Source organism: Massilia endophytica (genome assembly GCF_021165955.1).
In the GTDB taxonomy this organism is placed as follows: Bacteria; Pseudomonadota; Gammaproteobacteria; order Burkholderiales; family Burkholderiaceae_D; genus Rugamonas; species Rugamonas endophytica.
In genome coordinates, this window is record NZ_CP088952.1 from 336,822 (window position 1) to 393,477 (window position 56,656).

General features: G+C 63.5%; 54 protein-coding genes (2 of these 54 only partly in view). 30 read left to right on the forward strand and 24 right to left on the reverse strand.

Going from position 1 to position 56,656, the window contains the following annotated elements:
* Both LSQ66_RS01640 and LSQ66_RS01645 read left to right on the forward strand, forming a co-directional pair.
* Positions 1-118, forward strand: the end of a protein-coding gene (locus tag LSQ66_RS01640; RefSeq protein ID WP_231768082.1) for a penicillin-insensitive murein endopeptidase. 371 nt of this gene lie to the left of the window's left edge; the window shows 118 of its 489 coding nt (coding positions 372-489); its start codon lies beyond the left edge, outside the window; it ends in the stop codon at positions 116-118.
* Positions 119-546: 428 nt separating this feature from the next.
* On the forward strand, positions 547-957 hold the full coding sequence (locus LSQ66_RS01645) for an STY0301 family protein (protein ID WP_231768083.1): 411 nt from the start codon (positions 547-549) through the stop codon (positions 955-957).
* Positions 958-974: 17 nt separating this feature from the next.
* On the opposite strand, the gene LSQ66_RS01650 is transcribed toward LSQ66_RS01645, so the two are convergent.
* From LSQ66_RS01650 to LSQ66_RS01665, 4 genes are all read right to left on the reverse strand, one after another.
* Positions 975-1,331, reverse strand: a complete 357-nt coding sequence (locus LSQ66_RS01650; protein ID WP_231768084.1) for a DUF3088 domain-containing protein — start codon at positions 1,329-1,331, stop codon at positions 975-977.
* A gap of 15 nt (positions 1,332-1,346) precedes the next feature.
* Positions 1,347-3,041, reverse strand: coding sequence for a tannase/feruloyl esterase family alpha/beta hydrolase (locus LSQ66_RS01655; RefSeq protein ID WP_231768085.1), 1,695 nt, complete (start codon positions 3,039-3,041; stop codon positions 1,347-1,349).
* Positions 3,042-3,173: 132 nt separating this feature from the next.
* Complete coding sequence (locus LSQ66_RS01660; protein ID WP_231768086.1) at positions 3,174-3,659, reverse strand: SET domain-containing protein; 486 nt, start codon at positions 3,657-3,659, stop codon at positions 3,174-3,176.
* A gap of 38 nt (positions 3,660-3,697) precedes the next feature.
* Positions 3,698-4,096 carry a hypothetical protein gene (locus tag LSQ66_RS01665; protein ID WP_231768087.1) on the reverse strand — a complete coding sequence of 133 codons (399 nt, stop codon included), beginning with the start codon at positions 4,094-4,096 and terminating at the stop codon, positions 3,698-3,700.
* A gap of 141 nt (positions 4,097-4,237) precedes the next feature.
* Here LSQ66_RS01665 and LSQ66_RS01670 point away from each other — a divergent pair, with 141 nt between their 5' ends.
* Positions 4,238-5,080 carry a DMT family transporter gene (locus LSQ66_RS01670; RefSeq protein ID WP_231770025.1) on the forward strand — a complete coding sequence of 281 codons (843 nt, stop codon included), beginning with the start codon at positions 4,238-4,240 and terminating at the stop codon, positions 5,078-5,080.
* 42 nt (positions 5,081-5,122) lie between these two features.
* Positions 5,123-6,058, forward strand: coding sequence for a UDP-3-O-acyl-N-acetylglucosamine deacetylase (gene lpxC / locus LSQ66_RS01675; RefSeq protein WP_231768088.1), 936 nt, complete (start codon positions 5,123-5,125; stop codon positions 6,056-6,058).
* Positions 6,059-6,061: 3 nt separating this feature from the next.
* On the opposite strand, the gene LSQ66_RS01680 is transcribed toward lpxC, so the two are convergent.
* Complete coding sequence (locus LSQ66_RS01680) at positions 6,062-6,529, reverse strand: DciA family protein (protein WP_231768089.1); 468 nt, start codon at positions 6,527-6,529, stop codon at positions 6,062-6,064.
* Positions 6,530-6,756: 227 nt separating this feature from the next.
* Here LSQ66_RS01680 and secA point away from each other — a divergent pair, with 227 nt between their 5' ends.
* Positions 6,757-9,519, forward strand: a complete 2,763-nt coding sequence (gene secA / locus LSQ66_RS01685) for a preprotein translocase subunit SecA (protein ID WP_231768090.1) — start codon at positions 6,757-6,759, stop codon at positions 9,517-9,519.
* 135 nt (positions 9,520-9,654) lie between these two features.
* Here secA and LSQ66_RS01690 read toward each other — a convergent pair whose 3' ends face one another.
* Entirely contained in the window at positions 9,655-9,954 is a 300-nt protein-coding gene (locus LSQ66_RS01690) for a helix-turn-helix domain containing protein (protein ID WP_231768091.1), read from the reverse strand.
* Between the two features lie 182 nt (positions 9,955-10,136).
* On the opposite strand from LSQ66_RS01690, the gene LSQ66_RS01695 reads away from it, so the two are divergent.
* From LSQ66_RS01695 to LSQ66_RS01720, 6 genes are all read left to right on the forward strand, one after another.
* Positions 10,137-10,742 (forward strand): response regulator, encoded by a 606-nt coding sequence (locus LSQ66_RS01695; RefSeq protein WP_231768092.1) that lies wholly within the window; start codon positions 10,137-10,139, stop codon positions 10,740-10,742.
* A 57-nt stretch (positions 10,743-10,799) separates the two neighbouring features.
* Positions 10,800-11,165 (forward strand): Hpt domain-containing protein, encoded by a 366-nt coding sequence (locus tag LSQ66_RS01700; protein ID WP_231768093.1) that lies wholly within the window; start codon positions 10,800-10,802, stop codon positions 11,163-11,165.
* Positions 11,166-11,183: 18 nt separating this feature from the next.
* Positions 11,184-11,585: a response regulator gene (locus tag LSQ66_RS01705; protein WP_231768094.1), complete on the forward strand. Its 402-nt coding sequence runs from the start codon at positions 11,184-11,186 to the stop codon at positions 11,583-11,585.
* A gap of 78 nt (positions 11,586-11,663) precedes the next feature.
* Positions 11,664-12,902: a bifunctional glutamate N-acetyltransferase/amino-acid acetyltransferase ArgJ gene (gene argJ, locus LSQ66_RS01710; RefSeq protein ID WP_231768095.1), complete on the forward strand. Its 1,239-nt coding sequence runs from the start codon at positions 11,664-11,666 to the stop codon at positions 12,900-12,902.
* Positions 12,902-13,765, forward strand: coding sequence for an ATP-binding protein (locus LSQ66_RS01715; RefSeq protein WP_231768096.1), 864 nt, complete (start codon positions 12,902-12,904; stop codon positions 13,763-13,765). The genes argJ and LSQ66_RS01715 overlap by 1 nt, the downstream gene beginning before the upstream one ends.
* Positions 13,762-14,151 (forward strand): NUDIX domain-containing protein, encoded by a 390-nt coding sequence (locus tag LSQ66_RS01720; protein ID WP_269449128.1) that lies wholly within the window; start codon positions 13,762-13,764, stop codon positions 14,149-14,151. Before LSQ66_RS01715 ends, LSQ66_RS01720 begins: the two co-directional genes overlap by 4 nt.
* Before the next feature lie 64 nt (positions 14,152-14,215).
* Here the strand turns inward: LSQ66_RS01720 and LSQ66_RS01725 are convergent, their stop codons facing one another.
* The 8 genes from LSQ66_RS01725 to LSQ66_RS01760 form a co-directional block, all read right to left on the reverse strand.
* Positions 14,216-14,632: a nuclear transport factor 2 family protein gene (locus tag LSQ66_RS01725; protein WP_231768097.1), complete on the reverse strand. Its 417-nt coding sequence runs from the start codon at positions 14,630-14,632 to the stop codon at positions 14,216-14,218.
* The gene (yacG, locus tag LSQ66_RS01730) at positions 14,632-14,817 is read right to left on the reverse strand and encodes a DNA gyrase inhibitor YacG (RefSeq protein WP_231768098.1); all 186 of its coding nucleotides are present in this window, start codon (positions 14,815-14,817) and stop codon (positions 14,632-14,634) included. The genes LSQ66_RS01725 and yacG overlap by 1 nt, the downstream gene beginning before the upstream one ends.
* A gap of 2 nt (positions 14,818-14,819) precedes the next feature.
* Positions 14,820-15,575, reverse strand: a complete 756-nt coding sequence (gene zapD, locus LSQ66_RS01735; RefSeq protein ID WP_231768099.1) for a cell division protein ZapD — start codon at positions 15,573-15,575, stop codon at positions 14,820-14,822.
* Between the two features lie 64 nt (positions 15,576-15,639).
* Positions 15,640-16,272 (reverse strand): dephospho-CoA kinase, encoded by a 633-nt coding sequence (gene coaE / locus LSQ66_RS01740; RefSeq protein WP_231768100.1) that lies wholly within the window; start codon positions 16,270-16,272, stop codon positions 15,640-15,642.
* Between the two features lie 2 nt (positions 16,273-16,274).
* Positions 16,275-17,144, reverse strand: coding sequence for a prepilin peptidase (locus LSQ66_RS01745; RefSeq protein ID WP_269449129.1), 870 nt, complete (start codon positions 17,142-17,144; stop codon positions 16,275-16,277).
* 15 nt (positions 17,145-17,159) lie between these two features.
* Positions 17,160-18,374: a type II secretion system F family protein gene (locus LSQ66_RS01750; RefSeq protein ID WP_231768101.1), complete on the reverse strand. Its 1,215-nt coding sequence runs from the start codon at positions 18,372-18,374 to the stop codon at positions 17,160-17,162.
* Between the two features lie 10 nt (positions 18,375-18,384).
* Entirely contained in the window at positions 18,385-20,109 is a 1,725-nt protein-coding gene (pilB, locus tag LSQ66_RS01755; protein ID WP_231768102.1) for a type IV-A pilus assembly ATPase PilB, read from the reverse strand.
* 59 nt (positions 20,110-20,168) lie between these two features.
* Entirely contained in the window at positions 20,169-21,461 is a 1,293-nt protein-coding gene (locus LSQ66_RS01760; protein ID WP_231768103.1) for an HlyC/CorC family transporter, read from the reverse strand.
* Positions 21,462-21,786: 325 nt separating this feature from the next.
* Here LSQ66_RS01760 and LSQ66_RS01765 point away from each other — a divergent pair, with 325 nt between their 5' ends.
* From LSQ66_RS01765 to LSQ66_RS01780, 4 genes are all read left to right on the forward strand, one after another.
* A complete protein-coding gene (locus LSQ66_RS01765) occupies positions 21,787-22,734 on the forward strand; it encodes an IS110 family RNA-guided transposase (RefSeq protein WP_231768104.1) in 948 nt (315 codons plus the stop codon).
* A 45-nt stretch (positions 22,735-22,779) separates the two neighbouring features.
* Positions 22,780-23,628: a helix-turn-helix domain-containing protein gene (locus LSQ66_RS01770; protein ID WP_231768105.1), complete on the forward strand. Its 849-nt coding sequence runs from the start codon at positions 22,780-22,782 to the stop codon at positions 23,626-23,628.
* A 74-nt stretch (positions 23,629-23,702) separates the two neighbouring features.
* On the forward strand, positions 23,703-24,194 hold the full coding sequence (locus tag LSQ66_RS01775; RefSeq protein ID WP_269449130.1) for a NuoB/complex I 20 kDa subunit family protein: 492 nt from the start codon (positions 23,703-23,705) through the stop codon (positions 24,192-24,194).
* A gap of 39 nt (positions 24,195-24,233) precedes the next feature.
* Positions 24,234-25,466 carry a glutamate carboxypeptidase gene (locus LSQ66_RS01780; protein ID WP_231768106.1) on the forward strand — a complete coding sequence of 411 codons (1,233 nt, stop codon included), beginning with the start codon at positions 24,234-24,236 and terminating at the stop codon, positions 25,464-25,466.
* Here LSQ66_RS01780 and uraH read toward each other — a convergent pair.
* Positions 25,451-25,804, reverse strand: coding sequence for a hydroxyisourate hydrolase (gene uraH / locus LSQ66_RS01785; protein WP_231768107.1), 354 nt, complete (start codon positions 25,802-25,804; stop codon positions 25,451-25,453). The two genes, LSQ66_RS01780 and uraH, sit on opposite strands and share 16 nt — an antisense overlap.
* A 94-nt stretch (positions 25,805-25,898) precedes the next feature.
* On the opposite strand from uraH, the gene puuE reads away from it, so the two are divergent.
* From puuE to LSQ66_RS01835, 10 genes are all read left to right on the forward strand, one after another.
* Positions 25,899-26,858 carry an allantoinase PuuE gene (gene puuE, locus LSQ66_RS01790; RefSeq protein WP_231770029.1) on the forward strand — a complete coding sequence of 320 codons (960 nt, stop codon included), beginning with the start codon at positions 25,899-25,901 and terminating at the stop codon, positions 26,856-26,858.
* Positions 26,859-26,937: 79 nt separating this feature from the next.
* Positions 26,938-28,407, forward strand: coding sequence for a xanthine dehydrogenase small subunit (gene xdhA, locus LSQ66_RS01795; protein ID WP_231768108.1), 1,470 nt, complete (start codon positions 26,938-26,940; stop codon positions 28,405-28,407).
* 11 nt (positions 28,408-28,418) lie between these two features.
* The gene (gene xdhB, locus LSQ66_RS01800) at positions 28,419-30,746 is read left to right on the forward strand and encodes a xanthine dehydrogenase molybdopterin binding subunit (protein ID WP_231768109.1); all 2,328 of its coding nucleotides are present in this window, start codon (positions 28,419-28,421) and stop codon (positions 30,744-30,746) included.
* Between the two features lie 9 nt (positions 30,747-30,755).
* The gene (gene xdhC, locus LSQ66_RS01805; RefSeq protein WP_231768110.1) at positions 30,756-31,775 is read left to right on the forward strand and encodes a xanthine dehydrogenase accessory protein XdhC; all 1,020 of its coding nucleotides are present in this window, start codon (positions 30,756-30,758) and stop codon (positions 31,773-31,775) included.
* 19 nt (positions 31,776-31,794) lie between these two features.
* The gene (guaD, locus tag LSQ66_RS01810) at positions 31,795-33,111 is read left to right on the forward strand and encodes a guanine deaminase (RefSeq protein ID WP_231768111.1); all 1,317 of its coding nucleotides are present in this window, start codon (positions 31,795-31,797) and stop codon (positions 33,109-33,111) included.
* Between the two features lie 30 nt (positions 33,112-33,141).
* On the forward strand, positions 33,142-34,590 hold the full coding sequence (locus tag LSQ66_RS01815; RefSeq protein WP_231768112.1) for an adenosine deaminase family protein: 1,449 nt from the start codon (positions 33,142-33,144) through the stop codon (positions 34,588-34,590).
* Between the two features lie 442 nt (positions 34,591-35,032).
* Complete coding sequence (locus LSQ66_RS01820) at positions 35,033-37,423, forward strand: TonB-dependent receptor (RefSeq protein WP_231768113.1); 2,391 nt, start codon at positions 35,033-35,035, stop codon at positions 37,421-37,423.
* A 134-nt stretch (positions 37,424-37,557) separates the two neighbouring features.
* Positions 37,558-39,252: a bifunctional metallophosphatase/5'-nucleotidase gene (locus tag LSQ66_RS01825; RefSeq protein WP_231768114.1), complete on the forward strand. Its 1,695-nt coding sequence runs from the start codon at positions 37,558-37,560 to the stop codon at positions 39,250-39,252.
* A gap of 3 nt (positions 39,253-39,255) precedes the next feature.
* Positions 39,256-40,470 (forward strand): phospholipase D-like domain-containing protein, encoded by a 1,215-nt coding sequence (locus tag LSQ66_RS01830; protein WP_231768115.1) that lies wholly within the window; start codon positions 39,256-39,258, stop codon positions 40,468-40,470.
* Positions 40,471-41,529: a S1/P1 nuclease gene (locus LSQ66_RS01835; protein WP_231768116.1), complete on the forward strand. Its 1,059-nt coding sequence runs from the start codon at positions 40,471-40,473 to the stop codon at positions 41,527-41,529.
* Positions 41,530-41,547: 18 nt separating this feature from the next.
* Here LSQ66_RS01835 and LSQ66_RS01840 read toward each other — a convergent pair whose 3' ends face one another.
* Positions 41,548-42,303 carry a DeoR/GlpR family DNA-binding transcription regulator gene (locus LSQ66_RS01840; protein WP_231768117.1) on the reverse strand — a complete coding sequence of 252 codons (756 nt, stop codon included), beginning with the start codon at positions 42,301-42,303 and terminating at the stop codon, positions 41,548-41,550.
* 74 nt (positions 42,304-42,377) lie between these two features.
* On the opposite strand from LSQ66_RS01840, the gene LSQ66_RS01845 reads away from it, so the two are divergent.
* The 3 genes from LSQ66_RS01845 to LSQ66_RS01855 all read left to right on the forward strand — a co-directional run bounded on the left by LSQ66_RS01845 (position 42,378) and on the right by LSQ66_RS01855 (position 44,479).
* Positions 42,378-42,959, forward strand: a complete 582-nt coding sequence (locus tag LSQ66_RS01845) for an NUDIX domain-containing protein (protein WP_231768118.1) — start codon at positions 42,378-42,380, stop codon at positions 42,957-42,959.
* Positions 42,960-43,049: 90 nt separating this feature from the next.
* Positions 43,050-43,310, forward strand: a complete 261-nt coding sequence (locus LSQ66_RS01850; RefSeq protein ID WP_231770030.1) for a c-type cytochrome — start codon at positions 43,050-43,052, stop codon at positions 43,308-43,310.
* Positions 43,311-43,531: 221 nt separating this feature from the next.
* On the forward strand, positions 43,532-44,479 hold the full coding sequence (locus LSQ66_RS01855) for an IS110 family RNA-guided transposase (protein WP_231765801.1): 948 nt from the start codon (positions 43,532-43,534) through the stop codon (positions 44,477-44,479).
* A gap of 31 nt (positions 44,480-44,510) precedes the next feature.
* Here LSQ66_RS01855 and LSQ66_RS01860 read toward each other — a convergent pair whose 3' ends face one another.
* The 4 genes from LSQ66_RS01860 to LSQ66_RS01875 form a co-directional block, all read right to left on the reverse strand.
* Positions 44,511-45,479: an ABC transporter permease gene (locus tag LSQ66_RS01860; protein ID WP_231768119.1), complete on the reverse strand. Its 969-nt coding sequence runs from the start codon at positions 45,477-45,479 to the stop codon at positions 44,511-44,513.
* Positions 45,480-45,483: 4 nt separating this feature from the next.
* Positions 45,484-46,566, reverse strand: coding sequence for an ABC transporter permease (locus LSQ66_RS01865; protein WP_231768120.1), 1,083 nt, complete (start codon positions 46,564-46,566; stop codon positions 45,484-45,486).
* Entirely contained in the window at positions 46,563-48,092 is a 1,530-nt protein-coding gene (locus LSQ66_RS01870; protein ID WP_231768121.1) for an ABC transporter ATP-binding protein, read from the reverse strand. Before LSQ66_RS01870 ends, LSQ66_RS01865 begins: the two co-directional genes overlap by 4 nt.
* An 80-nt stretch (positions 48,093-48,172) precedes the next feature.
* Positions 48,173-49,168, reverse strand: coding sequence for a BMP family lipoprotein (locus tag LSQ66_RS01875; protein ID WP_231768122.1), 996 nt, complete (start codon positions 49,166-49,168; stop codon positions 48,173-48,175).
* A gap of 496 nt (positions 49,169-49,664) precedes the next feature.
* Here LSQ66_RS01875 and LSQ66_RS01880 point away from each other — a divergent pair, with 496 nt between their 5' ends.
* Complete coding sequence (locus LSQ66_RS01880) at positions 49,665-51,917, forward strand: TonB-dependent receptor (protein WP_231768123.1); 2,253 nt, start codon at positions 49,665-49,667, stop codon at positions 51,915-51,917.
* A 65-nt stretch (positions 51,918-51,982) separates the two neighbouring features.
* On the opposite strand, the gene LSQ66_RS01885 is transcribed toward LSQ66_RS01880, so the two are convergent.
* The 4 genes from LSQ66_RS01885 to LSQ66_RS01900 form a co-directional block, all read right to left on the reverse strand.
* Positions 51,983-53,140, reverse strand: a complete 1,158-nt coding sequence (locus LSQ66_RS01885; RefSeq protein ID WP_231768124.1) for a sensor histidine kinase — start codon at positions 53,138-53,140, stop codon at positions 51,983-51,985.
* An 83-nt stretch (positions 53,141-53,223) separates the two neighbouring features.
* Positions 53,224-54,129, reverse strand: a complete 906-nt coding sequence (locus LSQ66_RS01890) for a LysR family transcriptional regulator (RefSeq protein ID WP_231768125.1) — start codon at positions 54,127-54,129, stop codon at positions 53,224-53,226.
* 9 nt (positions 54,130-54,138) lie between these two features.
* Entirely contained in the window at positions 54,139-55,059 is a 921-nt protein-coding gene (locus LSQ66_RS01895) for a pseudouridine-5'-phosphate glycosidase (RefSeq protein WP_231768126.1), read from the reverse strand.
* A 3-nt stretch (positions 55,060-55,062) separates the two neighbouring features.
* Positions 55,063-56,160, reverse strand: coding sequence for a carbohydrate kinase family protein (locus tag LSQ66_RS01900; RefSeq protein WP_231768127.1), 1,098 nt, complete (start codon positions 56,158-56,160; stop codon positions 55,063-55,065).
* A 181-nt stretch (positions 56,161-56,341) separates the two neighbouring features.
* On the opposite strand from LSQ66_RS01900, the gene xapA reads away from it, so the two are divergent.
* Positions 56,342-56,656: the beginning of a xanthosine phosphorylase gene (xapA, locus tag LSQ66_RS01905; protein ID WP_231768128.1), read on the forward strand. 525 nt of this gene lie beyond the right edge of the window; only the first 315 of its 840 coding nucleotides appear in the window; its start codon is at positions 56,342-56,344; the stop codon falls past the right edge of the window.

The following is a 56,656-nucleotide window of genomic DNA, read 5'->3' on the forward strand; positions in this document are numbered from 1 at the left end:
CGAGCTGTTTCGGACTTTTGCCCCAGTCGTCAAAGTCCTGTTCAACGGACCAGACATCCCGTTTGTTTTGAGATATCCGGATCATGACGACCATTTCCACGTCAAGTTGAGAGGCTGACTATGAGGCTTCGTACGTTCGCTTGGCTCCTGCTCGCGGGAGCGCTCGCACTTTCATTGGTTCACGCCGCCATCCCAATGGGAGGTTGGAAGCCACTCCCCGGAGCGATTTACCTCATACACGGTGGCTCGCTTGCAGATCGGCAGGCTCCGACAGTAGACGACCGCAAACTCTCCGTTCTCATCGATGGTCAAGCCGCCAAGGACGTCTTCAATGCGATTGGACCGGATTTGCCAGCCACATGTTCGGATGAGCAGGGCGACAGAGCACGCAACAAGAAGGGAGTTACATGTTCCTATACAGCGAAGGACAAAGGAACCAGAGAAGGTCCGTACAGGTGCTGGATAGGGATTGATCTCAAGACCGGTGACAGCGTAGGCACTGTAAGTTGTTAGATTCGGGTGACACTCTGCCGTAATGATGGCGCCATGAAATCAACCTTCCTTATTTGGCTTATGGCCGTTAGTGGGGTTTGTGCACAGGTAATCGAATGCCCGAAATCCTATCCCCCACTGGATACTGAGCTAACCATGATTCCTTCAACTCATAAAGGCAAGGGGCTGGTGAGCGCGCGCTATCTAAGCGGCGCCAGTATGTTCATCGGTGAGTTCAATGACGGGGGAGAGCTGCAAGGACTCCGCAAGGATGTCAAAGGCGGTTATGACATAGAAGTACCGGCGGATACCAGGTGGTTGGTATGTTTTTACGGCGATAGCCAAGCCATAAGCTGGTGGGAGGAATTGAAGCTGGAACCCAAGAGCACCAGCTGCACGGTACAGGTGCGGAGCGCTCAGCCTCAACGCCCCGGCGCGGTCGAGGCAAAGCTGATCTGCAAATAGGCCGAAACGCAGTTTCGTCAGGGATGGCAGCGGCTGATGCCGTACTGCGCCGCGAGGTAAGCGGCAATGTCGGCCTCTTCGGAGAGGAAACGTCGGCCCGTGGCGGTGCTGGTGAGGATGCCGGGGTGTTCGCTGCGGTTGTCCTCGGCCAGCACCAGCACCGGGCAGCCTTGGTGACCTTCGCCCAGCAGCGCGACGATGGCGGCGCGTGGGCGGGGGAAGGCGATGTAGTGGACGTCCAGCTCCGTGCGCAGGTAAGGGAAGAAGCTGAGCAGCCCTTCGATCTGCGCGCAGGCGCCACAGTGGAACAGGTCCGCGCTGACCTTCGGGTCGGGGAAGAGCGGGCGAAGAAGGAAGAGGGTGTCTTTGTTCATTCGCCCGAGTCTACCTCAAGAGTTGACGCAGTTGTAGCTAGCGGCTGCGTTCACGTCGCCCGTGCCCTTGTATTGCGGGTAGGCGGGGTAGCGGCACAGCGGGCGTTCGCGTCCGAGCGTGGCGGCGTTCACGTCCACGCCTTTCAGCGTGCCGGGATCCTTGCCCTTGCTGACCCAGTCGTCGAGGATGCCGACCGCGTCCCACGAGGGAACGAAGGCGCCCACCGAGTGGCCCAGGCCGGGCACGGTATAGAAGCGCATGAAGGCGTCCGCATTGGCCTGTCCCATCTTCGCCACCTGCGCCTCGTAGTAGGCGATGGTGGCGTTCGGGCTGATGACTTCATCGGCCAGGCCATGCAGCACAATCAGTTTGCCGCCATGCGCGCGGAAAGCTTCGATATCCGGATTCGTGGCGCCCACCGCATCCGACATGTCCACCAGCCGTTGCAGATAGGCGCCGGGACTGGCGATGTCGAAGCCGATGGAGCTGAAGGCCGGGTTCTTCGTGATGAAGTACTTGATGTAGCCGTCGCCCTGCGCAAACAGATAGCCGTTCTCCAGCGCGTTCGGCGGGGTGCGCAGGTCGGGCGAGGAGCCCAGTCCCGGCGCGGGCCGGAAGTTCGCGCCCTGCAGGATGTTGTAGCCATGGTGGCGGTTCACGCCATGGGCCAGCTGGTAAGGCAGCACGAGATCGTCCGCAATGGAGTGCACGGTGTTCAGCTGCGCGTCCGACAGGCAGCTGTCGCCGGTATCGGCGCCGCTCGGGCAGCGCAGGGCCGCCTGGATGATCGCAGACTTCGTGCGGCACATCGCCACGTTTGCGACGATGGAATCCTGCACGCCGTCGTCCGCGTCGCAATGGGCCAGCACGGTGCTGTGGACCAGGGCCTGCTTGGCCTGGTTCAGGTAGCCGCCCGGCGTGCCGTAGGCTGCCTGCCCCACCTTCACCCCATGCAGGCGCACGCCCGCGAAGTTGATGGCGGGCGCGCTCACCACCACGCCGTCATAGTCGTCCGGGTAGCGCTGGATGGCGGTCATGCCTTCGCGGCCGCCCGTGGAGCCCCCTGCGAAGTAGGAGCGGGATACCGAATCGGCGTAGTGCAGCTGGATCAGCGCCATGGCGGCATCGTGGGTCTTCTTCAGGTGCTCGAAGCCGAAGTTGGCGATGGCCGCTTCGTTCAGCGCGAATTCGGCGCCGCCCAGGCCTCCCACGTGGCCGGAGTCCGAGCCGTAGGTGGCGAAGCCCTGCCTGAGCGGTACAAAGCCGGGTGCGAAAGGTACGGCGATCGTGGCGTTGACCACCACCCCGTTATAGCCAGCGCCGCCCATCTGCACGGCCTTGCCGTTCCAGTTGACCGGCATGTTGAGCTGGAAGCGGATGTCCGGCGTGCCCGCGGGGGCCGTGTCCGCCGGGGTAATCTTGCCGAGCACCTGGCAGTACGGTGCGCCCTCATCCGGCGTTATCAGGCTTGCCGTCGTCACGCTCGCGCCGCCCGTGGGCAGCCCGATGGACGCGGCCGGGACGCTTTGATCGAGCATGCCGGCGCAGCTGACGGGTTTGGGGTGTGCCTTGAGCGCGGAGCCCTGCTGGGCGAGGCGCTGTCCGGATGCTGCTTCTTGCTGGTTGTCGCCGCCGGAGCAGGCCGCGAGGAGGACGGCCGTCAGGGCCGCGAGGGGAAGATGCAAGGTCGCACGATACGAAGTACTCATAGGCAGTCTCCTGGTCACGTTGTCGTGAGGGCGGCGGAGCGGCCATGCTGCCCGGGGGCCGCAATCGTTTCACCCTCCGGGGCCATCTTATCTCAGCGTTGCGGAATAGGAAACGTTTTTTGCACAGGAGTACTATTTTCGGCGGGAGCGTTTCTTCGGCGCGAGCATCACGCCGCTGCACGAGGGGGCGCCGCAGTAGCAGGCGAAGGCCTTCTTCACGGCGGGGGTGTGGCGCTCTTCGTAGATGAGGCCGTAGTTGTAGTTCAGCTCTTCGCCTTTTTCGATGGGGCGCAGGGCGTGGATGTAGACGCGGTCGTCCTCTTCCACGGCCTCGCAGTTCGGTTCGCAGGAATGGTTGATGAAGCGGGCCTCGTTGCCGTTCGCGCCGCCGTCGATCAGCATGCCGTTGCTGAGGGTGAAGAAGAAGGTATGGTTGATGGGGCCGCCCTTTTCTTCGGCGCGGCGGCAGGTCTCGTCCCAGTCGATGCGTTCGCCGGTGTATTCGATGATGCGCTTGCCGGCCGCGATTTTGCGGCGGGCGAACACGCCCCGGCCGTGCACGGGAGAGATGCGGACTTCGTAAAGTGGGGAAGGGGTTTTATCGTTATGCGTCGTCATCCCGCTATCATACCGTGACGATAGCGGTGCACGATTCATCATTTATCGCTTGGCAGCGTCTGCAGCGAACCGGTTTCGACGACGGGGCCCTTGCCCGCCAGCCGCCAGGCCAGCTGCTCGCGGCGGAAGACGAGCAGCTCCGCGCGCCTGCCGCGGCCGCCGCGTTCCACCGTCACCTCCGCGCAGTTCTCCGCCAGCCGGGCCTTGATGAAACGGGAGCGGGGCTGGTCCGCGCCCGTTTCCGCGTCCGTGGGATTGAAAGGCTCGCCCACGTCCGCAATGCCATCGCGGCCGCTGTTGGCGCGGCCCAGCAGAAGCTGCACATCGTCGGGCAGGCCGCGCAGCGACGCCACCGGCTGCGCGCCATCCATATTGCACTCCATCGCATGCGCCGCCGGCACCACGCAGGCCAGCAGCCAGAACACGTTCAGCTTCATGATTCGCCCCTCCATCGGCCGACTATGCCATATATCGGCGCCCGCCAGCGCAGTCGAGCGCCTTTGCGTACAATGGTTGGCCCAACAAGAACGAGAACCGGCCCCGTGAACGCCAAGGAAAACCTGCACAGTATTTATGCGATGGTCGCCGCCGTGGCGATGTTCGCCGTCATGGATACGACGATGAAAATGCTCGCCGAGCACTATCCGGCGATGCAGGTGACGGTGCTGCGCTGCCTGAGCTCCATGCCGCTGGTGTGCGCATTCATGGCCTGGCGCGGCAAGTTCGGGGGCATCTTCCGCGTGCACTGGCCACTGCACCTGCTGCGCGGCGTGCTGGGCGTGGGCATGCTCACCATGTTCGCCTACGCGCTGAAATCGCTGCCGCTGGCGGAAACCTATTCCATCTTCTTCATCGCCCCGGCGCTCATTACCGCGCTTTCCGTCTTTATCCTGAAGGAGAAGGTGGATGCGACGCAATGGGGCGCCATCGTGGTGGGCCTGATCGGCGTGCTGGTGGTGCTGCGGCCGGAGGGAACGAGCTTCATATCCGTGGCCGGTCTGGCGGTGCTCGCATCCGCCGCCTGCTATGCCGTGTCGGCCATCGCCAGCCGCATCCTGGCGAAGAAGGACTCCGGAGAGCACATCATGTTCTGGGTGCTGGCCCTGACGGCGGGCGGGGCCCTGCCGCTGGCCTGGCCGAACTGGGTGCCGATCCAGATGGACCATTGGCCCGTGCTGCTGGCGCTCGCGGTCAGCGGCTTCTTCGGACAGCTGGCGCTGACCAAGGCATTCAGCATGGGCAAGGCCTCCATCGTGGCGCCTTTCGAATACACTGCGCTGGCCTGGGGCGTGGCCATCGACTGGGCGCTCTGGAACACGCTGCCGGACTTTTACACGCTGCTGGGAGCGGGCATCATCATCGGCAGCGGGATCTATCTCGTGCGGCGCGAGGCCGTGCACGCCGAGGCCGAGCATCCCTGAGCGTCCCCGGCCGCGTTGCGGGAAAGCCGATATAATCGGCGGATGCTAAAACAACGCACTATCAAAGAGATGGTCCGCACCACAGGTGTGGGCCTGCATTCGGGGACCAAGGTCGTGCTGACCCTGCGCCCCGCCGCGCCCGACACCGGCATTGTGTTCAGCCGCGTCGATCTCGATCCCCCTGTTGTGTTTCAGGCAAGCGCCATGGCCGTGGGCGACACGCGCATGGCATCGGTGCTGATCAAGGATAACGCCCGCGTTTCCACCGTGGAGCACCTCATGTCCGCCTGCGCGGGCCTGGGCATCGACAATCTCTACGTCGACGTGACCGCCGAAGAGATTCCCATCATGGACGGCTCCGCGTCTTCCTTTGTCTACCTGCTGCAGCAGGCAGGCGTGGAGGAGCAGGACGCGCCGAAGAAGTTCATCAAGGTGCTCAAGCCCGTGGAAGTGCGCGAAGGGCAGGGCGCGAACGAGAAGTGGGCGCGCCTGGTGCCGCACGACGGCTTCAAGCTGGACTTCTTCATCGAATTCAACCATCCCGCCGTGGACGGCACGGCCCAGCGCGCGAACGTGGATTTCGGCGATGTCTCCTATGTACAGGCCGTGGCGCGCGCGCGCACCTTCGGCTTCATGCAGGATGTGGAGATGCTGCGCGGGATCGGCCTGGCGCGCGGCGGTTCGCTGGAAAACGCCATCGTCATGGACGAATACCGCATCCTGAACTCGGACGGGCTGCGCTACGACGACGAATTCGTGCGCCACAAGATCCTGGATGCGATTGGCGACCTGTATCTGGTGGGGCATCCGCTCGTGTGCAGCTACGAGGCGCACAAGTCCGGCCACGCCCTGAACAACCTGCTGCTGCGCGAGCTGCTCAAGCATCCTGACGCCTACGAGATCGTGAGCTACGACGAGATCGCGAAGGCGCCGCCTTCCTACGCAAAGCAGATGGAGCAGGAGTGGTCGTTTAACTGAGGCTCAGCGGCGGCGCGCCACCATGGCGCGCAGGGCCGCGATCAGCTTCTCGTTCTGAGCGGTCGGTTCCAGCGTTTCGCTCAGTTCGGCGAAGGAATCGACGGCCGTGGGCGGCAGGGAAAGCTCCCGGCGCTCCACCGGCGGCGTGGAAACGCTCTTCATCATCTGCACTTTCAGGCGGATGTTGTTAATTTGCCACCCTTTGTGCGCCAATTTTTCCTGCAGTTGCGGCAGTTGCTGCTTGAGCTTGGCCGCCAGCGCCGCGTTCGGCGTGGACAGCACCAATACCCCTCCCTCGAAGGACAGAATCTCGCAATAGGCGAAGGCCGTGGGCAGCACGGCGGCGCAGTCGCGCTGCAGGCTGGCCATGCGTTGCACGGCTGGCAACAGGGCGGCCAGCTTGTCGTGACGGCGCAGGAAGTCCGTGGCGCCGACCGCATTCCGGTTCTGGTTGGGGGAGTTGAATCGCATCGGACGGAACCTTAGCACATATGCGCATTTATGATGAGGGGACAGTCCCCCTCCGGGGACAGTCCCCGAAGGTTCGAATGTTAATATTTCCTGCTGACCTATTGTGATCCCGGCCAGAACCCATATCTTGCCCTGAACGCATGATAAAATCACGGTCTTTTGCCATTGGCAGGCCGAAGGTTGCTCAGCGAGCTTTTATTAACGGCGTTTATACAAGAATTCAAGCAATGTCCTTACTGACCCAGATTTTCGGCAGCCGCAACCAGCGCCTGCTCAAGCAATACCAAAAAACGGTAAAAGCGATCAACGCACTCGAGCCTGAATTCGAAAAGCTGTCGGATGCGGAGCTGCAGGCCAAGACGCCTGAGTTCAAGGAACGTATCGCCAAGGGCGAAACGCTGGACGACCTGCTGCCGGAAGCCTTTGCCGTCTGCCGCGAAGCCTCGAAGCGCGTGTTCAAGATGCGCCACTTCGACGTGCAGCTCATCGGTGGCATGGTATTGCACTACGGCAAGATCGCCGAGATGGGCACGGGCGAGGGCAAGACGCTGACCGCAACCCTGCCCGCCTACCTGAACGCACTGTCCGGCAAGGGCGTGCACATCGTGACCGTCAACGACTACCTGGCACAGCGCGACGCCGAAAACATGGGCCGCCTGTACCGCTGGCTGGGCCTCACCACCGGCATCAACCTGTCGCAGATGGAGCACTCGGCCAAGCAGGAAGCCTACGGTTCGGATATCACCTACGGCACCAACAACGAATTCGGTTTCGACTACCTGCGCGACAACATGGTGTTTGAAGCGCGCGACCGCGTGCAGCGCGGCCTGAACTTCGGCATCGTCGACGAGGTGGACTCCATCCTGATCGACGAAGCCCGTACCCCGCTGATCATCTCCGGCCAGGCCGAGAACCACACGGACCTGTACCACAAGATGAACGAAGTGCCGCCCCAGCTGATCCAGCAGGTGGGCGAAGAAACCCCGGACGGCAAGGGCAAGATCGAAGTGCCGGGCGACTACACCAAGGACGAGAAATCGCACCAGGTGCTGCTCACCGAAGCGGGCCACGAGAAGGCCGAAGCCATCCTCACCAAAATGGGCCTGCTGCCGGAAGGCGCGTCCCTGTACGATTCCGCCAACATCACCCTGGTGCACCACCTGTATGCGGCACTGCGCGCCTTCGCGCTGTACCACAAGGACCAGCACTACGTGGTGCAGAACGGTGAAGTGATCATCGTCGACGAATTCACCGGCCGCCTGATGACGGGCCGCCGCTGGTCCGACGGCCTGCACCAGGCCGTGGAAGCCAAGGAAGGCGTCAAGATCCAGAACGAGAACCAGACCCTGGCCTCGATCACCTTCCAGAACTACTTCCGCATGTATGGCAAGCTGGCGGGCATGACCGGCACCGCCGATACCGAAGCCTACGAATTCCAGGAGATCTACGGCCTGGAGACCGTGGTGATTCCGCCGAACCGCCCGTCCCAGCGCAAGGACCGCCAGGACCAGGTGTACAAATCGGCGCAGGAAAAGTACGGCGCCATGCTGAACGACATCCGCGACTGCTACGAGCGCGGCCAGCCGGTGCTGGTGGGTACCACCTCCATCGAGAACTCCGAACTTCTGTCGGGCATCCTCACGAAGGCCAAGCTGCCGCACAACGTGCTGAATGCAAAACAGCACGCACGTGAAGCGGAGATCATTGCGCAGGCGGGTTCGCCGAAGGCCATCACCATCGCCACCAACATGGCGGGCCGCGGCACCGACATCGTTTTGGGCGGCAACGTCGAGAAGCAGATCCAGTTCATCGAAGCCAATGCGGAGCTGAGCGACGCCGACAAGGCGGCCCAATCCAAGGCCCTGAGCGACGGCTGGCAGGCGCTGCACGAGCAGGTGGTGGCGGCCGGCGGCCTGCACATCATCGGCACCGAGCGCCACGAATCCCGCCGCGTGGACAACCAGCTGCGCGGCCGTTCCGGCCGCCAGGGCGACCCGGGCTCCTCGCGCTTCTACCTCTCGCTGGACGATCCATTGCTGCGCATCTTCGCGGGCGACCGCGTGCGCGCCATCATGGAGCGCCTGAAGATGCCGGAAGGCGAACCGATCGAAGCGGGCATCGTCACCCGCTCCATCGAATCGGCCCAGCGCAAGGTCGAAGCGCGCAACTTCGACATCCGCAAGCAGCTGCTCGAATACGACGACGTCGCCAACGACCAGCGCAAGGTGATCTACCAGCAGCGTAACGAGCTGCTGGAAGCGACCGACGTTTCCGAGATGATCCAGAACCTGCGCCACGGCGTATTCACCGATGTGGTGCGCCAGTACGTGCCGGAAGAGTCGGTGGAAGAGCAGTGGGACGTGAGCACGCTGCAAACCGTGCTGGCCAGCGAATGGCAGATCGACCTGCCGCTGGTGGAAATGCTGGAAAAGGAATCCAACCTCACCGACGAAGACCTGCTGGAGCGCGTGCTGGCTGCGGCCGATGCGCAATACCAGTCCAAGATCGACATCGTGGGCAAGGAAGCCTTTGGCGGCTTCGAACGCAGCGTGATGCTGCAAAGCGTGGACAGCCACTGGCGCGAACACCTCGCGGCGCTGGACCACCTGCGCCAGGGCATCCACCTGCGCGGCTACGCGCAGAAGAATCCGAAGCAGGAATACAAGCGCGAAGCCTTCGAACTGTTCGGCCAGATGCTGGACATGATCAAGAACGACGTGATCCGCATGGTGATGACGGTACGCATCCAGTCGCGCGAAGAAGTCGAAGCGGCGGAAGCGGCGCTGGCGGCATCGCACGTGGAGAACGTGCACTACCAGCACGCCGACTTCAACCCGAACGCCGCGCCGGAAGAACTGCTGGCGCCGGTCGCCATGCCGCCGGGCCAGTCCGACGCGGTGGTGCAGATGGGCGTCAAGGTCGGCCGCAACGACCCCTGCCCCTGCGGCAGCGGCAAGAAGTTCAAAGCCTGCCACGGCAAGCTCGCCTGACAGCAACATTTCTTAAAGGGGACAGACCCCTTTAGGAAACTTTCTTAAAGGAGTCTGTCCCCTTTAAGAAATTTCAGGCAAAAAAAACCGCCAGCGGGCGCCGGCGGTAAAAACTTCCCCTCACTAAATCGAAACCTACTGCGTCGTGGTGCACCTCACCACCGGCATCGGGCGCAGGCGGGGGTAGAACTGCTCGGTACGCATCAGCGAGCGCATCTCGGCGATCGGCAGGTCAAATACTTCGTGGATCCGCAGCATCATGTCGGCGCTGATGCGCTGCTTGCCATGGCGGATCTTGCTCATCAGGCAGGGCTGCACATCCAGCACCCGGCACAGGGCGGCATCATTTTTCAGGCCGTAGCGCTGCAGCAGGGCGTCCAGCAGGGCATTGGCGTCGCAGTCGAATGAATTACGGCTGTCCTTGTGCATTTTCATGATTTCCACCTCGTTTATCGAATCCAGTCGGCTTGCCGCGCTTGCGCGGCGGCGTTCGGCGCGAGAAGATTGTCTGGATTGCGCGACTCGTTGGACGTATTGTAGCGTAAATTCGTTGAAATCGGTAAATTCGATAGATTTGTTTTTTCTATCGGAATCATAAAAAATGCTATAGTTAAGTAATGAAAACAAGCAACTCTCCCTCCGACGAAGTCTGCACGACCCAGAAAGCGGCCGAGATGCTCGGCATTTCGGTCACCTCCGTCCAGCAACTGGTCGAGGCTGGCGTGATCGAGGCGTGGAAGACCAAGGGCGGCCATCGCCGCATTCCCCTGGCGGCCATTCACGCCTATAAAGCGTCCAGCGGCGCCCAGGGCCAGGGTGGCGCAGCTGCCGAGCCGGGCGAGCCTTCGGTGCTGATCATCGAAGACAACCCCATGCAGCGCGCCCTGTACGAGCGCAACCTGGCGCAGTGGGGCCTGCCCCTGAACGTGCGCCTGTGCGACAACGGCTACCAGGCGCTGATCGAGATTTCGCGCTACCGGCCCGATATCCTGCTGGCCGATATCGTGATGGAAGGCATGGACGGCTACGAGGTCATCAAGACCATCCTGGGCTACCCCGAGCTGGCGGATATTCACATCGCCATCCTCTCCAGCATGTCGCTGCAGGACCTGGAGAAGCGCGGCGGCATCCCGCCCGGCGTGGTGTTCTTCCAGAAACCGGTGAATCCGGACGAACTGCGCGGCTATCTGCGCGCCTGCATTGCACAAAAACTACGCAATTAATACTAACAAATACGTAGAATCTGTTATATTTGATGCTTCTTGCTTATGGAGAAGCTAATGCCCGCTTACCGTTTTATCGATCCAACCGTACTGATGACGGCAGTGGGCGGCGACGTAGGCGCTTTCCGCCAGCTCTCCGAAGTCTTCCTCAGCATTGCTCCCGATGCCTATGAGCGGCTGCGCCACGCCTTGCAGCAGCGCGACATGCCCGCCATCGTCCAGTCCAGCCACGCACTGAAGGGCAGCACCATGCTCGTCGGCGCCATCGAACTCACGGCCCAGCTGCAGAAGCTGGAAAGCGGCGCGCGCAGCGGCGAACTCGATGGCGTCGATCTCGCCAGCGCGGGCATCGCGCCCCAGTTCGACGGGGTGATGGCCGAAGTCGGCGCCAGCATCGCCGAGCCTCCGCCCGGCGACGCCTGATCCGCAGGGGAGCGAAGCGTGAACACTGACAAAACCTCCGCCTGCCGCGTGCTCCTTGCCGAGGACACCGAAATGAACCGCACCCTGGTGCGCATTCTGCTCACGCGCCTGGGCTGCAAGGTGGATGAAGTGGTGAACGGCAAGCAGGCCGTGGATGCGCTGGAGCACCAGCGCTACGACCTCGTGCTCATGGACTGCAATATGCCCGTGATGGACGGTTTCGAAGCCACCCGCCTGCTGCGCCAGCGCGAAGCGGAGCGCGGCCTGCCGCGGGTGCCCGTGATCGCGCTCACGGCCAGCGCCTTTGCGGGCGATCGCGAGCGCTGCCTCAGCGGCGGCATGGACGACTTCATGAACAAGCCGCTCCAGGTCGAGGAATTCATGGAGATGGTGCAACGCTATCTCCATCGCCCGGACTGACATTTTCGATCCGGCGGCCCCGCGCCGTGCAAGGGATTACAATAGCGCTTTCTTAATTCCTTGCACGAGAACTCATCCATGGCCGTCAATTCCCCCATCCCTGTCGCTGCTGATCTGAAACCTGTTGCCGGTATCGAGATCGGCTATGCCGAAGCCGGCATCAAGAAGCCGAACCGCAAGGATGTGCTGGTGATGCGCTTGGCCGATGGCGCAACCGTGTCCGGCGTCTTCACGCTGAACCGCTTCTGCGCCGCACCCGTGCAGATCTCGAAGGACAATCTGGCCAAGGCAAAATCGGGCGGCAAGGCCATCCGCGCGCTGGTGGTCAATACCGGCAACGCCAACGCGGGCACGGGCGAAGACGGCCTGGCGCGCGCCCAGGCCACCTGCGCGGCCCTGGCCCAGGAGCTGGGCTGCGACGCGCAGCAAATCCTGCCTTTCTCCACGGGCGTGATCCTGGAACCTCTGCCGGTCGAGAAGATCAAGGCTGGCCTGCCCGCCGCCGTGAAGAACCTGAAGGCGGACAACTGGTTCAATGCCGCGGAAGCCATCATGACCACGGACACGCAGCCGAAAGCCGGTTCGCGCACCGTGGACGTGGCAGGCCACAAGGTCACGCTCACCGGCATCAGCAAGGGCGCGGGCATGATCAAGCCGAACATGGCCACCATGCTGGGCTACCTGGCCTTCGACGCGAAAGTGGCGCAGCCCGTGCTGGACGTGCTGGTGAAGGAAGCGGCCGACAAGTCCTTCAACTGCATCACCATCGATGGCGACACCTCGACCAACGATTCCTTCATGCTCATCGCCACCGGCGCGGGCACGCTGGAAGTGAACTCGGTGGATTCGCCCGAATACAAGGCGCTGGCGGCGGCAGTGACGGAGCTGTCGGTCTTCCTGGCCCAGGCCATCGTGCGCGACGGCGAAGGCGCCACCAAGTTCATCACCATCAGCGTGGAAGACGGCGCGAACGTGGAGGAGTGCCGCAAGATCGCCTATTCCATCGGCCATTCGCCGCTGGTTAAGACGGCCTTCTTTGCCTCCGACCCGAACCTGGGCCGCATCCTGGCCGCCATCGGCTATGCGGGTGTGGACGACCTGGATGTCAGCAAGATCAACCTGTGGCTGGACGATGTGTGGGTCGCCAAAAACGGCGGCCGCAATCCGGACTACAAGGAGGAAGACGGCCAGCGCGTCATGAAGCAGAGCGAGATCACAGTGCGCGTGAAGCTGGCGCGCGGCGCGGCGGCTTCCACGGTGTACACCTGCGACCTGTCCCACGACTACGTGTCCATCAACGCCGACTACCGTTCCTGATGGCGACACTGGAAGAGTTCCTTGGCCGCGCCGAGGCCGTGCTGGCGCGCGTGGAGGCGCTGCTGCCGCCTGCTACGCCAGCTCCGGACTGGAACGCCGCCTTCGCCTTCCGCTGGCGCAAGCGCGCGGGCGGGCAGGGCTGGATGCAGCCGGTCGCCCATCCCTCGCGCATCGCGCTGGACGACCTCCACAACATCGCGAACCAGAAGCAGCAGATCGAGCAGAACACGCGCCAGTTCGTGCAGGGCAAGCCCGCGAACAATGTGCTGCTGACGGGCGCGCGCGGCACCGGGAAGTCTTCCCTTATCAAGGCCTGCCTGAACCAGTTCGCGGACCAGGGCCTGCGCCTGATCGAGGTGGACAAGGCCGACCTCGCGGACCTGGGCGACATCATCGACCTGGTGGCGGGCCGCCCTGAACGCTTCGTGGTGTTCTGCGACGATCTCTCCTTCGAAGAGGGCGAGAGCGGCTACAAGGCGCTCAAGGTTGCCCTGGACGGCTCGGTCACTGCGCAGTCGGACAATGTGCTGATCTACGCCACCTCCAACCGCCGCCACCTGCTGCCGGAGCGCATGTCGGACAACGCGAGCTACCGGCACGACGAGGACGGCGACCTGCATCCAGGCGAAACGGTGGAGGAGAAGATCTCCCTGTCCGAGCGCTTCGGCCTGTGGCTGTCCTTCTACCCCTTCAAGCAGGACGATTATCTGGATATCGTTGGCCACTGGCTGGCCAGTTTCGGCTGCACGGCGCAGCAGATCGAGGAAGCGCGCGGCGACGCGCTGCGCTGGGCCCTGCAGCGCGGTTCGCGCTCCGGCCGCGTGGCCTGGCAGTTCGCGCGCGATTACGCAGGAAAGCTATGACGCAACAGAAAGCGCCGATCGATGTGGCGGTCGGCATCCTCATGAAGCCCAATGGCGATGTGCTCCTGGGCCAGCGGCCGGAAGGCAAGCCTTATGCGGGCTACTGGGAATTCCCGGGCGGTAAAGTCGATCCGGGCGAGACCATCTTCGAAGCGCTCCAGCGCGAGTTCATGGAGGAGCTGGGGATCGAGGTGCTGAGCGCCGAGGAGTGGTGCGGCGTGGAGCATGTGTACGAGCATGCGCACGTGCGGCTGCATTTCTTCATCAGCCGCGAATGGCGCGGCGAGCCGCAGAGCCTCGAGGGGCAGGCCTTCGCGTGGCAGGGCGAGGTGGCGGTGGAGCCGCTGCTGCCTGCCACGATTCCGCTGCTGCAGTGGATTCGCTAGCGCGGACCGTGTTCGGTGGCGGACTTGGGTACCGGGGACAGACCCCCTGAGGTCTGTCCCCTGCTCATGGGAGCCGGGAGGAGTGTGAGGCCGTCATCACCCAGGCGCCGTCACGCAGAATCCATACGCGGGTGAAGCGGAAGCTGCCGCTGAAGGGTTTGCCGTCGCCCACGCCCGATTGCGTGCTGGCGCCCGTCACCACCGCCGTGCCGCCGTACATGCGTACCCGTACATCTTCGTTGGTGATGGAGGTGTTGACGCGGTTGCCCGTTCCCAGCTGCTCCAGGTAGTCCTTCTTGTACTGCACCTTGCCGTCCGAGTGCGTGAGCATCCAGTCGTCGGCGAGCAGCGGCGCCAGCGAACGCGCGTCGCTCTTCAGGCGGTATTCGTTCCACAGCGCGTCGCGCTTCAGCAGGTCGTCCTGCGGCGAGGCGCAGGCGAGCAATGGCGCCAGCAGCAGCGCGGAAAAAATCTTCTTCATCAGTGGGATTGCTTGTCGTCGTCCAGCGGATCGGCGGGAGCGGCGCCGGGAATGGTGTACTTTTCTTCGGCCCAGGCGCCCAGGTCGATCTGCTTGCAGCGCTCGGAGCAGAAGGGGCGGTACTTGTTCTTTTCGCTCCATTCCACTTTCCTGGAGCAGGTGGGGCATTCGACTACGGTGGGCATGTTCAGAAATTACAGAGGGTCAGTTCGAAGGGCACGTCTTCTTCCAGCGGCTTGGGCTTCAGGTCTGCCGCCTGGCTGGTGAAGCGCACCCACAGCATATACTTGTTGGCCGATATCTCGGGAATCGCGCCCAGGGTTTCATCCACGGTCAGGCGCAGCATCTGGTACACCTTCCCCTGCAGCATCTGCTGGTAGCTCCCGGCAGATGCGATCATCTTCTTTGGCGCGCCCGAATCGCGGAGCAGGCGCAGCACGAGGCGCAGCGCGTCGAACAGGGGCGAGAGCGGCGTGAACCAGTTCATGATGTCGGCGAAGCGCTGCTCGGCCGGGCGCTGCTGCCAGGCGTGGTAGGAGGGCAGGTCGAATTCGCAGGCGCCGCCGGGGATGATGGTGCGGCCGCGGATGCTCATCAGCCATTCGTTGTCGCGCACGTTCTGGCCCGTCTTGCCCTGGGCGGCGACGAGGGCGCTGGATACGCTGTCCACCTCGCCCAGCACGGCGTCCAGCATTTCGGATTGCACGGCGGGATTGGAGCGGTAGCCCAGCAGGGTCTGGCGCTGGCGTTCGAGTTCCTGTAGCAGGTCGGACTTCAGGTCGGCGCGGCCGGCCACTTCCAGCATGTCGAAAATGGTGGCGAGGGCCACATGGTGCTGCATCGGGTGTTCCTGATGCACAAAAAACTTGAATTTCTCGTACAGGTCTTCCAACCGCAACAACGTGCGAATCCGCTCGTTGAATGGATATTCGTAGACGATCAAAGTGTCATCCCTCTGTTGGTGGACCTGTAAGAATTCCCGTGATTCTGAACCATGCTAGGCAAAATTACAAACGTTGCGTGTCTATTGTCTGCCCCCCTTGGGAAAAGGCCAGGTAAAACTCGTGCAAACGGTCGATTTGGGGCTCCAGACCGGCAATTTGGCCGTCGTTGAGCACAATATCGTCGGCTGCCGCCAGCCGCACGGCGCGCGGCGCCTGGGCGGCCATGATGGCCTTCACTTGTTCTTCTGATAAGCCATTGCGGGCCATCACCCGGCTTACCTGCAGCTCTTCCGGGCAATCGACCACCAGCACGCGGCTCACGCGCGACTTCCAGGTGCCCGATTCCACCAGCAGGGGCACGTCGAAGATGACATAGGCGCCGGTGGCGATGACGGCTTCGGCCAGCACGGCATCGCGGATCATGGGGTGGAGAATGGCTTCCAGGCGGCGCTTGGCGTCCGGATCGCTGAACACCAGCTCGCGCATCTTCGCCCGGTCCAGGGCGCCGTCTGCATCCTCGAACTGGGCGCCGAATTCGGCCAGCACGGCGGGCATGGCGGCGCCATGGGGCGCGGTGAGGGCGCGGGCGATCTGGTCGGTGTCGACGATGCTGGCGCCGCGGGCGGCAAACATGCGGGACACCAGGCTCTTGCCGCTGCCTATGCCTCCCGTCAGGCCGACCGTGAAGCGTTCCATGCTTAGCCGAGCAGCCCGCGGGTGAAGGCGGAGATCGGCCCGCCGTAGAGCAGGGCGATCAGCCCCGCCGCGGCAAGATAAGGGCCGAAGGGGATGGGGTTGTTGCGCCCGCGCTTGGCGAACACGATCAGGCCGATGCCCACGATGGCGCCCACCAGGGAGGAGAGCAGGATGATCGTCGGCAGCATGAGCCAGCCCAGCCAGGCGCCCAGGGCCGCCAGCAGCTTGAAGTCGCCGTAGCCCATGCCCTCCTTGCCGGTGAGGAGCTTGAACAGCCAGTAGATGGACCACAGCACCAGGTAGCCCGCAGCGGCGCCGATCACGGCATCCTGCAGGGGCACGAAGGTGCCGTTCAGGTTCATCAGCAGGCCGGCCCACAGGAGCGGATAGGTGAGATCGTCCGGCAGCAGTTGGGTGTCGGCGTCGATGAAGGTCATGGCGATAAGCAGGTAGGCGAACAGCAGGGTCGCCATGCCTGCGTAGCCGCTGCCGAAGGTCCACACCAGCAGGCCGGAGACGAGGGCTGTCAGCGCTTCGATGATGGGGTAGCGGGCCGGGATCGGCGCCTTGCAGTGACTGCACTTGCCGCGCAGGACCAGCCAGCTCAGGACCGGAATGTTCTCCAGCGCCGTGATCTGGTGCCCGCAATGGGGGCAGGCCGAACGCGGCACCACGAGGTTGAAACGGTCCGTGTGGGGCAGCGGCTGGCCGGATTCGGAGGCGACGTAGTTGTCGGACTCCCGCTGCATCATCTTCGGCATGCGGTAAATGACCACATTCAGGAAACTGCCGATCAGAAGGCCGAAAATGGCGGCGATGACGGTGGCGCCCGTCGTGGCGGGCGGCGCGAACAGCATTAACGCTTCTTGCATTGTTTCTCTTTCTTGTTATACGACGGAGCCGAGCTTGAAGATCGGGAGGTACATGGCAACCACCAGGCCGCCGATCAATACGCCCAGGATCACCATGATCATGGGCTCCATGAGGCTCGACAGCGAGGCCACGGCGTCATCCACTTCTTCTTCGTAGAAGTCGGCGACCTTGCCCAGCATCGCATCCAGCGAGCCGGATTCCTCGCCGATGGAAACCATCTGCGTGACCATGTTCGGGAACACCTCGGCATTCTGCATGGCCACCGTGAGGCTCGTGCCGGTGCTCACTTCGGTCTGGATCTTGCGCGTCGCTTCCAGGTAGACGAAGTTGCCCGAGGCGCCGCCCACGGAGTCCAGCGATTCCACCAGCGGCACGCCGGCGGCGAACATGGTGGAGAGGGTGCGCGTCCAGCGCGCGATCGTCGCCTTGCGGATCACGTCGCCGAAGATGGGCAGGCGCAGGAGCAGCCGGTCCATGGCCTGCTGCACTTTCGCGGAGCGGCGCCAGGACTGGAAGAAGAAGTAGATGGAGGCGAACAGCCCGCCGAAGATCAGATACCAGTATTCGACGAAGAAGGCCGAGAGGTTCATCACGAACACGGTGGGAGCGGGCAGGTCCGCCCCGAAGCTGGTGAACACTTCCTTGAAGGCGGGGACCACCCAGATCATGATGACGGCCGTCACGATGAAGGCCACCGCCAGGATCGAGATCGGATACGTCAGCGCCGACTTGATCTTGGCCTTCATGGCCAGGGTCTTTTCCTTGTAGATGGCCAGGCGGGTCAGCAGGTCTTCCAGGATACCGGCCTGCTCGCCCGCGCCCACCAGGTTGCAGAACAGCGGATCGAAGTAGAGGGGGAACTTGCGGAAGGCCTGGTTCAGGCTCGTGCCGGTCTCGATGTCCGCGCGCAGGTCCATGATCAGTTTCGATACGGACGGATTGGCGTGGCCCTTGCCCACGATGTCGAAGGCCTGCAGCAGCGGCACGCCCGCCTTCATCATGGTGGCCAGCTGGCGGGTGAAGAGGGTGATGTCCTTGTCCGTGACCTTCTTGCCGGAGCGGTAGACCTTCTTCTTCACCTTCGTGACCATGATGCCCTGGCGCCGCAGCGTCACGTTCACCACGGCCTCGCCGCCTGCGCGCAGTTCGCCGCGCACGGTCTTGCCGGTCTTGTCCTTGCCTTCCCAGGCGAACACCGATTCCTTGACCTGATTGCCCGCGTTTGCCATTGTGTGTTTCCTATTCGTTCGTGCAGCCCAGCACTTCTTCCAGGCTGGTGAGGCCTGCCTTGACCTTCACCAGTCCGGACTGCCGCAGCGACTTCACGCCTTCCGACTCCGACTGCGCGGCGATCTGCATCGCGTTGCCGCTGGCAAGGATCAGCGCCTCGATGGCGGGCGTGATCGGCATGATCTGGTAGATGCCCACGCGGCCCTTGTAGCCCGAGCCGTTGCAGCGCTCGCAGCCCACGGGGCCGTATGGCTTCCAGTTGCCGTCCAGTTCTTCGTCCTTGAAGCCTGCGCGGCGCAGCAGGTCTTCCGAGATGTCGACCGGCTGCTTGCAGGTGCACAGGCGGCGCGCCAGGCGCTGCGCCGTGATCAGGATGACGGAGGAGGCGATATTGAAGGGAGCCACGCCCATGTTCATCAGGCGTGTGAGTGTGGACGGTGCGTCGTTCGTGTGCAGGGTGGAAAACACCATGTGGCCGGTCTGTGCGGCCTTGATCGCAATGTCCGCCGTTTCCAGGTCGCGGATCTCACCCACCATGATGATGTCCGGGTCCTGGCGCAGGAAGGATTTCAGCGCGACGGGGAAGGTAAGCCCCGCCTTGTCGTTCACGTTCACCTGGTTCACGCCGGGCAGGTTGATCTCGGCCGGGTCTTCCGCCGTCGAGATATTGATGCCGGGCTTGTTCAGGATGTTCAGGCAGGTGTACAGGGACACCGTCTTGCCCGAGCCGGTGGGCCCCGTCACCAGCACCATGCCGTAGGGGCGCTGGATGGCGTCCAGCAGCAGCTCCTTCTGGTCCGGGTCATAGCCCAGGGAGTCGATGCCCATCTGGGCCTGGGTCGCATCCAGAATACGCATCACCACCTTCTCGCCGAAGAGGGTGGGCAGGGTGGAGATGCGCAGGTCGATGGTCTTCGTAGGAGACACGATCAGGCGCATGCGCCCGTCCTGCGGAATGCGCTTCTCCGAGATGTCCAGCCGCGCCAGCACCTTGATGCGCGAGACCAGCTTTTCCTTGATGGAGACAGGGGGCTGCGCATGCTCCACCAGCACCCCGTCCACGCGGAAGCGGATGCGGTAGAACTTCTCGAAAGGTTCGAAGTGCAGGTCGGACGCGCCCATGTTCACGGCGTCCATCAGCATCTTGTTCAGGAAGCGCACCACCGGCGCGTCTTCCACGTCCGTGGAAGGATCGGGGGCGGCGTTCGCCTCCTCTTCCTCGGCGAACTGGATGTCGCCTTCCTCGCCCGCCAGGTCGGCGATGGTCTGGTCGGCGCTCTTGCCCAGTTCATTCAGCAGGCGGATCAGCGCATCGTGCGGCACGATCACGGGTTCCACCGAGCTCTCGGTCTGGAACTTGATCTGGTCCAGCGCCTGGGTATTCGTGGGGTCCGAGATGGCAACGGACATCTTGTTCCCGCGCTTGGCCAGGGCCACCACCCGCTGGCTCTGCATCAGCTTGGGCTCGATGATCTTGGGCGGCAGGGCGTCGATGCTGAAGGCCGCCAGGTCCATCAGGGGATAGGCGAAAGTTTCGGAGCAGAACACGGCCAGCTCGCGTGCGTTCACCGTGCCGCTGGAAACCAGCACGTCGATGAAGGGCAGCTTTTCGGCCTGGGCCCGGCGGTTGAGCGCGTCCGCCTGCGGCAGGGTCAGCTTCCCGGCCTGCATCAGCGCCCGCGCCAGCCCTGACACGGGAGCGCCAGCCGACGAGTTGGTTTGCACTGATGCCATAGGAACGCGCTAGTGAGTGGGTAAAGGGGCTGCGATCCTAGGGATGATGCCTGCGAGCATCATTTTTGTAAAGCAGGCCCATCTATACGTCGCAATTTGACGACTTTGATCGACTGGTCGTGCACCTGCATGACCTCGATGATGCAATTGCCAATCTTGACACTGATTGGCGCTTCGGGAATCTCCTGCAGCCATTCCAGCAGCATCCCGTTCAGGGTTTTCGGCCCATCCAGGGGGAAATCGAGGCCCAGGCGCTTGTTAATGTCGCGCAGCGCCGTCACACCTTCCAGTATACATTCGCCACGGGCATCCCAGCCGAAGGAATCGGCCCGTGCCGCGCTCGGTGTGGACGTGGTGAAGTCCCCGATCATTTCTTCGATGATATCGTCCAGCGTGACCAGGCCCTGCACTTCGCCGTACTCGTCCACGATGATGGCCAGGCGTTCCTTGTTTTCCTGGAAATTCTGCAGCTGGTCGAAGGCGCCCGTGTCCTGGGGGATGAAGTAGGGCTCGCTCAGCAGGGCGCGGAAGTGTTCGGCGGTCAGCTCGTCTTCCTCGTTCAGCAGGCCCACCGCCTTGCGCACATGCAGGATGCCCACGATCTGGTTGATTTCGCCGTCGTAGACCGGCAGCTTGTTGTGGTAGCAGGTGGTGAGCTGCTCGCGGATCTGTTCGACCGGAACGGACAGGTCCAGCGCCTCGATCTGGGCGCGCGGCGTCATCACGTCCTCCACCGAGATCGACTCCAGGTCAAAGAGATTGAGCAGGATGCTCTTGTGCTTCTGCGGGATGAAGTTGCCGCTTTCGAGGAGTACGGAGCGCAGCTCGTCCGGCGACAGGCGCGCATCCTGCAGGGCGCTGGAGGGCTTGATGCGGAAGAGGCGCAGCAGGGCGTTCACGAACAGGTCCACGAACCAGATCAGGGGCCTGGCCATGCGCAGCAAGGGGCGCAGGATCACGCTGGCGGGCAGCACGATCTGGTCCGCGTAGCGGGCGCCGATGATCTTGGGCGAAATCTCCGCCACCACGATCAGCACGAAGACGACGGCGCAGATGGCGATCACGATCACGTGTTCCTCCATGCCGAAATTTGTGATGGCGATGGCGGTGACGAGGGCGATCGCCATGGCGTTCAGCAGCGTATTCGCGACCAGAACGAGCGAGAGCAGGGTTTCCGTGCGTTCCAGCAGCCAGAGCGTGGCAATGGCGCGGCGGCTGCCGCGTTTTGCCTGGTGGCGAAGACGAAAACGGTTGGCCGCCATCAGGGCGGTTTCGGCCATGGCGAAGAAGGCCGAGAGGAAGATCAGGAAAGCGAGCGCAAGAAATTGCGCCCACAAGGGAATATTGTCCAAGTGGATGATTTAGGCAGCTGCGGAACCCCCATTGTAGCAGTTGACAGAGGGGACAGACCCTGAACAGGGTCTGTCCCCGAAATCCCAGTCAGCCACTAAACATAGTTGGCGAACTGTGTTCGGCTATCGACTGTGCCGCCGGGGACAGACCCCCCGAGGTCTTATATCTTCAACATACGCTAAATTATGTCTGCGGGCATGCCAGTCTGATAGGTCTGTGGGAGCAAATCCCGTGGGACAGCCAATGACGGCATGCTCGATTCTTTGTAGCCCGAACAGTTGTCAGGGGGCGAACCCCGGATCAGTAAGAATGGGAGAAAGAATCATGCAGAACGCAGACGATGGGTTGTACGTCGGGATCGATGTCAGCAAGAAGAGTCTGGACGTCGATAGTCTTCCGCTGTCACATCGGGCGCAGTCCCCCAATGACGCGGGTGGTCATCAGAACCTGAAAGCCAGGTTGTTGCAGCTACAGCCGCGATGGATCGTGGTGGAGGCGAGCGGCGGTCTCGAAATGGAATTGGTCAGCGTACTGGCAACTGCGGGGTTGCCAGTGGCGGTCATCAATCCCAAACAGGCCAGGGATTTCGCCAAGGCCATTGGCGTGCTTGCGAAAACTGACCAGGTCGATGCCATTGTTCTGGCCCGCTTCGGGCAAGCGGTCAAACCGGCACTGCGTCCAATTAAAGACGGTGAGCTACGCCATCTGGAGGACGTTCTGACTCGAAGACGCCAGTTGGTCGATATGCTCACAGCTGAGAAGAACCGAAAGCTGCAGGCGACCGCTCTCATTGCAAAAGAGATCAATGAGCATATTGAATGGCTCGAGCAGCGTATCAAGGGCACCAATGGTGATCTGGGGCGGGCTATCAAGGAAAGTCCGCTATGGCACGCTAAAGCCGACCTGCTCTCATCCATCCCCGGCGTAGGCTCCATCACCGTCGCAACCCTGCTGGCGCAGTTACCCGAGCTTGGCACGCTCAATCGGCGCGAAATCGGTGCGCTGGTTGGCGTCTGCCCATACAGCCGTGACAGCGGCAAGATGCGGGGGAAGCGAAGAATTTGGGGTGGCAGGGCATCGGTACGGGCGGTCCTCTACATGGCCACCTTGGTCGCCATCCGACACAATCCCGTCCTCAAAAGCGCCTACGCCCGGCTGCTCGCGGCAGGAAAACTCAAGAAAGTAGCCATCGTGGCTTGCATGCGCAAGCTGCTCGTCACCATGAACGCCATGTTGCATAACAACGAGAGGTGGGCAGCAACCCTCGATTAATTAATCAAGACAGTTGCTGTCCCCTATTCCTTCTATAATCTTGGGATGGAAGAGACGGGTGCGCTCAGTGCGGCTGGCGAGAGGCTGGCCTTTCTTCCGCCAGCGGCCTTGGCGGGAGTGGTGCGCTATTTCCACGTTGAGCGCGCGAGTCCGGGGCCTGTGCTCGTACCCTCGACGCCGTCGGCCATGCTCACTTTCTTCGTCAGCGGCTGCTCGCTCGCGGGCGGCACACGCTTCGACCGCGCCATGCTGAGCGGGCCGCTCACACGTCCTTTCGCGGCCTTGTGGCAGGCCGATACCACCTTCGTCAGCGCCCTGATCGAGCCGGAATATCTCCCGCTGCTGTTCGATGTGGATGCGGCGGAGCTGAGCGATATGCCCGTGACCCTGGCCGACTTGCCCTCCGCGCCGGACTGCGAGGCACTGGAAGCGCTGCTGCCAACCTTGCCCTCGCCCCGGCGCTGGGCATTGGCTCTCGCGCAATGGCTGCTGGCGCTGCTGGACCGCCGCGAAGGGCTGCGCGAAACCTTCATCCTGCCGCGCACGATGCTGGCCCTGTCCACGGACGATATCGCTACCCGCTACGGCATGAGCGTGCGCCAGCTGGAGCGCCGCCACCTCGCCAGCTACGGCCTCACCCTGCGCGACAGCCGCAAGATGGAGCGCTACGTGCACGCGCTGTCCGCCTTGCTGCTGCTGCCTCCCAGCCGGGGCCTGCTCACCCGCATAGCCATGGACGCGGGCTACCATGACCAGGCCCACATGGTGCGCGATTTCACGCACTACACCGGCATGGCGCCCGGCGCGCTGATGAAGGGCGCACAGGAGGAGCAGGAGCTGCGCCTCTATCGCTACGAAGAGCCTTACCGCGAAATCGTGGCCCGCCATCGCTGATGTCGTTTCCGTACAATTTTCCCTGAGCCGTCCCCGCTATCCTCCCCTGCGTGATTCGACAGGGGAGGGCAGCAATGGAAGCAACACTGGAACGCGATGGATTCATGATCACTTCGGCCGAGGCCCTGCTGAATGCCGCGCGCACGGACAGCCTGTGGTATCTGAGCTTCGGCCTTGCCTGCTGCGCCGTGGAGATGATGGAAGCCGCGTCCGCGCGCTACGACATGGACCGCTTCGGCATGATTCCCCGTCCCTCGCCCCGCCAGGCGGACCTGATGATCGTCGCGGGCACGCTCACCAACAAGATGGCGCGCGCCATGCGCAAGTCCTACGACCAGATGCCGGAGCCGCGCTACGTGGTCTCCATGGGGTCATGCGCCAATGGGGGCGGCTACTACCACTACAGCTACTCCGTGGTGCGCGGCTGCGACCGTATTGTGCCGGTGGACGTGTATGTGCCGGGCTGCCCGCCCACGCCGGAAGCCCTCATCTACGGCCTCGTCCAGCTCCAGCGCAAGATCAAGGCCGAGCGGCCAAACCGCCACTACACCGAAATCGCTCGTTGATGGGATATGATTCCCCGATCTTCTAGACACGGGGGAACGATGGCAAGGAAACTGGTAGCAGGCGCCGTGATGGCGCTGGCAGGTCTGGGCGCTTCGGCGCAAACGCCGGATGCGGCGCTGCTGAAGCGCGCGGAGCAGGTCAAGCCCGAGGCATTGAAGCTTCTGGGCCGCATGGTGAATATCGATTCGGGCACCTTCAGTGAAAAAGGCCTGAACGCGGTGGGCGCGCTGGCTTCGGCGGAACTGAAGAAGCTTGGCTTCAAGGTCGAGACCTTCTCCGCCGCTCCCGCAGCGGGCAAGAACATCGTCGCCACCCTGAACGGCAAGGGCAAGGGACGCGTGCTGCTGGTCGCCCACATGGACACCGTCTACGCCGATGGCACGGCCAAGGCCAATCCCTTCCGCATCGAAGGCAGCCGCGCCTATGGACCCGGCATCATGGACGACAAGGGAGGCATCGTCGTGGCCCTGTACGCGCTCAAGCTGCTGAAGGAAAGCGGCTTCCGCGACTTCGCCCGCATCACCGTTCTCCTGAACACGAACGAAGAAACCGGCTCCCACGGTTCGCGGGAGCTGATCGAGAAGACGGTCAAGGAGCATGACGTGGCCCTCAACCTGGAGCCGGGGCGCGCTGCGGATGGCGTGGTCATTGCGCGCAAGGGCAGCGGCGAGATCGGCATGGAAGTGCAGGGCAAGGCCGCGCACGCAGGCGTCGCCGCGAAACAGGGCGTCAACGCCGCCATGGAGGCCGCCCATCAGGTGATCCAGCTTTCAGAACTGGGCAACGAAGAGAAGGGCACCACCGTCAACTGGACGGTGCTGAAAAGCGGAGACCGCAGCAACGTGATACCGGACCTGGCGACCGCGCAGGCCGATATCCGCGTGTCGGTGCCCGAGGAATTCGACCGCGTGGAGCAGGACATTGCCCGCATCTCGTCCAAACAGCTGATCAAGGACGCGAAGGTGAGCATCCACCTGCGCCGCGGCTTCCCGCCCATGCCGCAGAGCCCTGTAACGGATGCGCTGGCGGCGAAGGCCAACGAAATCTACGGGGAACTGGGCCGCAAGCTGACGCTGGAGAGCACCGGCGGCGCCGCCGACGCGAGCCTCATGTTCGCGGCGGGCGTGCCTACGCTGGACGGTTTGGGCATTGTCGGCGGCGGCATTCACACGCCGGGCGAGTATGCCGAAATCGAGAGCATTCCGCCGCGCGTCTACCTATTGGCGCGGCTGATCCAGGAAGCGGGCAAGGGCCTTCAGCTGCCCCGGTAGGTGGAGTAGGACCAGGGCGACACCACCAGCGGCACGTGGTAGTTCTGGTCCGCATGCGCGATGCCGAAGGCGATGGTCACCAGGTCGATGAAGCGTGGTGATGGCAGCGCCACGCCCAGGTCGGCGAAATAGTCGCCCGCGTTGAATACCAGCTCATACTGGCCCGGCTTCAGCGCACCGCCTTCCAGCAGGGGCGTGCCGCAGCGGCCGTCGCTGTTGGTAACGTCCATCTTCAGCAGCGTTTTGCCCTCCGCCCCTACGGCGAAGAGCGCCACCTTCACACCTGAGCCGGGGCGGCCGTGTGCAGTATCCAGAACGTGAGTCGTCAGTTTTCCCATTGCAGTCCTCGTGTCGATATCCGGAGAATCATATACTGTGGTATGCCTGTCAATATAACGAAGGCGGTATGGATATGCTATTCCTGGAGACATGATGAGCACTTACGACAACTACCCCCGCGACCTGATCGGCTACGGCCGCAATCCACCCCATCCCAAATGGCCGAAAGACGCCCGCGTGGCGCTGCAGTTCGTGCTGAACTACGAGGAGGGCGGCGAGAACAATGTGCTGCACGGCGATGCAGCCTCGGAGACCTTCCTGTCGGAGATCATCGGCGCCGCGGCCTTCCCCATGCGGCACATGAGCATGGAGTCGATTTACGAGTACGGCTCGCGCGCGGGCCTTTGGCGCCTGCTGCGCATGTTCGAGCAGCGCAGGCTGCCGCTGACCATCTTCGGGGTCTCCATGGCGCTCAAACGGCACCCCGAGGCGGTGGCCGCCTTCCAGGAGCTGGGCCACGAAATCGCCTGCCATGGCCTGCGCTGGATCTCGTACCAGAACATGGATGAAGCCACGGAACGGGCGCACATGAAGGAAGCGGTCGAGATCATCCGCGACATGACCGGCAGCGCGCCGCTGGGGTGGTACACCGGCCGCGATTCGCCCAATACGCGCCGCCTGGTGGTGGAGCATGGCGGTTTCGCCTATGACGCCGACTATTACGGCGATGACCTGCCGTTCTGGCAGGAGGTGGAGCATCTGGACGCGAACGGCAAGCCCGCCGTGACGCCCCAGCTGATCGTGCCCTACACCCTGGACACGAACGACATGCGCTTCGCCGCCATGCAGGGCTTTAACAGCGGCACCCAGTTCTTCGACTACCTCAAGGACGCATTCGACGTGCTGTACGAGGAAGGCGACCCCGAAGGCCTGAACCGGCCGAAAATGCTGTCCATCGGCCTGCACTGCCGCCTGGCGGGACGCCCGGCGCGGGCGGCGGCCCTGGCGCGTTTCCTCGACTATGTGCAGAGTCATGACGATGTGTGGATTACCCGCCGCATCGACATTGCCGAGCACTGGCGCCTGCATCATCCTTATATTAAGAATTCCTGATAAGTAAAATCACCGAAAATATATAATCGGGTCGGGCTCTGGTGTTAATCTTTTAACTTGGGATTACGCCGAGGCCGAAATGTCAGAACCGATTCGTTTTTACTTCCGTGGCGCCGTGCATGAAGTGCGCGACGCTGCGCCCACGCAGACGGTGTTGCAGCATCTGCGCGAGGATCTGCATTGCACCGGCACCAAGGAAGGCTGCGCCGAAGGCGACTGCGGGGCCTGCACGGTGGTGGTGGGCGCGCTCGGTGCGGACGGCCAGCTTGAGATGAAGGCGGTGAACTCCTGCATCCAGCTCACACCCACTCTGGACGGCAAGGCCCTGTTCACCGTGGAAGACCTGCAGCAGCCCGATGGCGCGCTGCATCCCGTGCAGCAGGCGCTGGTGGAATGCCACGGCTCCCAGTGCGGCTTCTGTACCCCCGGCTTTGCCATGTCCCTGTGGGGCATGTACCTGAAGCAGGAAGGCCGCCGTCCCGAACGCAAGGAAATCGACGACTGCCTGTCCGGTAACCTGTGCCGCTGCACGGGCTACCGCCCCATCATCGACGCGGCCGGGCGCATGACCGAGCTGCCGCGCGTGGAATTCGATGCCGCGCATGTCACCAGCCAGCTCGCAGGACTGAAGCGCGATGCACTGGCCATCTACTCCGCGCAGGGCCAGACCTTCATGGCCCCGCGCACCCTTGGCGAACTGGCGCAGCTGCGCGCCGAACATCCGCGCGCCACGCTGCTGGCCGGGTCCACCGACGTGGGCCTCTGGATCACCAAGCAGATGCGCGACCTCGAAGGCATCATCTATCTCGGCCACGTGGACGCGCTGAAGTTCGTGCGCGAGGCGGATGGCCTGCTCGATATCGGCGCGGGCGTGTCGCTGGAGGATGCCTACAACGCCTTGTGCGAACACTATCCGCAGGAGCTGGGCGAACTGCGCCAGCGCTTTGCCTCGCTGCCGATCCGGCAGGCGGGCACCCTGGGCGGCAATGTCGCCAACGGCTCGCCCATCGGCGACTCCATGCCCTGGCTGATCGCGCTGAGCGCGCAGGTGGTACTGCACAGCGTGCGCGGCGAGCGTGTGCTGGCGCTGGAAGACCTCTATCTGGACTACATGAAGAAAGACCTGGCGGCGGACGAATTCGTGCTCTCCGTGCGCGTGCCTCTGCCGCGCCCGAACGTCGCATTCCGCACCTACAAGCTGGCCAAGCGCTTCGACCAGGATATTTCCGCCGTGTGCGCCGCCTTTGCCTTCACGCTGGATCGCGGCGTGGTCACCGGCGCGCGCATCGCCTTCGGTGGCATGGCGGGCACGCCCAAGCGCGCGGCGAGGGCAGAGAGCCTGCTGGCAGGCCGACGCTGGGACGAAGCCGCACTGGCCGACGCCATGCGTGCGCTGGCCGAAGACTACGCGCCCCTGAGCGATATGCGCGCCAGCAGCGAGTACCGGATGAAGACCGCGCAGAACCTGCTGCGCCGCTTCTGGCTTGAAACGCGCAGCGATGCGCCGCTGGCGGCCGACGCCGTCAACGCCTTCGCCTGCCGCGCCTGAAAGGAAATGCGATGAACTATCCCGGCACTCCAGAACTGAGCGCGGCCGCCTGGACGGCGGTAGGCGTGGCGCGTCCGCATGAATCGGCCGAGCTGCACGTGCTCGGGCAGGCCGCATACACCGACGATATTCCCGAAGTCCAGGGCACGCTGCACGCGGCGCTTGGCCTGTCCTCCAAGGCGCACGCGAAGATCGTCAGCGTCGATCTCGCGCCCGTGCGCGCCATGCCGGGCGTGGTGGACGTCTACACCGTGGCCGACATTCCCGGCACGAACGACTGCGGCCCCATCATCCATGACGATCCCATTCTCGCGGACGGCATCGTGCAGTACGTGGGCCAGCCGATCTTCATCGTGGTGGCGGACTCGCACACCAATGCCCGCCGCGCCGCGCGCAAGGCGGTGATCGAATACGAAGAACTCACGCCTATCCTTACACCGCAGGAAGCGAAGGCCGCGCAGTCCTATGTTCTGCCGCCCCTGCACCTGAAGCGCGGCGACTGCCAGGCCGCTTTCGAGCGTGCGCCGCACGTGGTGAAGGGCCAGCTCTTCGTGGGCGGCCAGGAGCAGTTCTATCTCGAAGGCCAGATCGCCTACGCCATCCCCAAGGAAAACAAGGGCATGCTGGTGCAGTGCTCCACGCAGCACCCGAGCGAGATGCAGCACGTGGTGGCGCATGCGTTGGGCCGCCACTCGCACCACGTAACCGTGGAATGCCGCCGCATGGGCGGGGGCTTCGGCGGCAAGGAATCCCAGTCCGCGCTGTGGGCCGCATCGGCGGCGATTGCGGCGGCGAAGTCCGGCCGTCCCGTCAAGCTGCGCGCAGACCGCGACGACGACATGATGGTGACGGGCAAGCGACACTGCTTCTATTACGAATACGAGGTTGGCTACGACGACAGCGGCAAGATCCTGGCGGCGAAGGTGGACATGACGCTGCGCGCAGGCTTCTCGGCCGACCTCTCCGGCCCTGTGGCCACGCGCGCCGTCTGCCACTTCGACAATGCCTACTACCTGTCGGACGTCGACATCCGCGCTGGCTGCGGCAAGACCAATACGCAATCGAATACCGCATTCCGCGGCTTCGGCGGCCCGCAAGGCGCCATTGCCATCGAATACGTGATCGACGAGATCGCGCGCAATCTTGGCCGCGATCCGCTCGACATCCGCCGCCAGAACTTCTACGGCAAGGAAGAACGCAACCAGACGCCATATGGCCAGGTTATCGTGGATAACGTGATCGGCGAACTGACGGCGGAGCTGGAGCAGAGCAGCGAGTACCGAGCCCGCCGCAAGGCCATCGACGATTTCAACCGCAGCAGCCCCGTACTGAAGAAAGGCCTCGCCCTCACGCCGGTGAAGTTCGGCATCGCCTTCAACGTGACCCACCTGAACCAGGCGGGCGCGCTGGTGCACGTGTACGTGGACGGCTCGGTGCTTGTGAACCACGGCGGCACCGAGATGGGGCAGGGCATCAACACCAAGGTAATGCAGGTGGTCGCGCACGAACTGGGGCTCGACCTCGAACACGTGCGCATCACCGCCACCGACACCAGCAAGGTCGCCAACACCTCCGCGACAGCTGCATCCACCGGCGCGGACCTGAACGGCAAGGCCGCGCAGGACGCCGCACGCAAGGTGCGCCAGCGCCTGGCCGATTTCGCCGCAAAGCTGCACGGCGGCGAAGCCAGCGGCGTGCAGTTCCACAGCAATGCCGTGCACGTGAACGGCCAGAGCATCCCCTTCCCGGACCTGGTGCAGAAAGCCTATCTCGCGCGGGTGCAGTTGTGGTCGGACGGCTTCTACGCCACGCCCGGCCTGAGCTGGGACCCGAAAACCATGAGCGGCCACCCCTTCTCCTACTACGCCTACGGCGCGGCGGTTTCCGAAGTGGTGGTGGACACGCTCACCGGCGAATGGAAGCTGCTGCGCGCCGATGCACTGTACGACGCGGGCCAATCCCTCAATCCGGCCATCGATATCGGCCAGGTGGAGGGCGCCTTCATCCAGGGCATGGGCTGGCTCACCACCGAGCAGCTGTGGTGGAACAAGGCGGGCAGGCTGATGACGCACGCGCCATCGACCTACAAGATCCCCGGCATCTCCGATTGCCCGGAAGACTTCCGCGTGCGCCTCTTCGAGAACCGCAACGTCGAAGACAGCATCCACCGTTCGAAAGCCGTGGGAGAACCGCCGCTGCTGCTCCCATTCTCCGTCTTCTTCGCAATCCGCGACGCCATTTCCAGCGTGGGCGGGCACAAGGTCAATCCGCCGCTGAACGCCCCGGCGACGAGCGAAGAAATCCTGCGCGCCATTGCCGCGGTTGAAGCCGCGAGCTGAAAGCCTGCGATGAACGATTGGCTCACAGACGCCGCCGGTCCGGCGGTCCTGGTCACGGTTGCGAGGGTTGAAGGCTCGGCCCCGCGCGAAGCCGGCACGAAAATGCTCGTGACGGCGGACGCGCAATACGACACCGTCGGCGGCGGCCACCTCGAAATGCGCGCCACCACCATCGCCCGCGAAATCCTCGGCTCAGCCCGTGTCCAAATCTGGTGCCAGGCACCAGATTTGGACACGGGCACAGCCGTACGCTATGAGCGCTTCCCGCTTGGCCCAAGTCTCGGCCAGTGCTGCGGCGGCGTTGTGTGGCTGGCCTTCGAGCTCGTGCACGGACACGTTGCGGACATCCTGCAGGCCCTGCGCGAGCGCAGGGGCGAGGACAGCTGGCGCATCACGGCTCTTGATGGCGCAGCGGCGACAGCGCTTTTCGATGCCGAAGGAAAGCTGCTGGCAGGCGCAGAAAACACGCCGCGCTTCGACCGGTCGTTCGACGCATACCTTATGAAGGACGACACGGGCCGCAGCTGGCTGGTCGATCCCTGCCTCGCCCCGCGCGCCCAGCTTCTGCTCTTCGGCGCAGGCCACGTTGGAGCAGCCATCGTGCGCGCCATGGCGGACCTTCCATGCCGCATCACGTGGGTGGACGAACGCGAAGACCTGTTCCCGGCGGAGATTCCGCCGAACGCCGTCATGGAGATCAGCGACACACCGCAAGCCCTCGTCGCCCAAGCCCCGGCAGGCGCCAGCTATCTCGTCATGACCCACAGCCATGCCCTGGACCAGGCGCTGACGGAAGCCATTCTCGCCCGCGGGGACATTGGCTGGTTCGGCCTGATCGGCTCCGCTACGAAGCGCAAGCAGTTCGAGAACCGCCTGCTGGCGCGCGGCTTCAATGAAGACCGGCTGAAGGAGATGGTGTGTCCCATCGGACTGCCGGGTATTATCAACAAGGCGCCCGCCGTGATCGCGGCCTCCGTGTGCGCCCAATTACTCACCGTCTGGGAAGCGCAGTCGCTTCTCAGGCCATAGCAGCAACAGAAAGATCCAGATGCAGACAGCTCACAGCAGCGTGCAAGCCTACCGAGGTGGCTTGCTGTACTTCCACGCCGATCCGGCCTTCATCGAACACGCCCATGCCTGGCATGAGGATGGGCTGCTGGTCGTTGCGGACGGCAAGGTGCAGGCCGCAGGCGATTACGCCACGCTGTTCCCCACGCTCCCTCCCGGCACGCCGGTGCAGGACTACCGGGGCAAGATCATCTCCCCCGGCTTCATCGACAGCCATATCCACTACCCGCAGACGGATATGATCGCCTCGCCGTCGCCTGGCCTCCTGCCCTGGCTGCAGGAGTACACCTTCCCGACCGAGCGGGCCTTCCAGGATCCGCAGCACGCCGGGCAGGTCGCCGAATTCTTCCTGGACGAGCTGCTGCGCGTGGGCACCACCACGGCCATGGTCTACTGCACCGTGCATCCCCAATCGGTGGACGCCTTCTTCCAGGCCAGCGAAGCGCGCGGCCTGCGCATGATCGCGGGCAAGGTGCTCATGGACCGCAACGGTCCGGACTTCCTGCAGGATACCGCCGAAAGCGGCGCCCGCGACACCGAAGACCTGATCCGCCGCTGGCACAATCACGGCCGCTCGCTGTACGCGATCACGCCGCGCTTCGCGCCCACGTCCACCGAAGAGCAGATGGCGCTCACGGGCGAGCTCGCGCGCGCCTGGCCCGACACCTTCCTGCAAACCCACGTCTCCGAGAACGAGGAGGAATGCCGCTGGGTGAAGCAGCTCTATCCGCAGGCGCGCAGCTATCTCGACGTGTACGACCGCTACGGCATGATGCGCCCGCGCGCCGTGTTCGGCCACTGCATCTGGCTCGACGAGCGCGACCGCGAGCGCATGCGCGAAACGCAGTCGGCCGCCGCCGTCTGCCCCACCTCCAATCTCTTCCTGGGCAGCGGCCTCTTCGACTTTGAGCAGGCGGACAAGGCGCGCATGCTGCTTTCCCTGGCAACAGATGTGGGCGGCGGTACTTCCTTCTCAATGTTGCAAACGATGAATGAAGCCTATAAAGTAGCGCGCTTGAAGGGCAGTTACCTTCCTGCAATGCGTATGTTCTACCTGGCCACGCTGGGCGCCGCGCGCAGCCTGCACCTGGAAGGCACGGTCGGCAGTTTCGCCGCAGGCAACGAGGCGGACTTCATCGTGCTCGATCCGCAGGCCACGCCGCTGCTGGCGCGCCGCGCGGCCCACTGCAACAGCCTGGAAGAACAGCTGTTCGCCCTGGCCCTGCTGGGCGACGACCGGGCAATAGCGGCCACTTACTCCGGCGGCAAGCTGGTCCATGCGCGGACGCAGGGCTGAGCCCGCCGATCAACTCAAGAAAGAGTACCCATGCAAAAGTCCCTGCCCAGCCTGATGATTGCCCTGGCCTTTGCGAGCGCCGCCGCGCCGCAGGTTCAAGCGGCGAGCAACGAAGACATCGTCAAGCGCCACTTCGCCTCCCTCGTGGCGAGCCCGGCGCCCAAGGTCTCGGAACTGCAGATGTTCCTGACCATGATGCCCAAGGGCGGCGACCTGCATCATCACTACTCGGGCGCCATCTACGCCGAGCAGTACCTGGAGTGGGTGGACAAGCAAGGCTACTGCGTCAACAAGACCGATTTCCGCATCCAGACCGAAGCCGCCGCCAAGTCCGCCACCTGCGTGAGCGGCAAGGACCTGGTGGCCGACAACAACGCCTACCGCGCCCTGCTGCAGAAGTGGTCCACCGTGGACTTCTACAACCACAGCGGCATGCAGCTGCCGCCGGACCAGACCTTCTTCGACACCTTCGGCTACTTCAATCCCGTGGCCTCGACCAATGGCAATGAAGGCCTGAAAACGCTGAAACAGCGCGCAATTGCCGAGAACCTCAGCTATATCGAGACCATCTACGAAATCGCCCCCATCACCCCGGACGCCGACTTCGACAAGCTGGCGGCCGAACCCGGCTTCGACAACGCGAAACTGGAAGCCGCCATGGCGGCCTTGCTGCCGAAGCTTGAGGCGAGCGCCGCCTTCGGCCAGGGCATCCAGAACTACCTGAATCACCTGCAGGCGGCAAGCGCGGGCGTGGACGACGAGCAGTTCACCATGCGCTACCAGCCTTTCGTGCTGCGCTTCCTCTCGCCCTCGATGGTGTTCTCCCAGATGCTGGCCAGCTTCAAGCTGGCGAAAGCCAGCCCGCAGATCGTGGGCGTGAACATCGTGGGCCAGGAAAGCCTGAATGTGTCCATGCGCGACTACAGCATGCACATGCAGATGTTCAAGTTCCTGAAGGCGAAGTATCCGGATGTGAAAATGGCCCTGCACGCGGGCGAGCTGGCCCTGGGCGTGGTGCCGCCGGAAGGCCTGAAGTTCCACATCGCAGAAGCGGTGAACGTGGCGGGCGCCAACCGCATCGGCCACGGCATCGACATCGCCCATGAGAGCAATGCCCTGGCGATCATGAAAACCATGCGCGAGCGCCGCATTCCCGTGGAAGTGAACCTCACCAGCAACGAATTCATCCTGGGCGTGAAGGGCGCGGCCCATCCGCTCGACCTCTACCGCAAGTACGGCGTGCCTTTTGTCATCTCCACGGACGACGCGGGCGTCACCCGTCACAATCTGTCGAACGAATACGTGCTTTTCGCCACCCGCTACAAGACGGACTACGCCGAGGTGAAGAAGCTGTCCTATGACAGTATCCGCTACGCTTTCCTGGCAGATGGCGACAAAAAGCGCCTGTTGAAGCAGCTGGACAGCCGTTTCGCGAAGTTCGAGGCCGATATCGCGGGCGCTCTCGCTACGACGAAATAGGCGGTCACGCCGCTGTCACGAATGGGCCGGGACTGTTGTCACAGTCCCGGCCCATTGTCTATTTGATACGCCTGTGGCTCGGGCGCGACATAATCGGTGAGACAAAACAACAGATTGCCACAATCGCAGATGAAAGAATTTCATTGTGGAAGGGCTCATTTATAATGCCGCCTGAACCGTCCTCGACTGAAAGCCCCAGCCTCCTGCCTCATTTCTGAGCATTTATTCGTTTTCCCTCTGAATAGCTTAGGGAAAACGTATTTGTGCTTGATTTAGCGATGGTGGCATAGTGGCTTGAAGGCAATTTGGCAACTTTTCTTGTCATAACGATGTCATGGACCGCACTTACACTCCGGTGTTGGTGCCGAGGAAGAGTCACCTCGCCTGTAGGTTTCAGCAAGTTCTGCTATTGGTTTTACTATAACACTCTAAGGGGTTTTCAATGCAATCCAAACAATATCCGGTCCTGCGCCTGAGCGCGCTCGCCGTGGCTGCCCAACTGGCATGCTTCGCCGCCGGCTCCGCCTTTGCTCAAACGGCATCGGAAGTGGCGCCGCAAGTGACCACTGGTTCTGGCAAGAACGAAGTGATCATTACCGGCAAGAAGCTGGGCATGGGCCTGATGGTGACCGAAGATGCGCCGAAAGCGCGTTCGACCATCACGGCGGAAGAACTGGAAAAGCAGCGTCCCACCGGCAATGCATATGAAGCCCTGGAGATGATGCCAGCGGTGAACAGCTACAACTACGACGCAACCGGCCTGTTCGGCGGCGGCCTGACCCTGCGCGGCTTCAACTCCGACCAGATCGGCGCCACCATCAACGGCGTGCCCGTGAACGACTCCGGCAACTTCGCCGTGTACCCGCAGGAATACGTGGACCAGGAAAACACCTGCTCCCAGTTCGTGACCCAGGGTTCCACCGACGTGGACTCCCCGCAGGTTGGCGCCACCGGCGGCAACTTCGGCATCGTGACCTGCAACCCGGAAAACAAGCAGCGCATCCGCACCATGCTGACGCTGGGCCAGCTCAACATGAGCAAGACCTACCTGCGCGTGGACTCCGGCCTGCTGTCGGACAACCGCTCCAAGTTCTTCATCTCCGCTTCGCACGCCGAAACGGACAAGTGGAAGGGCAAGGGCCAGGGCAAGCGCGACCACATCGACGCCGCCTTCAACTACGACTGGGACCGCTTCAACTACATTCACGCCACCATTCTGTGGAATGAGGCGATGAACCACAACATCAACAACCTGACCCTGACGGAACTGAACACCAAGGGTTACTACTACGACTTCTCGGACAACTACCAGGGCCACCTGACCCCTGTGAAGGGCACCGCGCAGAAGGAAGCCACCCAGTCCCCAGCCTACTGGAAACTGGCCGTGAACCCCTTCAAGAACGCCATCGCTTCGGCCACCGCCAAGTTCCGCCTGAACGAGAACCTGGACGTGAAATTCGTGCCTTACCTGTGGTACGGCTTCGGTAACGGCGGCGCAGGCCAGCAGCGCGCCCAGTCGGAAACCGGCTTCTACAACTCGACCACCGGCGTGCGCAACGGCGCCAAGGACCTGAACGGCGACGGCGACACCCTGGACACCGTCCTGGTGGCGAACGCCAGCGTGACCAAGACCTTCCGTCCTGGCGCCAACCTGGCCCTGACCTACACCATGGGCGACCACCAGATCCTGGGCGGCGTGTGGTGGGAGCGTGCGCGCCACCAGCAGACCGGCCCGATGGTTCCGCTGACCGGCGACGCGGACCGCGACTGGTACCTGCAGGAAGGCAAGATCACCCGTCCGGACGGCAAGTTCGCCCAGAGCCGCGACTGGATCTCGATCTCGACCGCCTACCAGGCGTTCCTGCAAGACACCATCAGCATGTATGACGACAAGTTCCAGATCAACGTCGGCATCCGCACCCCGCACGTGAAGCGCGACTTCACGAACTATGGCGATGAGAACAACACCATCATCCCTTACAGCATGGTTCGCAAGTACAACGACGTGCTGCCGCAGCTGGGCCTGCGCTACCGCCTGACCAACGACGACCAGCTCTTCGCTTCCGTGGCGAAGAACATGAAGGCGCCGCCGAACTTCGTGTTCGGTAACGTCGGCACCAGCGTCAAGGTCGTCAACGGCGTGCCAACCCTGATCGGCGACGTGAAGGAAGAGACCTCGATCAACACCGACATCGGCTACCGTCACCAGGACAAGAACTTCATCGCGTCCGTGACCTTCTTCTTCGTGGACTTCAAGGACCGCCAGGCGACCTCCTTCGACTCCGTGACCCAGACCAGCAGCTACACCAACGTTGGCAAGGTGAAGAACAACGGCCTGGAGATCGAAGTGGGCAACACCCCGATCAACGGCTGGTCCTTCTACGGCTCCATCGGCCTGAACAACAGCGAGATCAAGGAAAACATGCGCCAGAACGCGACTGCTTTCCTGCCGACCGCTGGCAAGGAAATGATCAACACGCCGAAGAAGAAAGCCGGCCTGTCGGTTGAATACCAGGACGGCGCATTCTGGACCCGCCTGAAGGCGCGCGCCACCGGCAAGCAGTACACCTCCATGATCAACGACGAATCCGCACCGGGCTACACCACCTTCGGTATCGACGGCGGCTACACCTTCGCGAACTTCGGCTGGCTGAAGCGTCCGAAGCTGACCTTCAACATCAGCAACATCACGGACAAGCAGTACCGCAACGCCTCGTCCAACACGGTCACCAACACCCAGCCAGTGCCGGGCGTCACGACCAGCACCGGCACCCAGCGCTACTACCTGGGCGCACCGCGCTTCGCGTCGGTCACCCTGTCGGTGGACATCTAATCGGCATTGCGCGCGGCTTGCAGGCCAGGCCGCGCGACCCTTGCTGCAACGGGCCTTCGGGCCCGTTTTTCTTTTGTAACGCCTTTGTTTCCCGCTCTCTGGGAGCGCCCGATTTGCGCTATGCTGCAATGCTTATGAAGATCCCATTTCACCGCCTTTCCCTGGCCGCCGCCGCGGTCCTGATTTCGGGCTGCGCCGCCTGGCAGCAGCCGCAAACCGTCGAGGTCAACCTGGTCGCCCTGAACGACCTGCATGGCCACCTGGAGCCCACCCGCTTCACTTATACCAGCGTGGACAGCAAGGAGCCGCGCACGGTCACGGCGGGCGGCATTCCCATCCTGGCGGGCGCGCTGAAGGAATGGCGGCGCCAGGACCCGGAACTGCTGCTGGTGGGCGCGGGCGACCTGATCGGCGCGAGCCCGGCGCTGTCCTCGATGTGGGCGGACGAGCCCACCCTCGCAGCGCTGGACATGCTCGGCCTGTCCGCCACCTCCGTGGGCAACCACGAATTCGACCAGGGCCGCGTGGAACTGCTGCGCCAGCAAAATGGCGGCTGCGACTCGCCGCGCGCGGACAAGGCCTGCAAGTACGCGGGCCCCCATCCCGGCGCCAAATTCAGCTACCTTGCCGCCAACGTGGTGGACGTGCGCTCGCGCAAGCCGCTGCTGCCTGCCTACCGCATCCTCGAATCGCATGGCGTGAAGATCGCCTTCATTGGCACGGTGCTGAAGGATACGGCGGAGGTCGTGGCCTCGTCCGGCATCACCGGCCTCGAATTCATCGACGAGGCGGATGCCGTGAACCGCCTGCTGCCCGAACTGCGCCGCCAGGGCGCGGGCGTGTTCGTGGTGCTGATCCACCAGGGCGGGCGCACGAAACAGGAATTTGACCGGCAGTACTGCTCCGACCTCGAAGGCGACATCGTGCCGGTGGTGAAGCGGCTCGATCCGGCCATCCGCCTGGTCATCAGCGGCCATTCGCACAAGGGCTATCTGTGCGACGTGGACGGCCGCATCGTGACGCAGGCGCAGATGGGCGGGCATATGCTCTCCCGTATCAAGCTGACCGTCGACCGCGAGGCCAACAAGCTGACGAACATCGACGCGCACAACGTGGTGATGACCCAGGGTGAGTTCTATCCCGACGCAGGCGCCGAGGAATTCCTGAAGCAGCTGCGCGAACGCAGCACGCGCGAGCTGGCGAAGCCGGTGGCGCACGTGGGCGCGCCCCTGATCACCCGCGACCGCAAGCGTGGTGTGGACGAATCGCCCCTCGGCCGCCTGGTGGCCGATGCCACGCTCTTCGCAGGCCGTCCTTACGGCGCGCAGATCGCCTTCATGAACGTGGGCGGCATCCGCCAAAGCCTGGAAGCGGGAGAGAACAATCTGGTCAACCTGGGCCATGTGCAGGCCGTGCTCCCCTTCGGGAACAGCCTGGTGGTAATGAACCTGACGGGCGCGCAGATCCGCGGACTCCTTGAGCAGCAGTGGGTTACGGACAAGGCGGAGGTGCGCGGCATCCTGCAGGTGTCGGAAGGCTTCAGCTACCGTTACGACCTGCGCCGTCCCGAAGGCGAGCGCGTGATCCCGGGAAGCGTGATGCTGAACGGCGTGCCGCTGGAAGACAATGCCTCCTACCGCGTCGCCGTGAACGCCTTCCTGGCCGAGGGCGGCGACGCCTTCCCCATGTTCATCAAGGGCAGCAACCGCGTGGAGACCGGCATCCGCGACACCGACTCCCTTGCGCGCTACCTCGTGAAGCGCGAGCAGGACAAGCGCCTGCCCGGCGCCGTGGCCGATGCGCCGCGTATCCAGCGCGTGACGGAGTAAGCGATGCGCCGCCTCCTGATTGCAGCCCTGCTCGCCGCCTGCGGCAGCGCCCATGCCGACTTCCGCATCCCCGGCTTCGAACTGGTGCAGACGGCGCCGGTGGAAACCACGCTGGCCAATGCCGACCTGCGCGACCCCATCACCGTGTGGTGCGAGATGTTCGACCAGGCGAAGAAGGAGATCGCCATCGGCCAGTTCTACGCCGCCAGCAAACCCGGCGCGCCGTTCGAAAAAGTAATCGCGCGGCTGGAAGCCGCGGGGCAGCGCGGCGTGAAGATCCGCTTCCTGCTGGACCAGAAAGGCGTGGGCCTGTCCGAGGCGTCCACCATCGCGCGCCTGAAGGCCATTCCCAACCTGGAGTTCCGCGTACTGGACTTCAACAAGCTCACCGGCAACGGCATCATCCACGCCAAATACCTCATCGTGGACCGTGCCGTCGCCTTCGTGGGCAGCCAGAACTTCGACTGGCGCTCCTTCACGCACATCCACGAAACGGGCCTGCGCGTAAGCGATGCGGCCATGGTCTCGCAGATCCAGGCCATCTTCGAGCAGGACTGGCAGGCGCAGGGCCAGATCGCGGCAGGGCAGGGCGTGCTGCCGCTGCAGGCCAAGAGCATGGTGGCGCCCTCGCTGGCGCAGCCGTCGCTGCTGCTGGCGAGTCCCGCGGCCTACAACCCGCCGGGAGTGATCGATTCCGAGACCGCGCTGCCCGCGCTGCTGGCCGAAGCGAAAGAGGAAGTGCGCATCCAGCTGCTGGACTACGCGCCCCTCAGCTACGGGCCGAAAGGCACGCGGCCCTACTACGCCGTGGTGGACAACGCCGTGCGCGCGGCCGCCAACCGGGGCGTGAAGATCCGCCTCATGGTCTCCAACTGGAACCTGGAAGCCCCGGCGCAGGCCTACCTGAAGAGCCTTGCCGTGCTGCCGAACGTGGAGATCCGCGTGGTGACGCTGCCCAAGGCATCGGAAGGCTTCATTCCCTATGCGCGCGTCATCCACAGCAAGACCATGGTCATCGACGGCAAGCTTGCCTGGGTGGGAACCAGCAACTGGGCGGGCGGCTACTTCGACCTCTCGCGCAACCTGGAAATCGTGCTGCGCAACGAAGACATGGCGCGCCGCCTGGCGGCAGTGCACGAGCAGGTATGGAGTTCGCAGTACGCCGAGGCGCTCGACATCAACAAACAGTATCCGAAACCGAAGAAGGGTAGCGAATAAATGAAAAAACTCGCATGCATCGTGGCGCTGTCCGGCGCCTTCGCCTCGTTTAACGCCATGGCATGGGGTAACGACGGCCACAAGATCGTCGGCGCCATTGCCGACCAGCTGATCAAGGGCAGCAAGGCCGAGAAGCAGGTGCAGGCGCTGCTGCTGCCGGGCGAAAGCCTGGAGAAGGTCTCGGTATGGGCGGACTGCGTGAAGGGCAGCTACTGCGGCCCGCAGACACCCGAGATGATGGCCTACACGGCGGCCAATCCCAAGCATAGCGAGTACCACTATACCGATGTGCCCTTCCAGCTGACCGAATACCACGACCACGGCGTGGGCACGGCGGAAGACGACATTGTGCAGACGATGAAACAGGCCATCCTCGTCCTGCAGGGCAAGGACACGCCCGCCACCAATCCGCACAAATTCACCAAGCGCCAGGCGCTGCTGATCCTCGTGCACCAGGCGGGCGACATCCACCAGCCGCTGCACGTGGGCGCGGGCTTCGTCAGCAAGGACGGCCAGTTCGTGGTGCCGAAGACCCAGGCGGAGATCGATTCGCTCAACATCTTCGACGCACGCGGTGGCAACAACCTGCTGCTGGACGATGCGAAGATCGAAGCCACCAGCTCCCAGCTGATTCCGCCGCCGGAAGGCGACGCGAAGCCCTCGACGGCGCCCAAATCCACGACCAAGCCCTTCCACTCCTACTGGGACACGACGGTGGTGAACTACGCCATGCGCCGCTCCAGCACGCGCACGCCGCAGCAGTTCGCGCAATGGGCCATCGACAGCAAACCGAACATCCCCGTGAACACGGGCGAGGTGGTGAGCTGGCCCTACCAGTGGGCCAACGACGCGCTGGCGGTATCGAAGCTGGCCTATGGCGACGTGAAGATCGGCGCCGTGAGCAAGCAGACCAGCCGCAGCACGGGCGAAAGCTACACGGTGTGGGCGCTCTCCGTGCCTGATAACTACCCTGTTCCCTCGTCCGCGATCGCCCGCGAGCAGCTGATCAAAGGCGGCTACCACCTTGCCTCCATGCTGCAGAAAATCTGGCCGAACTAAGCGCCCGGCCCTTTATCGTCAGGCTGGCGTGACGCCAATGCCCATCGCGCGGTAGGGGGCCAGCAGCGCTTCATCGACGCCCTTGTTGACGATGATGTGGTCCACGTTGGCCAGCGGGGCGATGCGGTAAGGGGCCGCCGTGCCAAGCTTCTCCGGTGACGCCATCACCACCGTGCGCGCCGCCCGCGAGCTGATGGCGCGCTTCATGCGCGCTTCGTCGTAGTCGCCCGTCGTAATGCCCGCTTCCGGGTGCAGGCTGCATACGCCCATGAAGAAGATGTCGCTGCGGATGTCGCTCACCGCCGCCAGCGCCGCCGCGCCGCTCGTTACCACCGAGTGCTTGAACAGGCGGCCTCCGATGAGTATCACTTCCACCAGCGGGTGTTCCACCAGCTCCACCGCAACCGACGGACTGTGAGTAACCACTGTCGCGTCCAGCGTGGGCGGCAGCGCCCGCGCCAGCTGCACGGCCGTGGTGCCGCCGTCGATGAAGACCACCTGCCCGGGAGCGATCATGGCCGCCGCGGCGCGCGCAATGGCGGGCTTGGCATCCGTCGAGATACGCTCCCGTGCCGCGAAGTTGGCCTGCGCCGGCGAGGCGGGCAGGGCGCCGCCGTGCACGCGTTCCAGCAGGCCTTCCCTGGCCAGCTCGCGCAGGTCGCGGCGGATGGTGTCCTCGGAGACACCGAGCGATTCGCTCAGGGTCTTCGCCACGATCTGGCCTTCTTCCTTCAGGATGCGGAGCAGCAGCTCCTTGCGTTGGCGTGTCAGCATGAGTGCACGAAATATCTTGAGATTGCACGATATTGCATGATATCGTAGAAAAACGCAATCACCCGGAGCTGGCCATGCACGTACGCATCAACAAAGTGGAAACCCTGTCGGACGACTGGTATGTCCTGCGCAAAACGACCTTCGACTACCGCCGCCGCAACGGCAGCTGGCAGACCATGTCGCGCGAGACTTATGACCGCGGCCACGGCGCCGTGATCCTGCTGGTGAACCGGGAGCGGCGCACGGTGCTGCTGGTGCGCCAGTTCCGCTTCCCGGCCTACGGCTACGGCGGCACGCACGACGGTTTCCTGATCGAGGCGCCCGCCGGACTGCTGGATGCAGCCACGCCTGAGGAACGCATACGCGCCGAGGTGCAGGAGGAAACCGGCTACCGCGTCGAGCAGGTGCGCAAGGTGTTCGAAGCCTTTATGAGCCCCGGTTCGGTGACGGAGCGCCTGCATTTCTTTGTGGCCGATTACGATGCGGCTTCCCGCCTTGACGAAGGCGGCGGCGTGGAGGAGGAGGGGGAGGATATCGAGGTGCTGGAACTGGGCATAGAACGCGCAGTGGCCATGATCCAGGAGGGCGCCATCGAGGACGGCAAGACCATCATGCTGCTGCAATACGCCCAGCTTCACCTGTTTGGCGCTGCCTGAAACGCAGATGTTCTAGAATCGGCCGGACATCAACAACAGGAGGACGCAATGAAATATGTCATCGCAGCAAGCCTGCTGTCAGTGGTGGGAATGGCCGCGCACGCCGCCACGCCCGAGGAGCTGGCGAAGTCGAAGAACTGCATGGCCTGCCACGCCATCGACAAGAAGATGGTGGGACCGGCTTATAAGGACGTCGCGGCCAAGTACAAGGGCCAGAAGGGCGCCGAGGACAAGCTGGTGCAGAAGGTGCTGAAGGGCGGTTCAGGCACCTGGGGCGCCGTGCCGATGCCGCCGAATGCGGTGTCGGACGCAGAGGCGCATGCGCTGGTGAAGTGGGTGCTATCGATGTGAAGCCGGCAACTGTGTTCGGTGGCCGACTGAGGTACCGGGGACAGACCCCCTGAGGTCTTATATCTTCAACATACGCTAAATTATGTCTGCGGGCATGCCAGTCTGATAGGTCTGTGGGAGCAAATCCCGTGGGACAGCCAATGACGGCATGCTCGATTCTTTGTAGCCCGAACAGTTGTCAGGGGGCGAACCCCGGATCAGTAAGAATGGGAGAAAGAATCATGCAGAACGCAGACGATGGGTTGTACGTCGGGATCGATGTCAGCAAGAAGAGTCTGGACGTCGATAGTCTTCCGCTGTCACATCGGGCGCAGTTCCCCAATGACGCGGGTGGTCATCAGAACCTGAAAGCCAGGTTGTTGCAGCTACAGCCGCGATGGATCGTGGTGGAGGCGAGCGGCGGTCTCGAAATGGAATTGGTCAGCGTACTGGCAACTGCGGGGTTGCCAGTGGCGGTCATCAATCCCAAACAGGCCAGGGATTTCGCCAAGGCCATTGGCGTGCTTGCGAAAACTGACCAGGTCGATGCCATTGTTCTGGCCCGCTTCGGGCAAGCGGTCAAACCGGCACTGCGTCCAATTAAAGACGGTGAGCTACGCCATCTGGAGGACGTTCTGACTCGAAGACGCCAGTTGGTCGATATGCTCACAGCTGAGAAGAACCGAAAGCTGCAGGCGACCGCTCTCATTGCAAAAGAGATCAATGAGCATATTGAATGGCTCGAGCAGCGTATCAAGGGCACCAATGGTGATCTGGGGCGGGCTATCAAGGAAAGTCCGCTATGGCACGCTAAAGCCGACCTGCTCTCATCCATCCCCGGCGTAGGCTCCATCACCGTCGCAACCCTGCTGGCGCAGTTACCCGAGCTTGGCACGCTCAATCGGCGCGAAATCGGTGCGCTGGTTGGCGTCTGCCCATACAGCCGTGACAGCGGCAAGATGCGGGGGAAGCGAAGAATTTGGGGTGGCAGGGCATCGGTACGGGCGGTCCTCTACATGGCCACCTTGGTCGCCATCCGACACAATCCCGTCCTCAAAAGCGCCTACGCCCGGCTGCTCGCGGCAGGAAAACTCAAGAAAGTAGCCATCGTGGCTTGCATGCGCAAGCTGCTCGTCACCATGAACGCCATGTTGCATAACAACGAGAGGTGGGCAGCAACCCTCGATTAATTAATCAAGACAGTTGCTGTCCCCTCTGTTATCACCGGGATTTGACGAACGGGATGCCGATGGCTTTCGGCGCCACCGACTTGGCCATCAGGCCCGCCAGCACAATCACCGTGACCACATACGGCACCATCTGGATCAGCGATCCGGGGATGCGGCCCACCACCGGCAGGTCCACGCCTTCGAGCTGGATCTGCACCGCGCCGAACAGGCCGAACATGAGGCAGCCGAGGAAGGTGTACACGGGACGCCAGTTGCCGAACACCATGGCCGTCAGCGCCAGGTAGCCCGCGCCCGCCGACATGTCGCGCAGGAAGAAGCCGCTCTGCACGATGGCGAGATAGGCGCCCGAGAAGGAGCACAGTACGCCCGCGATCAGCATGGCCGCATAGCGCGTCCATTCCACCGACACGCCCGCGGCATCCGCCGCATGGGGGTTCTCGCCGCAGGCGCGCAGGCGCAGGCCGAAGCGGGTGTGGTACAGCACCCAGTGCACCAGCGGCACCAGCGCGAAGGCGAGGTAGACCAGCACCGAATGGCCGCCAACCAGCTTGGTATAGAACCAGCCCAGTCCCGGCACGTCCGCCACGGCGGCGCTGCCCGGCAGCACCACGTCGAACAGGCGCGCTTCGCCCAGGTCCGGCGTGCGGCCGCCCTGCTGGAAGAAATACTGCGCCACCACGAAGGTCAGGCCGCTCATGGCGATGTTGATCGCAATGCCGCCCACCAGCTGGTTGCCTTTCTGCGTAATGGCCACATAGCCCTGCAGCATGGCCAGCGCCACCGATACCGCCATGCCGGCCAGGATGCCGTACCAGGGGTTCTGCGTGGTGAAGGCCACGGCCGCCGACACGAAGGCCGAGGCAAGGATCTTGCCTTCGAGGCCGATGTCGATCACGCCGGAGCGTTCTGCGAACAGGCCCGCCATGGCGGCGAAAATCAGTACCGGCGCGTTGCGCACGGTGGAAACGAGGATGCCGCCGAGATGGAGATCTTCGAACATCGCATCAGCCCTTTCTTGCCTTGAGCAGTTTAATGATCGCGGGTGCGTACAGGTTTTCCATCGCGCCGCAGAAGAGGATGATCAGACCCTGAATGAAGATGAAGGTCTCGGTCGGGATATTCGGTTTTTCCAGCGAGAGGTCGAAGCCGCCCTGGATCAGCGCGCCGAACAGCACGGAGGACAGGAAGATGCCCACCGGATGCTGGCGCCCCATCAGCGCAATGGCGATACCCACGAAGCCCGCGCCGTTGACGAAGCCCAGGCTGAGGTAGTGGGTGGAGCCGAGAATGGAGTTCACCGAACCCAGGCCCGCCAGGGCGCCGGAGATCAACATCACGACGATGATCATGCCGCTGATTTTCACGCCCGCGTAGTGCGCGGCATGCTTGTTCAGGCCCGTGGCGCGCAGCTTGTAGCCCCAGGCGGAGCGCCACACCATCACGCCGTAGACCACCAGCGCGGCAATGGCGATCAGGAAGCTGATATTGAGCGGCGTGTCGCCCAGCGCAGGGATCAGGGTGTTCAGGCGCGGCATCTCGGACGCCACCGAGAAGGCGCGGCTGGCCGTGTTCTGCTCGCCCACCGGAATCATGTACTTTACGATGATGAAGTTCATCAGCGAGGCGCAGATGAAGTTGAACATGATCGTGGTCACCACGATATGGCTGCCCCGTTTCGCCTGCAGGTAGCCGGGAATGAAGCCCCACAGCGCACCGAAGAGGGCGGCGCCGATCATGCCGAGCGGGATCAGGACGATGGCGGGCATCGATGCATCGAAGGCCAGCATGGCCAGCGTGAGCCCCAGGCCGCCGAAATACATCTGGCCTTCCGCGCCGATATTGAACAGGCCCGCCTGCATTGCGATCGACACGGCCAGGCCGGTGAAGATGAAGGTCGATGCGTAGAACAGGGTGTAGGACAGCCCTTCGGGATTGACGATGGCGCTGTTGACGAGGATGCGCAGGGAATCCACCGGGTCTTCGCCCAGCAGATGGATCACCAGCGCGGCCACCAGCAGCGCGGACAGCAGGTTCAGGATGGGCAGGACGAAACCGGTCGCCCAGCGTGGCATATCGTTAGTGGTCATGATTTATGCATACCCCCCATCAGCAGGCCGATGCGGGTGGTGTCGAATTCGTCGACCGGCAGTTCGCCGGTAATGGCGCCGCCGCACATCACGAGGATGCGGTCGGCCAGCGCGCGCACTTCTTCCAGCTCCACGGACACGAGCAGGATGGCCACGCCCGCGTCGCGCAAGGCCAGCAGCTGCGTGTGGATGGATTCAATGGTGCCGATGTCCACGCCGCGCGTGGGCTGGCCCACGAGCATCAGCTTGGGCTGGGCCAGCACTTCGCGCGCGATCACCACCTTCTGCTGGTTGCCGCCGGAGAGCAGGCCGATACGCAGGTCCGGGTTGGGCGGGCGCACGTCGAATTCCTTCAGCAGGCCGGTGCAGCGCTCGGCGATGTGCTTGAAGTCGAACAGGCCCCAGCGGCCTTTCAGCTGGTCCTGGTAGCCAAGCACCGTGTTCTGCATGACGGAGAAGTTCTTCACCACGCCGTCGCGCAGGCGGTCTTCCGGCACGTGGGCGATGCCCAGGCGGCGGAAGGCCAGCGGCAGGCCGTCGGCATCGTGGCGCTTGGCGAAGGGCAGGGCCTGGCCCTGGAAATCGACTTCGCCCGAGGTGGGCAGGCGCATGCCGGACAGGATCTCCATCAACTCGCTCTGGCCGTTGCCGGACACGCCCGCGATGGCCACGATTTCGCCCGCGCGCAGCGTGAAGTTGATGTTGGAGAGCAGGCTCACGCCCGTGGAATCCTTCAGCTGGAGATTGCGCACCTCCAGCACCGGCGCGCCCGGCTTGTACGGCGCGCGTGGCAGGTTGTTCTCGATGGGGCGGCCCACCATCATGTTCGCCAGTTCTTCCTTCGAGGTCTGCGCAGTTGCCACGGCGCCGGCCACGCGGCCGCCGCGCATCACCGTCACGGTGTCGGTGATGTCCATGATCTCCTGCAGCTTGTGCGTGATCAGGATGATGGTCTTGCCCTGCTCCTTGAACAGCTTCAGGATCTGGAACAGCGATTCCGTCTCCTGCGCGGTCAGCACGGCGGTGGGCTCGTCCAGGATCAGGATATTGGCGCTGCGGTAGATCTGCTTGAGGATCTCCACGCGCTGCTGCGCGCCGACGGACAGGTCGTGGATGGTGGCCAGGGGATCGACGTCCAGGCGGTAGCGCTCGCAGATTTCGCGCAGCTTCGCTTCCACGGCGGCGCGCTTGGGCTGCAGGCGGAAGCCGCCTTCCGTGCCCAGCATCACGTTGTCGAGCACCGTCATGTTCTCGACCAGCATGAAGTGCTGGTGCACCATGCCGATGCCCAGTTCGATGGCCTGGTGGCTGGAGCGGATCTGCTGGGCTTTGCCGTCCAGCAGGATCTCGCCGCTGTCGGCATGGTAGTAGCCGTACAGGATGCTCATCAGGGTCGACTTGCCCGCGCCGTTCTCGCCCACGAGGCCGTGGATGGCGCCCTTGGCGACGGCAAAGCTCACGTCGGCATTGGCCTGCACCGCCCCGAAGCGTTTCGAGATGCCGCGGAATTCTACAGCTGGCTGCATAGGATTTTCAGGAGTTTATTTACTGAAAAACGCGCCGGCGGGAAGCCCGCTCGGCGCGTTCTGTCTTTATCGCGTGGAAATCAGACCGGGCAGTTGCCGGTTGCGCGGATGTCGATGACCTTGATCTTGCCGTCGATGATGTCCTTGCGCGCGCCCAGGACCTTCTTCTCGATCTCGGGGGTGATCAGCTTGCGGTTGTACTGGTCCAGGGTCCAGTCCACGCCGCCTTCCTTGATGCCCTTGGCGGAAATGCCGGGCTTCCAGGTGCCGTTCTTGATCTGCATGAAGCTGTCATACACGGCGTTGTCCACGCGCTTGACCATGGAGGTCAGGATGGTGCCCGGGTGCAGGTGGTTCTGGTTCGAATCCACGCCGATGCCCAGCTTGCCCTTTTCCTTGGCCATGGAGAGAGTGCCCAGGCCGGAACCGCCGGCCACGGCGAACACCACGTCCACGCCGCGCTCGAACTGCGAGCGCGCCAGTTCGCCGCCCTTGGCCGGATCGTTCCATGCCGCCGCGGTGGTGCCCACCATGTTCTGCAGGACTTCCACTTTCTTGTCGGTCGCTTTCGCGCCCTGGGTGTAGCCGCAGGCGAAGGCGCGGATCAGGGGAATGTCCACGCCCCCCACGAAGCCCAGCTTCTTGGTCTTGGAGGCCATGGCCGCGGCCACGCCCACCAGGTAGGAGCCTTCCTCTTCCTTGAAGGTGATGGAGTTCACGTTCGGCGCGTTCACCACGCCGTCGATCAGCACGAAGCGCACGTTCGGGAACTCCTTGGCGACCTTCTGCACGGCCTGGGTCTGGGAGAAGCCGATGGAGGCGATCAGGTCCATCTTCTTGCGGGCCAGGCCGCGCAGAATCTGTTCGGCCTGGGTGTCGCTGCTGGCCTGGGCTTCCAGGAAGTTGATCTTGGTTTCGGTGCGGAAGCGCGAGGCGCCCTCGAAGGCCGACTGGCTGAAGGATTTGTCGAACTTGCCGCCGGCATCATAGACGACGGCCAGCTTCGGATCCGCCGCGAAAGCGCTGGCCGAGACCGCAACAGCGGACAACATCGTCAAAAGTTGTTTGATTTTCATGAATGGGCTCCTGGAAGTTCGTTATTGTATAGTTTTTGCGGACGAAACATCTACTTAACGACCCGTTTTCACCTTCGGCAGACAGGTTTTTAGAGTTGTTGCTCAGCCTGCTAAAACGGCAAGGATATTTTGCGCTGCATCAAATGCGCGCCGCTTTGCCGCCTCCGTGGAACCCGCTTGTAGCGTTCTCACAACAGCCTGTCTCCATCTTTTCTTAAGGTGCTGCGTTGTTTTTTTGTGCATCCGCAGCGCGCCTTCGCCCCGCCGTTTTTGGCGCTCTCCTCTGAACGGGCGCCATTTGCAGCGAACAGGGCAGTTCGCAACTATGCAGCAGGGTGATTTGTATGACAAATACGTTTTTGCTTGGCTATTTATTCGCGCGACATCTTAATAAAGATTCCATGTTAGTAATTTGTGGTTGTTGTGCTTTCTGCTAGCATTGCCCTTTATGGTCCTTCGGGACGGCTGAGATCACCCACATTAAGGAGTTTGCTGAATGAAGACGACGCTGCGCTACGCACAACGTACCCTCATGGCACTGGCCATCGCCGGCGCCTTCCCGCTGCAAGGCATGGCCCAGGAAGCCGCCGCGCCGCAGGCCGAGAAGACCGAAAAAGGCCAGCTGGAAACCGTGATCGTGACCGCGCAGCGCCGCGCCGAGAACATCAAGGACGTGCCGATGTCCATCGCCACCGTGAAGGGCGACAAGCTGGACGTGCTGGTCTCCGGCGGCCAGGACATCCGTTTCCTGAACGGCCGTTCGCCTTCCGTGGCTGTCGAGTCCGATTACGGCCGTACCTTCCCGCGCTTCTATATCCGCGGCCTGGGCAACACCGACTTCGACCTGAACGCCTCGCAGCCTGTGGGCCTGGTGATGGACGACATCGTGCAGGAAAACCCGATGCTGAAGGGCTTCCCCGTGTTCGACGTGGACCAGGTGGAAGTGCTGCGCGGCCCGCAGGGCACCCTGTTCGGCCGTAACTCCCCGGCCGGCGTGATCAAGTTCGATTCCGCCAAGCCCGTGTTCCGCCAGGAAGGCTATGTGAACGCCGGCGCGGGCAAGGATGGCGTGATCAATGTGGACGGCGCCTGGAACGTGCCGGTCAGCGATACCGTGGCCCTGCGCTTCTCGGGCCAGAGCCAGCACCGCGACGACCGCGTGCACAACCCGCGTCCGACCGGCACCAAGGACTTCGAGGGCTACAAGGACAACGCCGCCCGCGTGCAGATGCTGATCAAGCCGAGCAAGGACTTCAGCGCCCTGCTGAACGTGCACGCCCGCGACATGGACGGCACCGCCACCCTGTTCCGCGCCAATATCCTGAAGAAGGGCACCAACGACCTGGTGGACAACTTCGACTACGGCAGCTACCCGACTGACGGCGTCAACGAGCAGTGGCTGAAGAACAAGGGCGCCAACCTGCGCCTGCGCTACGAGCTGCCGGGCATGACCCTGCACTCGATCACCGGCTGGGAGAAGCTGGACTTCTTCAGCCGCGCCGACGTGGACGGCGGCTACGGCGCCTCCTACGCGCCGCCGATGGGCCCCGGCTTCATCCCCTTCGTCGTTGAAACGGCCGACCTGATCCCGAACCACAAGCAGATCTCGCAGGAATTCCGCGCCGAGTCGAACACCAAGGATCCGCTGCAGTGGATCGCGGGCGTGTTCTACTTCAAGGAAGACATCCAGATCGACAGTATCTCCTTCAACTCCCTGGCTCCGGGCAATCCGCAGAATTCCGATTATGCGACCCAGACCCAGAACGCCAAGTCCTGGGCCGTCTTCGGTTCCGTGAACTATGCCGTGAACGAGAAGCTGAAACTGCGCGGCGGCCTGCGCTACACCAGCGACAAGAAGGACTTCGTCGCCCAGCGTATCCAGACCGACGGCCGTTCCTACCTGCCGCTGCACGACGATTCGAGCAACATCAGCTGGGACGCCAGCGGCACCTATATCCTGAACAAGGACACCAACGTGTTCGCCCGTATCGCCACCGGCTACCGCGCGCCGTCCATGCAGGGCCGCCTGTTCGGCCTGGACAGCAAACCCTCCATCGCAGGCGCCGAGAAAGTGCTGTCCTATGAAGCCGGCGTGAAGCAGGACCTGTTCAACCGCCGCGCGCGCATGAGCGCCACCGTCTTCCACTACCGCGTGAAGGACAAGCAGCTGACCGCCGGTTCGGGCACCGTGAACATGAACCAGCTGATCAACGCAGACAAGGCCGTCGGCCAGGGCGTGGAACTGGACTTCCAGGCCAACCTGTCGGACAGCCTGAGCGCCACCTTCGGCACCAGCTACAACGACACTGAGATCAAGGACGCCGACCTGTACGCCCAGCCTTGCGGCGGCGGCTGCACGGTGACCGACCAGATCAAGTACCTGGGCGGCACCCCGGTCGCCCTGATCAACGGCAACCCGCTGCCGCGCGCACCGAAGTGGCAGCACAACTTCACCCTGAAGTACAGCGCGCCCGTGGCGGACGGCGAGTTCTACGCCTTCACCGACTGGGCTTACCGCTCGACCTACAACTTCTTCCTGTATGAAGCGGTGGAGTACAAGGCCAAGCACCTGCTGGAAGGCGGCCTGCGCGTGGGCTACAAGTGGGGCGACGGCAAGTACGACCTGGCCCTGTACGGCCGCAACATCACCGACAAGGTGCAGTCCCTGGGCGCCATCGACTTCAACAACATGACCGGCATCGTGAACGAACCGCGCACCTACGGCGTGCAGTTCCGCATGAACTTCTAAGCCGTCCTGTTCCTGCAAAAGCCCGCGCAGCGAAAGCTGCGCGGGCTTTTTTCATGGCGCCGTGCTCAATGCTGGGAGGCGCGCTGCCACTTGGCGCGGCGCTCGGATGCGGCGGGAATGGCCTGCCGCGGCAGCTCCAGGCTGACCGTGGTGCCGTTTTCCGCGGAGCTGTCGATGTTGATCGAGCCGCCATGCGATTCGGCCACGTTCTTCACGAAGGCAAGGCCGAGGCCCCAGCCGTGCACCTTGGCGCACTGGCTTCCCCGGCGGAACATCAGGAAGTGCTCGGCGATCTGGTCCGGCGGTATGGGCTTGCCCATATTGTGCACCGACAGCGTCACCTGCTCGTCGCGGGGCTGCACGGCGACGGTAATCGGCGTGTCGCGCTGGCCATACTTGACCGCGTTGCGTATCAGGTTCTCCAGCGCGCGGCGCAGGGACTGCCCGCACCAGAAGCCGCGCGCCTCCTCGCCCAGTATCAGGTAGCCGCCCGAATGAAGGGGCGCGTCGCGCACCACGTCGTGCACCAGGTCCATGAGTTCCAGGTCGCCCGGCTGGATCGGCAGGTACTCGCTGCTGTGCAGGGCGGCTGTGTCCAGCATTTCGCGCAGCATCTGGTCGGCCCGGTCCAGGTTCTTGCGCATGGCGGCGGCCAGCATGGCAATGCGTGCGGCATCGGCGTCCGCATCGAGCATGGAGATTGCGCTCATGATGACCGAGAGCGGAGTGCGCAGGTCGTGGGCCAGGGTGGCGATATAGTTCGTGCGGAAGGCGGCCTGCGCAGCCGAATAGGCGCTGATGGACTCCAGCACAGCGCTGTCGATGGAGCCGTTGATCAGGGCGCGCTGCTCGCGGTCCAGGGCCAGGCCCAGGCGCTCGCTCACGTCGAACAGGCTGTCGCGGAACAGCTGGTATTCGTGCGCAATGTCCTGGGGGCGGTAGTCGGTCATGCGGGCGCGTTCGCTGCCATGCGCCATGGCAATACTCGAATTACTGCTGGCCAGGTTGCGCGGATGGCCGGGTGAAATGGCCTCGACGAGATTCTGCAGGAAAACGGGCATCGTATTGATGAGGATAGGGTGGGCCATGTCGGCCATGCCTTCCACCTCGCGGCGCACGCGCTCGGACCATTCGCCGATGATGGCATCGCTCATGCCGAGCAGCCTGCGGGCGGCGGGAGTGAGGTGCCTGTCTGGGACGTCCTGGTCCGTACCGATCTGCATCGTGGCCTCGCATCATGGTTGCGGAAGCCAGCTTAACGTGGCGCGGCGCGCAGAACTGCGCGCCGCTTAACATAAAACGCGGCTCAGTCGCGCGCAGGCGGACGCAAAATATTCAGGAATGCACGAACCACGGGCGCGTCGTCCTGCGTCGTGTAGGTGATGTAGAGATTGGCGGACGGCGGATTGCTGCGGATCGGCAGGAAGACCACGCCCGGCCAGCCGATGCGGCTCGTGGTCTCCGGCATGAGGGTCACGCCCAGGCCCGCGCCCACCATGGCCAGCAGGGTCTGCGGCTCGGAAGCCTCCTGGAAGATGGCGGGCTGGAAGCCCGCCTTCACGCAGCACTGGATCAGGTAGCGGGGGAAGGCCGACTTGTCGAGGGCCAGGGTGAGCATGGGCTCGCTTGCAATGTCCGTCAGCTCGATGGCCTCCAGCTTGGCCAGCGGATGGTGCTCGTTCACGGCCACGCATACGTTTTCGCGGAAGCAGAGTTCCTGGCGCAGCTTGTCGTTCTTCAGTTCGTCCTCGTCCAGGCTGGGTTCGCGCCAGAAGCCCACGTCGATCTGCTTGGCGCGCAGCGCCTCGTACTGCACCGTGGGGCCCAGCTCGTGGATGGTCCAGCTCACGCGGGGGTATTTGCTCTGGAACTCCTCGAGCAGGGAAGGGATGGGGCCCCACATGGCCGAGCCCACGATGCCCACGCGCAGGCGGCCCACTTCGCCGCGGTCGATCTGGCGCACGGTGTCGATGGTCATGCGCATCTTCGCCAGCACGTCGGCCGCCTCCTGCATCAGCGCCTTGCCCGCCACGGTGAGCTCGAAGGTGCGCGTGGTGCGCGCAAACAGCTTCACGCCCAGTTCCGACTCCAGCTTCATGATCTGCTGGCTGAGGGGCGGCTGCGAAATGTGCAGGCGTTCGGCGGCCCGGCTGAAGCTCTTCTCTTCGGCGACGGCGAGGAAATACTTTAACTGTTTAAGGTCGATCGACATTGGCCATCCTTATGCGGCGGGGAACTCCAGCATGGCGCGCGCCAGGGCGGCGCCCACGCGGGCGTTGTTCTTCACCAGCGCGATATTGGTGGCCAGGCTGCGGCCTCCGGTCAGGGTCTTGATGCGCGCCAGCAGGAAGGGCGTGACCTTCTTGCCTACCACGCCGTTCTCCGCCGCCTCCTGCAGGGCCTGCAGGGTGATGCCGTCGATCTCCTCCTGCGGCATGGCATCCAGCTCCGGCACCGGGCAGCTCACCACCACGCCGCCTTTCAGGCCCAGGCGCCATTTGGCATGGATGAAGGAGGCCTGTTCGGCCGCGGTGTCCAGCTGGAAGTCCGCGTTGTAGCCGCTCTCGCGCGTGAAGAAGGCGGGGAAGCCGGGCTGGCCCACGCTTACCACCGGCACGCCCAGGGTTTCCAGGTATTCCAGCGTGAGGCCGATATCGAGGATAGACTTCACGCCCGCGCACACCACGGCCACATTCGTGCGCGCCAGCTCCTGCAGGTCGGCCGAGATGTCGAAGCTCGTTTCCGCGCCCCGGTGCACGCCGCCGATGCCGCCCGTGACGAAGACGGGAATGCCCGCCAGCTCCGCGCAGATCATGGTCGCGGCCACGGTGGTGGCGCCCAGCTTGTTCTGCGAGAGCGCGTAGGGCAGGTCGCGGCGGCTCACCTTCATGGCGTCCGGCGAATTGCCCAGGATTTCCAGCTGCTCGGAAGTGAGGCCCACGCAGATCTTGCCATTCATGATGGCGATGGTGGCGGGGATGGCGCCCGCGTCGCGGATGATCTGCTCGACCTCGATGGCCGTGTGCACGTTCTGCGGATACGGCATGCCGTGCGAGATGATGGTCGATTCCAGCGCCACGATGGGCTTGCCGGTGGTGCGTGCGTTCGCCACTTCCGGCGAAAGGGAAAGGTACTGGTGCATGGTCTAGTCCTGTTCTGTGGCGGTGGCGAACAGCGCGGGGTTCAGCGCAGGGGATACGGTCTGGCGGCTTTGCAGCGTCAGCGAGGCGGCATGCAGGCCGCGCTCGCAGGCGAGGGTGAGGTCGGCGCCGCCCTGGGCCAGGGTCCAGCACACGGCGGCCGAGAAGGCGTCGCCCGCGCCCGTCACGTCCACCACGTCCACGTCGTGGGCGGGCAGCCATTGCAGGTCGCCGGGAATCGTGTGGTACACGCCCGCCGCGCCGCAGGTGACGATGATGTCCTGCGCGCCCTGGGCCTGGACGGCGCGGCAGGCTTCCCGCACGTCGGCCTCCGTGGGCAAGGCGCGGCCGGCGCGCGTTTCGAGCTCGCCCCGGTTCAGGATCAGCAGGCGCAGGCCGCGAAGGTCCTCGGGCAGGCGCGCCATCTTGGGCTGGGATACGGCCACCAGAACCAGCGGCACGCCGTTCTCCCGCGCGTCGGCGAGGAGAAGGGCCACGGTATCCTGCGGCAGGTTGAGGTCCGCCACCACCAGGGAGGCGCCGTGGCGCTGCGGCCTGCGGCTGGCCATGAATTCGGGCGTGAGCTGCTCGTAGAGGCCCATGTCGGCCAAGGCGACCACCAGCTCGCCGCCCGCATCCAGCACGGCCGTGTAGGTGCCGGTGTGGGTGCTGGGCAGGCGCAGGGTGCCCGTCATGTCCACGCCCGCCGCCTCCGCATAGGAGCGCAGTGCCTGGCCCGCCGCATCGCTGCCCAGGGCCGTGATGAGGGCGCAGGGCATGCCGAGGCGGGCGACGTTCTCCGCGATATTGCGGGCCACGCCGCCGAAGGTCTCCTCGGCCGATGCGGGATTGGAGGTGGCCATCTGCAGCGGCGCGTGGGGGCGCAGCTTGCGGTCAAGGTTGGCGGCGCCGATGCAGAGCACCGGGCGCTCGTCCGGCAGCACATAGGCGCGGCCCAGCAGGCGGCGCTCGCGGATCAGGCCCGCAACATGCCCCGCCACAGCCGACCGCGACAGGCCGAGCTGGTCCGCCATCTCCTGCTGGGAGATGAAGGGATTGTTGCGGATAAGCTCGTAGAGCTGTTCTTTTTTGGTAATGGACATTTGTTTGTGATGCTAAACAGTTGTCTTGGCGCTGTCAAACGCAGCGTTCTTCTATAATAGACGGCTATTTATACAAGTCGAGTATAAATAGTGAAGAAAAATGGTATTTGCCATACATATAGCGGATAAGGCATATTGCGGCATCGCGAAATCCATTCCAAAATCCATCAAGAGGATATCCATGTTCCCCAACACCCCATTCCAGGCCGCCGATATCATCCGTTCGCGCATGCCCGCGAACTTCCAGCCGCGTCTTGCCATGATCCTTGGCTCCGGCCTGGGCGTGCTGGCGGAACAGATGGCGGACGCCGTGACCATCGGCTTCGACGAGCTGCCCGGCTTCCCGATCTCCACCGTGCATGGCCACGCAGGCCAGATGGTGATCGGCACCCTGTCCGGTGTGCAGGTGGTCTGCCTGAAGGGCCGCGGCCACTTCTACGAAGGCTACGGCATGGGTGTGATGACCAGCGCGATCCGCACCCTGAAGCTCCTGGGC

Bases quoted from the DNA above. Each gene is read 5' to 3' on its own strand.
- lpxC (WP_231768088.1), top strand. From the start codon at position 5,123: ATGCTAAAACAACGCACTATCAAAGAGATGGTCCGCACCACAGGTGTG.
- LSQ66_RS01660 (WP_231768086.1), bottom strand. From the start codon at position 3,659: ATGACGACGCATAACGATAAAACCCCTTCCCCACTTTACGAAGTCCGC.
- puuE (WP_231770029.1), top strand. From the start codon at position 25,899: ATGAGCACTTACGACAACTACCCCCGCGACCTGATCGGCTACGGCCGC.
- LSQ66_RS01815 (WP_231768112.1), top strand. From the start codon at position 33,142: ATGCAAAAGTCCCTGCCCAGCCTGATGATTGCCCTGGCCTTTGCGAGC.
- LSQ66_RS01670 (WP_231770025.1), top strand. From the start codon at position 4,238: ATGGTCGCCGCCGTGGCGATGTTCGCCGTCATGGATACGACGATGAAA.
- guaD (WP_231768111.1), top strand. From the start codon at position 31,795: ATGCAGACAGCTCACAGCAGCGTGCAAGCCTACCGAGGTGGCTTGCTG.
- secA (WP_231768090.1), top strand. From the start codon at position 6,757: ATGTCCTTACTGACCCAGATTTTCGGCAGCCGCAACCAGCGCCTGCTC.
- LSQ66_RS01775 (WP_269449130.1), top strand. From the start codon at position 23,703: ATGGAAGCAACACTGGAACGCGATGGATTCATGATCACTTCGGCCGAG.
- LSQ66_RS01880 (WP_231768123.1), top strand. From the start codon at position 49,665: ATGAAGACGACGCTGCGCTACGCACAACGTACCCTCATGGCACTGGCC.
- LSQ66_RS01695 (WP_231768092.1), top strand. From the start codon at position 10,137: ATGAAAACAAGCAACTCTCCCTCCGACGAAGTCTGCACGACCCAGAAA.
- LSQ66_RS01690 (WP_231768091.1), bottom strand. From the start codon at position 9,954: ATGAAAATGCACAAGGACAGCCGTAATTCATTCGACTGCGACGCCAAT.
- argJ (WP_231768095.1), top strand. From the start codon at position 11,664: ATGGCCGTCAATTCCCCCATCCCTGTCGCTGCTGATCTGAAACCTGTT.
- LSQ66_RS01830 (WP_231768115.1), top strand. From the start codon at position 39,256: ATGCGCCGCCTCCTGATTGCAGCCCTGCTCGCCGCCTGCGGCAGCGCC.
- LSQ66_RS01890 (WP_231768125.1), bottom strand. From the start codon at position 54,129: ATGTCGATCGACCTTAAACAGTTAAAGTATTTCCTCGCCGTCGCCGAA.
- LSQ66_RS01645 (WP_231768083.1), top strand. From the start codon at position 547: ATGAAATCAACCTTCCTTATTTGGCTTATGGCCGTTAGTGGGGTTTGT.
- LSQ66_RS01700 (WP_231768093.1), top strand. From the start codon at position 10,800: ATGCCCGCTTACCGTTTTATCGATCCAACCGTACTGATGACGGCAGTG.
- LSQ66_RS01875 (WP_231768122.1), bottom strand. From the start codon at position 49,168: ATGAAAATCAAACAACTTTTGACGATGTTGTCCGCTGTTGCGGTCTCG.
- LSQ66_RS01745 (WP_269449129.1), bottom strand. From the start codon at position 17,144: ATGCAAGAAGCGTTAATGCTGTTCGCGCCGCCCGCCACGACGGGCGCC.
- uraH (WP_231768107.1), bottom strand. From the start codon at position 25,804: ATGGGAAAACTGACGACTCACGTTCTGGATACTGCACACGGCCGCCCC.
- pilB (WP_231768102.1), bottom strand. From the start codon at position 20,109: ATGGCATCAGTGCAAACCAACTCGTCGGCTGGCGCTCCCGTGTCAGGG.
- LSQ66_RS01900 (WP_231768127.1), bottom strand. From the start codon at position 56,160: ATGTCCATTACCAAAAAAGAACAGCTCTACGAGCTTATCCGCAACAAT.
- LSQ66_RS01860 (WP_231768119.1), bottom strand. From the start codon at position 45,479: ATGTTCGAAGATCTCCATCTCGGCGGCATCCTCGTTTCCACCGTGCGC.
- yacG (WP_231768098.1), bottom strand. From the start codon at position 14,817: ATGCCCACCGTAGTCGAATGCCCCACCTGCTCCAGGAAAGTGGAATGG.
- LSQ66_RS01825 (WP_231768114.1), top strand. From the start codon at position 37,558: ATGAAGATCCCATTTCACCGCCTTTCCCTGGCCGCCGCCGCGGTCCTG.
- LSQ66_RS01770 (WP_231768105.1), top strand. From the start codon at position 22,780: ATGGAAGAGACGGGTGCGCTCAGTGCGGCTGGCGAGAGGCTGGCCTTT.
- LSQ66_RS01680 (WP_231768089.1), bottom strand. From the start codon at position 6,529: ATGCGATTCAACTCCCCCAACCAGAACCGGAATGCGGTCGGCGCCACG.
- LSQ66_RS01655 (WP_231768085.1), bottom strand. From the start codon at position 3,041: ATGAGTACTTCGTATCGTGCGACCTTGCATCTTCCCCTCGCGGCCCTG.
- LSQ66_RS01650 (WP_231768084.1), bottom strand. From the start codon at position 1,331: ATGAACAAAGACACCCTCTTCCTTCTTCGCCCGCTCTTCCCCGACCCG.
- coaE (WP_231768100.1), bottom strand. From the start codon at position 16,272: ATGGAACGCTTCACGGTCGGCCTGACGGGAGGCATAGGCAGCGGCAAG.
- LSQ66_RS01780 (WP_231768106.1), top strand. From the start codon at position 24,234: ATGGCAAGGAAACTGGTAGCAGGCGCCGTGATGGCGCTGGCAGGTCTG.
- LSQ66_RS01840 (WP_231768117.1), bottom strand. From the start codon at position 42,303: ATGCTGACACGCCAACGCAAGGAGCTGCTGCTCCGCATCCTGAAGGAA.
- xdhC (WP_231768110.1), top strand. From the start codon at position 30,756: ATGAACGATTGGCTCACAGACGCCGCCGGTCCGGCGGTCCTGGTCACG.
- LSQ66_RS01720 (WP_269449128.1), top strand. From the start codon at position 13,762: ATGACGCAACAGAAAGCGCCGATCGATGTGGCGGTCGGCATCCTCATG.
- LSQ66_RS01885 (WP_231768124.1), bottom strand. From the start codon at position 53,140: ATGCAGATCGGTACGGACCAGGACGTCCCAGACAGGCACCTCACTCCC.
- xdhA (WP_231768108.1), top strand. From the start codon at position 26,938: ATGTCAGAACCGATTCGTTTTTACTTCCGTGGCGCCGTGCATGAAGTG.
- LSQ66_RS01665 (WP_231768087.1), bottom strand. From the start codon at position 4,096: ATGAAGCTGAACGTGTTCTGGCTGCTGGCCTGCGTGGTGCCGGCGGCG.
- LSQ66_RS01835 (WP_231768116.1), top strand. From the start codon at position 40,471: ATGAAAAAACTCGCATGCATCGTGGCGCTGTCCGGCGCCTTCGCCTCG.
- LSQ66_RS01895 (WP_231768126.1), bottom strand. From the start codon at position 55,059: ATGCACCAGTACCTTTCCCTTTCGCCGGAAGTGGCGAACGCACGCACC.
- LSQ66_RS01865 (WP_231768120.1), bottom strand. From the start codon at position 46,566: ATGACCACTAACGATATGCCACGCTGGGCGACCGGTTTCGTCCTGCCC.
- LSQ66_RS01725 (WP_231768097.1), bottom strand. From the start codon at position 14,632: ATGAAGAAGATTTTTTCCGCGCTGCTGCTGGCGCCATTGCTCGCCTGC.
- LSQ66_RS01870 (WP_231768121.1), bottom strand. From the start codon at position 48,092: ATGCAGCCAGCTGTAGAATTCCGCGGCATCTCGAAACGCTTCGGGGCG.
- LSQ66_RS01820 (WP_231768113.1), top strand. From the start codon at position 35,033: ATGCAATCCAAACAATATCCGGTCCTGCGCCTGAGCGCGCTCGCCGTG.
- LSQ66_RS01765 (WP_231768104.1), top strand. From the start codon at position 21,787: ATGCAGAACGCAGACGATGGGTTGTACGTCGGGATCGATGTCAGCAAG.
- LSQ66_RS01715 (WP_231768096.1), top strand. From the start codon at position 12,902: ATGGCGACACTGGAAGAGTTCCTTGGCCGCGCCGAGGCCGTGCTGGCG.
- LSQ66_RS01750 (WP_231768101.1), bottom strand. From the start codon at position 18,374: ATGGCAAACGCGGGCAATCAGGTCAAGGAATCGGTGTTCGCCTGGGAA.
- LSQ66_RS01855 (WP_231765801.1), top strand. From the start codon at position 43,532: ATGCAGAACGCAGACGATGGGTTGTACGTCGGGATCGATGTCAGCAAG.
- LSQ66_RS01850 (WP_231770030.1), top strand. From the start codon at position 43,050: ATGGCCGCGCACGCCGCCACGCCCGAGGAGCTGGCGAAGTCGAAGAAC.
- LSQ66_RS01845 (WP_231768118.1), top strand. From the start codon at position 42,378: ATGCACGTACGCATCAACAAAGTGGAAACCCTGTCGGACGACTGGTAT.
- xdhB (WP_231768109.1), top strand. From the start codon at position 28,419: ATGAACTATCCCGGCACTCCAGAACTGAGCGCGGCCGCCTGGACGGCG.